At 62.4% G+C, this 54,791-nt stretch carries 61 protein-coding genes (1 of these 61 running past the window's edge); 44 read left to right on the top strand and 17 right to left on the bottom strand.

Annotation, left to right across the window (positions count from 1 at the left end; genetic code table 11):
• The 4 genes in view from BLP73_RS16555 to BLP73_RS16545 are tightly spaced (each overlapping or abutting the next) and all read left to right on the top strand, a layout consistent with a single transcriptional unit that may run on beyond the window.
• Positions 1–1,266 carry the 3' portion of a TraB/TrbI/VirB10 family type IV secretion system protein gene (locus BLP73_RS16555; RefSeq protein ID WP_090747325.1) on the top strand. It extends 93 nt beyond the left edge of the window, so 1,266 of the gene's 1,359 nt are visible here — the last part of the coding sequence; the start codon falls outside the window, past its left edge; its stop codon occupies positions 1,264–1,266.
• Complete coding sequence (locus BLP73_RS16550; RefSeq protein WP_090747323.1) at positions 1,266–2,240, top strand: ATPase, T2SS/T4P/T4SS family; 975 nt, start codon at positions 1,266–1,268, stop codon at positions 2,238–2,240. The genes BLP73_RS16555 and BLP73_RS16550 overlap by 1 nt, the downstream gene beginning before the upstream one ends.
• Positions 2,237–2,659, top strand: a complete 423-nt coding sequence (locus tag BLP73_RS19170; RefSeq protein ID WP_139166007.1) for a hypothetical protein — start codon at positions 2,237–2,239, stop codon at positions 2,657–2,659. Before BLP73_RS16550 ends, BLP73_RS19170 begins: the two co-directional genes overlap by 4 nt.
• On the top strand, positions 2,659–3,672 hold the full coding sequence (locus BLP73_RS16545; protein WP_090747319.1) for a TrbL/VirB6 family protein: 1,014 nt from the start codon (positions 2,659–2,661) through the stop codon (positions 3,670–3,672). Before BLP73_RS19170 ends, BLP73_RS16545 begins: the two co-directional genes overlap by 1 nt.
• Before the next feature lie 50 nt (positions 3,673–3,722).
• On the opposite strand, the gene BLP73_RS16540 is transcribed toward BLP73_RS16545, so the two are convergent.
• The 3 genes from BLP73_RS16540 to BLP73_RS19945 form a co-directional block, all read right to left on the bottom strand.
• A complete protein-coding gene (locus BLP73_RS16540) occupies positions 3,723–5,942 on the bottom strand; it encodes a type IV secretory system conjugative DNA transfer family protein (protein ID WP_175453403.1) in 2,220 nt (739 codons plus the stop codon).
• 10 nt (positions 5,943–5,952) lie between these two features.
• Positions 5,953–8,025: a relaxase/mobilization nuclease domain-containing protein gene (locus BLP73_RS16535; RefSeq protein ID WP_175453402.1), complete on the bottom strand. Its 2,073-nt coding sequence runs from the start codon at positions 8,023–8,025 to the stop codon at positions 5,953–5,955.
• Between the two features lie 134 nt (positions 8,026–8,159).
• Positions 8,160–8,879 carry a helix-turn-helix domain-containing protein gene (locus BLP73_RS19945; protein ID WP_090747310.1) on the bottom strand — a complete coding sequence of 240 codons (720 nt, stop codon included), beginning with the start codon at positions 8,877–8,879 and terminating at the stop codon, positions 8,160–8,162.
• 725 nt (positions 8,880–9,604) lie between these two features.
• Between BLP73_RS19945 and BLP73_RS16525 the strand changes: the two genes are divergently transcribed.
• The 4 genes from BLP73_RS16525 to BLP73_RS16520 all read left to right on the top strand — a co-directional run bounded on the left by BLP73_RS16525 (position 9,605) and on the right by BLP73_RS16520 (position 12,130).
• Positions 9,605–10,318, top strand: a complete 714-nt coding sequence (locus BLP73_RS16525; protein WP_090747307.1) for a ParA family protein — start codon at positions 9,605–9,607, stop codon at positions 10,316–10,318.
• Positions 10,318–11,091: a hypothetical protein gene (locus BLP73_RS19160; RefSeq protein WP_139166006.1), complete on the top strand. Its 774-nt coding sequence runs from the start codon at positions 10,318–10,320 to the stop codon at positions 11,089–11,091. The genes BLP73_RS16525 and BLP73_RS19160 overlap by 1 nt, the downstream gene beginning before the upstream one ends.
• A 59-nt stretch (positions 11,092–11,150) precedes the next feature.
• The gene (locus BLP73_RS19155; RefSeq protein WP_139166005.1) at positions 11,151–11,561 is read left to right on the top strand and encodes a hypothetical protein; all 411 of its coding nucleotides are present in this window, start codon (positions 11,151–11,153) and stop codon (positions 11,559–11,561) included.
• A gap of 71 nt (positions 11,562–11,632) precedes the next feature.
• A complete protein-coding gene (locus BLP73_RS16520) occupies positions 11,633–12,130 on the top strand; it encodes a thermonuclease family protein (protein WP_175453401.1) in 498 nt (165 codons plus the stop codon).
• Positions 12,131–12,244: 114 nt separating this feature from the next.
• On the opposite strand, the gene BLP73_RS16515 is transcribed toward BLP73_RS16520, so the two are convergent.
• Genes BLP73_RS16515 through BLP73_RS16505 form a run of 4 tightly spaced genes read right to left on the bottom strand, consistent with a single transcriptional unit; the run spans position 12,245 to position 14,508 of the window.
• A complete protein-coding gene (locus tag BLP73_RS16515) occupies positions 12,245–13,594 on the bottom strand; it encodes a class I SAM-dependent methyltransferase (protein ID WP_090747301.1) in 1,350 nt (449 codons plus the stop codon).
• 10 nt (positions 13,595–13,604) lie between these two features.
• Positions 13,605–13,769, bottom strand: a complete 165-nt coding sequence (locus BLP73_RS19480) for a hypothetical protein (protein ID WP_175453400.1) — start codon at positions 13,767–13,769, stop codon at positions 13,605–13,607.
• A complete protein-coding gene (locus tag BLP73_RS16510) occupies positions 13,766–14,239 on the bottom strand; it encodes a hypothetical protein (RefSeq protein ID WP_139166004.1) in 474 nt (157 codons plus the stop codon). The genes BLP73_RS19480 and BLP73_RS16510 overlap by 4 nt, the downstream gene beginning before the upstream one ends.
• Positions 14,240–14,250: 11 nt before the next feature.
• A complete protein-coding gene (locus BLP73_RS16505) occupies positions 14,251–14,508 on the bottom strand; it encodes a hypothetical protein (protein WP_046001981.1) in 258 nt (85 codons plus the stop codon).
• 953 nt (positions 14,509–15,461) lie between these two features.
• Between BLP73_RS16505 and BLP73_RS19150 the strand changes: the two genes are divergently transcribed.
• From BLP73_RS19150 to BLP73_RS16470, 8 genes are all read left to right on the top strand, one after another.
• Positions 15,462–15,851: a hypothetical protein gene (locus BLP73_RS19150; protein WP_139166003.1), complete on the top strand. Its 390-nt coding sequence runs from the start codon at positions 15,462–15,464 to the stop codon at positions 15,849–15,851.
• A gap of 63 nt (positions 15,852–15,914) precedes the next feature.
• Entirely contained in the window at positions 15,915–17,603 is a 1,689-nt protein-coding gene (locus BLP73_RS16500; protein WP_139166002.1) for an efflux RND transporter periplasmic adaptor subunit, read from the top strand.
• A 12-nt stretch (positions 17,604–17,615) separates the two neighbouring features.
• Complete coding sequence (locus tag BLP73_RS16495; protein WP_090747292.1) at positions 17,616–20,759, top strand: efflux RND transporter permease subunit; 3,144 nt, start codon at positions 17,616–17,618, stop codon at positions 20,757–20,759.
• A gap of 18 nt (positions 20,760–20,777) precedes the next feature.
• Complete coding sequence (locus BLP73_RS16490; RefSeq protein ID WP_090747289.1) at positions 20,778–21,134, top strand: hypothetical protein; 357 nt, start codon at positions 20,778–20,780, stop codon at positions 21,132–21,134.
• Between the two features lie 94 nt (positions 21,135–21,228).
• Positions 21,229–21,723, top strand: a complete 495-nt coding sequence (gene copM / locus BLP73_RS19940; protein ID WP_090747286.1) for a CopM family metallochaperone — start codon at positions 21,229–21,231, stop codon at positions 21,721–21,723.
• Positions 21,724–21,878: 155 nt separating this feature from the next.
• Complete coding sequence (gene cueR, locus BLP73_RS16480) at positions 21,879–22,340, top strand: Cu(I)-responsive transcriptional regulator (protein WP_090747283.1); 462 nt, start codon at positions 21,879–21,881, stop codon at positions 22,338–22,340.
• Positions 22,337–22,792 (top strand): DUF411 domain-containing protein, encoded by a 456-nt coding sequence (locus BLP73_RS16475; protein WP_090747280.1) that lies wholly within the window; start codon positions 22,337–22,339, stop codon positions 22,790–22,792. Before cueR ends, BLP73_RS16475 begins: the two co-directional genes overlap by 4 nt.
• A gap of 9 nt (positions 22,793–22,801) precedes the next feature.
• Entirely contained in the window at positions 22,802–23,563 is a 762-nt protein-coding gene (locus tag BLP73_RS16470) for a MauE/DoxX family redox-associated membrane protein (RefSeq protein WP_090747277.1), read from the top strand.
• 401 nt (positions 23,564–23,964) lie between these two features.
• Here BLP73_RS16470 and BLP73_RS16465 read toward each other — a convergent pair whose 3' ends face one another.
• Positions 23,965–24,909: a bile acid:sodium symporter family protein gene (locus BLP73_RS16465; RefSeq protein ID WP_090747274.1), complete on the bottom strand. Its 945-nt coding sequence runs from the start codon at positions 24,907–24,909 to the stop codon at positions 23,965–23,967.
• Between the two features lies 1 nt (position 24,910).
• Positions 24,911–25,366 (bottom strand): MerR family transcriptional regulator, encoded by a 456-nt coding sequence (locus BLP73_RS16460; protein ID WP_090747271.1) that lies wholly within the window; start codon positions 25,364–25,366, stop codon positions 24,911–24,913.
• A gap of 80 nt (positions 25,367–25,446) precedes the next feature.
• Here BLP73_RS16460 and BLP73_RS16455 point away from each other — a divergent pair, with 80 nt between their 5' ends.
• The 14 genes from BLP73_RS16455 to BLP73_RS16395 all read left to right on the top strand — a co-directional run bounded on the left by BLP73_RS16455 (position 25,447) and on the right by BLP73_RS16395 (position 35,846).
• Positions 25,447–27,678, top strand: coding sequence for a heavy metal translocating P-type ATPase (locus tag BLP73_RS16455; protein WP_090747269.1), 2,232 nt, complete (start codon positions 25,447–25,449; stop codon positions 27,676–27,678).
• A gap of 43 nt (positions 27,679–27,721) precedes the next feature.
• Positions 27,722–28,303, top strand: coding sequence for a methyltransferase family protein (locus BLP73_RS16450; protein ID WP_245686724.1), 582 nt, complete (start codon positions 27,722–27,724; stop codon positions 28,301–28,303).
• The gene (gene lspA / locus BLP73_RS16445; protein WP_090747263.1) at positions 28,300–28,782 is read left to right on the top strand and encodes a signal peptidase II; all 483 of its coding nucleotides are present in this window, start codon (positions 28,300–28,302) and stop codon (positions 28,780–28,782) included. The genes BLP73_RS16450 and lspA overlap by 4 nt, the downstream gene beginning before the upstream one ends.
• Positions 28,769–29,209, top strand: coding sequence for a disulfide bond formation protein B (locus BLP73_RS16440; RefSeq protein WP_090747259.1), 441 nt, complete (start codon positions 28,769–28,771; stop codon positions 29,207–29,209). The genes lspA and BLP73_RS16440 overlap by 14 nt, the downstream gene beginning before the upstream one ends.
• On the top strand, positions 29,206–29,856 hold the full coding sequence (locus tag BLP73_RS16435; RefSeq protein ID WP_090747256.1) for a DsbA family protein: 651 nt from the start codon (positions 29,206–29,208) through the stop codon (positions 29,854–29,856). The genes BLP73_RS16440 and BLP73_RS16435 overlap by 4 nt, the downstream gene beginning before the upstream one ends.
• An 86-nt stretch (positions 29,857–29,942) precedes the next feature.
• The gene (locus tag BLP73_RS16430; RefSeq protein ID WP_090747398.1) at positions 29,943–30,524 is read left to right on the top strand and encodes an SCO family protein; all 582 of its coding nucleotides are present in this window, start codon (positions 29,943–29,945) and stop codon (positions 30,522–30,524) included.
• A 1-nt stretch (position 30,525) separates the two neighbouring features.
• Complete coding sequence (locus tag BLP73_RS16425) at positions 30,526–31,005, top strand: copper chaperone PCu(A)C (RefSeq protein WP_090747253.1); 480 nt, start codon at positions 30,526–30,528, stop codon at positions 31,003–31,005.
• Between the two features lie 17 nt (positions 31,006–31,022).
• Positions 31,023–31,613 carry an SCO family protein gene (locus BLP73_RS16420; protein ID WP_245686718.1) on the top strand — a complete coding sequence of 197 codons (591 nt, stop codon included), beginning with the start codon at positions 31,023–31,025 and terminating at the stop codon, positions 31,611–31,613.
• A 57-nt stretch (positions 31,614–31,670) separates the two neighbouring features.
• Complete coding sequence (locus BLP73_RS19475; RefSeq protein WP_245686717.1) at positions 31,671–32,084, top strand: DUF411 domain-containing protein; 414 nt, start codon at positions 31,671–31,673, stop codon at positions 32,082–32,084.
• 36 nt (positions 32,085–32,120) lie between these two features.
• Positions 32,121–32,675, top strand: coding sequence for a L,D-transpeptidase family protein (locus BLP73_RS16410; protein WP_090747247.1), 555 nt, complete (start codon positions 32,121–32,123; stop codon positions 32,673–32,675).
• Between the two features lie 218 nt (positions 32,676–32,893).
• Positions 32,894–33,469: a L,D-transpeptidase gene (locus tag BLP73_RS16405; protein WP_090747244.1), complete on the top strand. Its 576-nt coding sequence runs from the start codon at positions 32,894–32,896 to the stop codon at positions 33,467–33,469.
• 191 nt (positions 33,470–33,660) lie between these two features.
• Positions 33,661–33,783 (top strand): hypothetical protein, encoded by a 123-nt coding sequence (locus BLP73_RS19935; RefSeq protein WP_281179939.1) that lies wholly within the window; start codon positions 33,661–33,663, stop codon positions 33,781–33,783.
• 602 nt (positions 33,784–34,385) lie between these two features.
• Complete coding sequence (locus BLP73_RS16400; protein ID WP_245686716.1) at positions 34,386–35,201, top strand: abortive infection family protein; 816 nt, start codon at positions 34,386–34,388, stop codon at positions 35,199–35,201.
• A 27-nt stretch (positions 35,202–35,228) separates the two neighbouring features.
• Entirely contained in the window at positions 35,229–35,846 is a 618-nt protein-coding gene (locus BLP73_RS16395) for an SOS response-associated peptidase (RefSeq protein WP_090747241.1), read from the top strand.
• A gap of 17 nt (positions 35,847–35,863) precedes the next feature.
• Here the strand turns inward: BLP73_RS16395 and BLP73_RS16390 are convergent, their stop codons facing one another.
• Positions 35,864–36,079 carry a hypothetical protein gene (locus BLP73_RS16390; protein WP_090747238.1) on the bottom strand — a complete coding sequence of 72 codons (216 nt, stop codon included), beginning with the start codon at positions 36,077–36,079 and terminating at the stop codon, positions 35,864–35,866.
• Positions 36,080–36,524: 445 nt separating this feature from the next.
• Here BLP73_RS16390 and BLP73_RS16385 point away from each other — a divergent pair, with 445 nt between their 5' ends.
• From BLP73_RS16385 to BLP73_RS16375, 4 genes are all read left to right on the top strand, one after another.
• Positions 36,525–36,767, top strand: coding sequence for a type II toxin-antitoxin system VapB family antitoxin (locus BLP73_RS16385; RefSeq protein WP_175453398.1), 243 nt, complete (start codon positions 36,525–36,527; stop codon positions 36,765–36,767).
• Positions 36,767–37,192 carry a type II toxin-antitoxin system VapC family toxin gene (locus BLP73_RS16380; RefSeq protein ID WP_090747231.1) on the top strand — a complete coding sequence of 142 codons (426 nt, stop codon included), beginning with the start codon at positions 36,767–36,769 and terminating at the stop codon, positions 37,190–37,192. The genes BLP73_RS16385 and BLP73_RS16380 overlap by 1 nt, the downstream gene beginning before the upstream one ends.
• A 29-nt stretch (positions 37,193–37,221) precedes the next feature.
• A complete protein-coding gene (locus tag BLP73_RS19145; RefSeq protein ID WP_139166001.1) occupies positions 37,222–37,524 on the top strand; it encodes a hypothetical protein in 303 nt (100 codons plus the stop codon).
• Positions 37,525–37,551: 27 nt separating this feature from the next.
• Positions 37,552–38,309, top strand: a protein-coding gene (locus tag BLP73_RS16375) for an IS5 family transposase (RefSeq protein ID WP_245686715.1) whose coding sequence is annotated in 2 segments (ribosomal slippage) — positions 37,552–37,888 and positions 37,888–38,309 — 759 coding nt in all. Because the reading frame shifts where the segments join, the coding sequence is not laid out codon by codon here.
• 692 nt (positions 38,310–39,001) lie between these two features.
• Here the strand turns inward: BLP73_RS16375 and BLP73_RS16370 are convergent.
• The 4 genes from BLP73_RS16370 to BLP73_RS16355 all read right to left on the bottom strand — a co-directional run bounded on the left by BLP73_RS16370 (position 39,002) and on the right by BLP73_RS16355 (position 43,406).
• A complete protein-coding gene (locus tag BLP73_RS16370) occupies positions 39,002–39,889 on the bottom strand; it encodes an ArdC family protein (protein ID WP_090747228.1) in 888 nt (295 codons plus the stop codon).
• Positions 39,890–40,685: 796 nt separating this feature from the next.
• Positions 40,686–41,306, bottom strand: a complete 621-nt coding sequence (locus BLP73_RS16365; protein ID WP_090747223.1) for a DsbA family protein — start codon at positions 41,304–41,306, stop codon at positions 40,686–40,688.
• A gap of 91 nt (positions 41,307–41,397) precedes the next feature.
• Positions 41,398–42,732, bottom strand: coding sequence for a sensor histidine kinase (locus tag BLP73_RS16360; protein ID WP_245686714.1), 1,335 nt, complete (start codon positions 42,730–42,732; stop codon positions 41,398–41,400).
• Positions 42,732–43,406: a winged helix-turn-helix domain-containing protein gene (locus BLP73_RS16355; protein ID WP_090747220.1), complete on the bottom strand. Its 675-nt coding sequence runs from the start codon at positions 43,404–43,406 to the stop codon at positions 42,732–42,734. The genes BLP73_RS16360 and BLP73_RS16355 overlap by 1 nt, the downstream gene beginning before the upstream one ends.
• 86 nt (positions 43,407–43,492) lie before the next feature.
• Here BLP73_RS16355 and dsbD point away from each other — a divergent pair, with 86 nt between their 5' ends.
• The 5 genes from dsbD to BLP73_RS16330 are packed head-to-tail and all read left to right on the top strand — an operon-like array spanning position 43,493 to position 48,057.
• The gene (dsbD, locus tag BLP73_RS16350) at positions 43,493–45,304 is read left to right on the top strand and encodes a protein-disulfide reductase DsbD (protein ID WP_245686713.1); all 1,812 of its coding nucleotides are present in this window, start codon (positions 43,493–43,495) and stop codon (positions 45,302–45,304) included.
• The gene (locus tag BLP73_RS16345; RefSeq protein ID WP_090747217.1) at positions 45,301–46,107 is read left to right on the top strand and encodes a TlpA disulfide reductase family protein; all 807 of its coding nucleotides are present in this window, start codon (positions 45,301–45,303) and stop codon (positions 46,105–46,107) included. The genes dsbD and BLP73_RS16345 overlap by 4 nt, the downstream gene beginning before the upstream one ends.
• A 1-nt stretch (position 46,108) precedes the next feature.
• Positions 46,109–46,843 (top strand): L,D-transpeptidase, encoded by a 735-nt coding sequence (locus BLP73_RS16340; RefSeq protein WP_090747214.1) that lies wholly within the window; start codon positions 46,109–46,111, stop codon positions 46,841–46,843.
• The gene (locus BLP73_RS16335; RefSeq protein WP_090747207.1) at positions 46,840–47,475 is read left to right on the top strand and encodes a thioredoxin domain-containing protein; all 636 of its coding nucleotides are present in this window, start codon (positions 46,840–46,842) and stop codon (positions 47,473–47,475) included. The genes BLP73_RS16340 and BLP73_RS16335 overlap by 4 nt, the downstream gene beginning before the upstream one ends.
• A 33-nt stretch (positions 47,476–47,508) precedes the next feature.
• A complete protein-coding gene (locus tag BLP73_RS16330; RefSeq protein ID WP_090747203.1) occupies positions 47,509–48,057 on the top strand; it encodes a L,D-transpeptidase in 549 nt (182 codons plus the stop codon).
• A gap of 34 nt (positions 48,058–48,091) precedes the next feature.
• Here the strand turns inward: BLP73_RS16330 and BLP73_RS16325 are convergent, their stop codons facing one another.
• Entirely contained in the window at positions 48,092–48,406 is a 315-nt protein-coding gene (locus BLP73_RS16325) for an ArsR/SmtB family transcription factor (protein ID WP_090747201.1), read from the bottom strand.
• An 89-nt stretch (positions 48,407–48,495) separates the two neighbouring features.
• Here BLP73_RS16325 and BLP73_RS16320 point away from each other — a divergent pair, with 89 nt between their 5' ends.
• Genes BLP73_RS16320 through BLP73_RS16300 form a run of 5 tightly spaced genes read left to right on the top strand, consistent with a single transcriptional unit; the run spans position 48,496 to position 52,509 of the window.
• Entirely contained in the window at positions 48,496–48,954 is a 459-nt protein-coding gene (locus tag BLP73_RS16320) for a YeeE/YedE family protein (RefSeq protein ID WP_090747198.1), read from the top strand.
• Positions 48,954–49,394 (top strand): DUF6691 family protein, encoded by a 441-nt coding sequence (locus BLP73_RS16315; RefSeq protein WP_090747195.1) that lies wholly within the window; start codon positions 48,954–48,956, stop codon positions 49,392–49,394. Before BLP73_RS16320 ends, BLP73_RS16315 begins: the two co-directional genes overlap by 1 nt.
• The gene (locus BLP73_RS16310; RefSeq protein WP_090747192.1) at positions 49,391–50,308 is read left to right on the top strand and encodes an MBL fold metallo-hydrolase; all 918 of its coding nucleotides are present in this window, start codon (positions 49,391–49,393) and stop codon (positions 50,306–50,308) included. Before BLP73_RS16315 ends, BLP73_RS16310 begins: the two co-directional genes overlap by 4 nt.
• A gap of 11 nt (positions 50,309–50,319) precedes the next feature.
• Positions 50,320–50,703, top strand: a complete 384-nt coding sequence (locus BLP73_RS16305; protein WP_217630709.1) for a rhodanese-like domain-containing protein — start codon at positions 50,320–50,322, stop codon at positions 50,701–50,703.
• A 3-nt stretch (positions 50,704–50,706) separates the two neighbouring features.
• Complete coding sequence (locus tag BLP73_RS16300; RefSeq protein WP_090747186.1) at positions 50,707–52,509, top strand: SulP family inorganic anion transporter; 1,803 nt, start codon at positions 50,707–50,709, stop codon at positions 52,507–52,509.
• Between the two features lie 323 nt (positions 52,510–52,832).
• Here BLP73_RS16300 and BLP73_RS16295 read toward each other — a convergent pair whose 3' ends face one another.
• Both BLP73_RS16295 and BLP73_RS16290 read right to left on the bottom strand, forming a co-directional pair.
• A complete protein-coding gene (locus BLP73_RS16295) occupies positions 52,833–53,882 on the bottom strand; it encodes an IS110 family RNA-guided transposase (protein WP_175453397.1) in 1,050 nt (349 codons plus the stop codon).
• A gap of 277 nt (positions 53,883–54,159) precedes the next feature.
• Positions 54,160–54,791, bottom strand: a 632-nt coding sequence (locus BLP73_RS16290; RefSeq protein ID WP_139166000.1) for an integrase core domain-containing protein, incomplete at its 5' end; no start/stop codon positions are given.

Raw genomic sequence — 54,791 nt, 5'->3', positions numbered from 1 at the left:
GGTCAGAACAACATGCTCGTCGGCACCGCTCTTGCGGCTGTCTGCGGCGGCATAATCGCTTTCATGTTCTGGCCGGAGACCAACACAGCGGCGCAGCTGTCCTTGCCGACTGGTCAGCCCGAACAGTTCCAGACCTCTAGCGAAGCTCCCTTCCCTCGTATGCCTCTGCCGATGCGGCGTGAACCGGAGCAGCCCCAACCTGACCCCGCTCTGCTAGAGCAGATTGCAGCACTGCAAGCGGAAATCGAGCGGCTGCGCGAGCAGCCGCAGACTGAGATTTTCGTGGAGGAAGATGCGCCGATCACAGCGAATGACCCTCAGATCGACGCATTGCTTGACCAGGTTGCGGAACTGCAAGCCACGATGAACCGAATGCAGAGCGAGAGCGCGCGTGATCTTGCCGAACGTGAACGGCAGCTTGCGCAGCTTCAAGCACAACTTGATGCAGCTCGCATTACTGGCGGAAACTACGATCTAGGCTCCAACAGTGGCGAACTGAACCGAGACCTTGAAGCAGAAGAATTCTACCGCGCACGGGTGTCATCACCCTTGATCGCCTTTGGCGGCGGCGGTCCCGGTGGCGGCGCAGCCGGCGCAGGCGCCTATCCGGAAACGGCGGGAATAGACCCTAACCTACGGCGGCAAAGCCAGAACGAGCGGTTCGCTCGCCAGCAGGCATCTCGTGCATCAATGGAACAGGCCAAGATCATCGCCAATCCGGCTAACACCGTCATGCAAGGGACGATGATTCAAGCAGTGCTGGAGACTGCTATCAACACGGACCTTCCCGGCGCGATCCGTGCGCTGGTATCTGAGGATGTGCATTCCTTCGACGGTTCGCGCATCCTCATCCCCAGAGGATCGCGTGTCATCGGGGCCTATAACGACAACACGGACCTCGGCCAGCGCCGGGCGATGATCGTCTGGAACAGGATCATCATGCCTGACAATCAGGCTGTGGACATTGGTGCTTATGGAGGTGACTTCATCGGCCGTTCGGGCATGGAAGGCGTAGTAAGAACGCATTTCGGGGCACGCTTCGGCTCTGCCGCTCTTATCAGTCTGGTTGGCATAGGGCCTGCCCTTGCTCTGACAAATGAGGACAACGACAGCAACGCCTCGGACATTGCCAATGCTTTGTCGCAGAACATGACGGGGGCCTTGCAAGGCACCTTGAGCGACTACCTGAACCGCAAGCCGACAATTGCAGTCAAGCAGGGCTCGTTGGTCACGATCATGGTTGACCGAGACCTGGAGATCTTCTGATGGGTTGGCTGTCTCACAAGCTCGACCGCTTCAAGCCGTGGCTGGATGATCCAGCCACGGTGGAAATCTCAGTCAATCCGGACCGCAGCATCTGGGTCTTGAAGCGCGGCGACGTGCATATGAGAGATACAGGCGAGAAAGTGGACGCTGGCTTTGGTCACTCGCTCTCAAACCAAATTGCCGGGGAGAACCAGGCGCAAACCGGCCGCGACAAGCTGCTAGTCTCAGCGACCGTTTCCCATGCTGACCGGCCGATCCGGGCGCAGGGGGTCTTGGCTCCGGCCACACCGCAGGAGGCGGCATTGTCGTTCCGACTGTTCGCCGCCTTGCCTATTGATGAAATCGAGCTGAAGTTTCTGCACGACAAGCCCGTAGATTTGAATGCGGAACGCAAGAAGCGCAACGCTCGTCTTGCCGAACTAGTAGCTGGTGGAGACCTGAAGGCGGCGTTGCAATTCTGCGTGGAGAACAAGCTGAACATTCTGATCTCAGGCGGAACCGATACTGGGAAATCCGTGGTGCTTCGGAAGATCATTTCCATGATCCAGCGCAACGAACGGATCATCACTATTGAGGATGCCCGCGAACTGTTCCCGTCGCAGCCCAACACAGTATCCTTGATCGCCGAACGGGGCGGGACCACCCGAACCACGGATATGCTTCTTGAAGCCACCCTTCGGTTGCGGCCGGATCGCCTTATTGTTGGCGAGGTGCGGGGCCGCGAAGCGATGACGTTCCTAGAAGCCGTCAACACCGGCCACGGCGGCTCAATGACAACTATCCATGCGGAAACCCCAGAATTGGCGCTCGATCGACTGGCGATTGCAGCAGGCCGCTCAGACGTTCGGATGAGCTACGCAGATCTTCGCAACTACATCTTGCGCACCATTGACGTGATTATCCAGACAGGCCGCATTGGAGAAGATCGCGGCATCGCGCAGATTTACATTCCATCGTTAGGAGAAGCGGCATGAAGTGGATGATTGCTGGCATTTTTGGGTTTTCGGCCCTAGCAGCCTCGGCCGGTAGCTTCATGACGTTCTCGAATGAGGACGATGTGTCCCAAGTGGAAACCTACAAGACACCAGGAGGATGCACAGCTCCGCGCCCTCCCGAGGTCGAAGATCGCCGGGTGCAGGGCGTAGGTGCTTTGCGCTTTATGGAAAGCTCCTACATCCATCAAGTCGCAGCTAGCATTGAAGCCGCCAACGGCGAATGCACCTGCGAACTCCGCTTTCCATCTTGGGATGCAGCTCTGGAAGATGTGGAAGAGCGCTTCATCACCCTACCGGATAATGCAAGCAGCGAGTGGGTAAGAGACTATTCGCGATCCGCGCGAAGCCGCCTTACCCGAGAAGTCAATCAGCTCTGCAAAGCGCAGGGGATATACTGATGGGCGTGATTGAAGACTTCGTTGGTCGGGCCCAGGGGCAGCTTGATGATGTGGCGCAGTCGAGCTTTGGGGCCGTTCTGGATGGTATGGGCAACCTTACTGCCGTGATGGCGACCCTTGCTGTGGTCATGCTCGGCGTGAACATGGTCTTACAATACCGGCCCATGACGGCAAGCGCGATCATCGTCACCTTCATAAAGCTGATTGCCATAGGCAGCATTGGCTTGGTGTGGGGCCAGTTCAACATGATCTCAAGTGCCGTCGAAAGCGGCATCAACAGCATTTCAGCCAATCTACTGGGCCAGTTCGGAGGCTCAGAGGTTCCCTCTAACAACTTGGCGGCTGCGATGGACACCTTCATTGCCGACTTTGCTGACAAGGCAAATCAAGTCATGGAGCCTATGGGCTGGATGGCCGGGGCGATCATGAGCGTGGTCGTGTTCATCAGCATGGGAAGTCTCGCTGCCCTAGCCGCTCTCCTGCTGATCTTCGGTAAGGTGATGGTCACGATCTATCTTGGGATCGCACCCATTTTTATTGCCTTGAGCATGTTCGAGGTCACGAAAGACTATTTCAACAGGTGGCTGCAAGGCGCTGTCAGCTACATGCTGTATCCGCTTGTCACTGCCGTCATGCTTGGGGGGCTGATCCGCATTGTTATGGGTTACATGGACACGCTGAACACCACGATGACCGAAAGCATTTCAGACTTTATCCCGTTCATTGCCTGCATGGTTATCATGACCGTTTGCACCCTCTGCATCCCCATGATCGTCAGCTCTTTGAGCGGCATGATTATGGCCGTGACGCCGACACAAGCGGCCTTGGCGACGGCAGGCGTAGGTGGCGCCGCAGCACTTGCAGGACGAAAACTTGCCACAAGCGCCGCAGCACGCGCTGCCACAGCCGGGGCCAAGAAGGTAGCAAGCGGAGCGCAAAACTACGGGGATCTTGCGGCGGCTGGCTCCCGAGATTTAGCTACACGAATAGCCGCGCGAAGCGCGAAATACTAAAGAGAAAGGCCGGCGCTAGCGCCGGCCTTTTTGGTGGTAGTCGAGGCAACTTAGACAGCGCGAGCCTTGGCCTCTGCAATTTTCAAAGCCATGCCGTCTATCGACAAGCGTGCCGCTGCCGCGTCCTCGACGGAGACCTGCACTGGTGATCCGCTGACCTCGGGCAACGGCAAGGCGCCTTGACGCTCCTTGCCCCGGCGGCGCAAGCGTGCCGCTTTCTTCTGAAGATCGGAAGGCGGAGCCAGGGGCGCAGGCGGATTGCCCTTGATAGCGCCAGTGTTTGGCAGGTCGAAAGTCTGTTGTCCGTTCGCATCCTCAATCGCGCTGGCAGCCTTCTTCTGAAGATCAGACGCAGCAGCCAACGGTGCGGCTGGCTCAGCCTCGGCAGATGGTGGGTCTTGCGGGGCAGAAGCCTCTTCATGGTCCGCATGCTCGGCCGCAGGCGCGTCCTTCTCAGAAAGAGCCCCCTGCCCTCCCTCGCCGTCTGCCACGTCCCGCTTCTCGGCCGCGCGAGCCTGAGCATCAGCCTTTGCCTTTTCCGCTTCGTCCCGTTGTGCAGCCAGATCTTCGGCTGTCTCTATATACTTGTAGTCGGCTTCCGTGATCGCGTGCGGCGGGATTGGTAGCGGTGCATCGAAATTCTGGCTCTCGTAGAGTTCCTGATAAGCTGTGTCGTCGTAATACATTAGCCGCTTCGCACGGATGGGCATATCGGCGTCCACTACGATGATAACGTCATCATCGGGAAGGCGGCGTGCCTGGTCGCGTGTCAGCAGCGGGTGTTCTTCGGTCCGTTCGGAAATGTTATTTGAGAAGAGACCATCCTTGATGTTCTTCGATTTGCTCACGACGCGCTTAGTCGTCATCCCTACGGCTTCGGATAGCTCGGCAATGGTGTCCGGCTCACTCGGGGTCAGGTAGAGCTTGATCCCTGCCCCGCCCTGCAAGGTTTTTCGCACTTGCTCTCCATAGACCACATCGAGGTCGGGGATGGTCTGCGTGATCAAAGCAAGGTTGCCACCATAGCTGCGCAGAAGCGAAATGCTCTCGGCTACGATGGGCATTCGCCCAATGCGCTGAAACTCGTCCATCAGGATCAGAACTGGAAAGGGCTCGTCCTTGCGTGGCTCGTGATCCTGCAAGGCTGCAATGAGGTCCGCGAAGAACAGCCGGATCAGCGGTGCGATAGTCGGAATGTCATTGAACGGGGTGGTGAGATAGACGGTCTGCGGCTTCTTGCGGAACGTAGAGAAATCAAAGTCGCTGGCATCCGTGACCGCGCAGGTATGAGGGTTTGCCCAAGCTGACATGCCCGCCGATGACAACACTGAGATATAAGCTGAAAGCGTCTTTTCGGTCGTTCCCGCAAGCTGCTCAAAGATGATCTTGGCGCTTCGATCTTTGACGGTCTGCGCATAGGCTTTGAACTTGGCGTTGTAGTCTCCACCACCGAAAGCCAGCTTGTGAATCCGGCCCAAGGTCAAGTCGCCCTGTTCATAGGCAAGGATACCGCAGGCCACGAAGATTGATCGGCTGTTGGGCAGGAAGCTTGCGGCGGAACTGTCGTCGGCCTGCAGGAACAGGGTCGCGACCTTTTCCAGCTCGGCCATGCGCTTCGCAGGATTAGAGTAGGTCGTGATCCGCGCCAATGGGTTGTAGCGGAAAGACGGCTCATCGAAATCACGCGGGCTGAACCGATAGACGGTCTGCCCCATTTTCTCACGGAAGCGCGCCGTGGCCTCGTAGTTTTCTCCTTTGACATCGAGGACCACGGCGCTCCCCTTGTAGGAAAGCAGGTTTGGGATGACGAAGCCGACGCCCTTGCCTCGTCCTGTTGGCGCCACCAGAAGGCAATGCGGAAACTTGCCCGACACGATGTATTTGCCCTTCTTCTTCGGCCCTGTCGTCTTGGCGAGGACAAATCCTGTCCGGGCGTCGCCGAAGAAGTTTTTCCGCTTCATCTCGCGAGCCGTCATCCAGTGGGTCGTGCCGAAGCGCGTCAACTGCTCCTGGACAATACGGCTAGAGGCAAGCAATCCCGCACAGAAGAACCCGGCGATGATGGTGTTGACGATAACCCACCGCTGCGGCTGCTGCTCCTGAAGCGCAGCATAGTTGCGAACCAGCCAAAGGAAGTCGGGCTCTGCGTGGCCGAACCAGAATTGAACCACACCTGTTGCCACGACATATCCAATAGCGGCGGCGGTGGCAGAAATCAGCGAAACGCCGCCAGCCAACCGCATCCGTATTGTCAGTTTCTCGGTTGCCATCCCCTGCCCCTTAAAGTTCGTGTCCGTCATCGCGGCCACGCTCGCGCCGCACTTCCGCTTCGCGTGCGGTCTCCCGCTCGATGGTTTCTTGATGCTCGGCCTTACGGTTGATCTCCATGAGATCGCGATCCGCCCTGACGGCAGTGATAGCATCCGAACGGTCCACGCCTCTGCTCTGCTCGGCCTCAAGATACTTCTCGGCCATGACCAGACGTTCGGCCTTGTCCGGCACGATCTCTGACAAAGTGTCGCTGTTGCCCGCGCGAAGCTCATGCACGGCATCCTTGCCCGCAACTTGCTCCACAATCTCAGTCAGACGCTCTTGCTGCTCGGGAGACAAATGATCCCGACCCGCAAGTTCGCGCGCTTCCGCAATCAACGCTTGGCGATCCTCGACGCTCGAAACCAAATCGCGGTCGTCAGGTAGATCGGGCACGGCGCGCTCGGTCAAAACGCTGCGCTCCGAAATGGCCCGGTAGGTTGCAGCAAGATCCTCGTAAGCCTGCCGCGAGCCCTCTTCCGTTGCCATGTCATATCCGCGTGCTGCAGCTAGGTTCTGCGCGTCGACGGCAACCCAATGCGCCTCAAGGGCGGCAGAGCGTGCCTCGATGTTGGCGCGGGCCGCGACCTCAGCCGCATCGATGCCCGTTCCTTCAAGCACCTCGGAAAGCTGGCTACGATCCATCGCGGCAATCGCTTCGCGGTGGCCGTCCGCGTAAATCGTCCCCTGCGCCGGATCGGAATATTCGGCACGGTCAAGGCCAGTCGAAAGACGCTCCACATCGCGAACGGCTGCGAAATACTGCGCCTCGACCTCTGGCCGGTCGGCCGGGGCAAGCTGTGGGATGGTGTCACGCACCTCAGCCAGCTTGTCGCGAGCTTCTTCGATAACCGTAAGGGCTTTGGCTGTGTCTGCCGTCAGTTCGTCCTGATGCGGCATTCCGAAGTTGGTCCTGGCGCCATCCTCAATCGTCATGTTGCGCTCTGAAATGTCACCCTCATTCAAATGGCGTGCTTCCGGCATGGTATTCCTCCTTGCTCTCTCAATAATTTCCGGGGTCAATGACAGCCCGCGTTCCAGCAGATCGGCGGCGGCGGCAAAACCGCGCGACAGTGCCGTAAAGCCGTCCGCAAAGGTGGCGGAAAGCGAGCGATACTCGGCTGCATGGGCCAAGACTTGTTCGCGCTTCCACTCCATGCTGCGCTGCTCGTGGAGGTTGGGCGCGGGTTCTTCGTGGCTGCCAGTTGCAATGCCGCGTTCGGGCAGTTCGACAGCCCATTTATTTCGGTGTGTCTCGATGGTGCGCCCGTCGCGCGTTTTGACCTGGACGGGATGCTTGCCTTCGTGGGTGATGCGGATGGCATCACCCTTTTCGGCTTCGCTTGCAGCCACGACCGAACCAAGTTCCTTGCCCCAAAGCGTTTTGACGCCTTGGGGAGAATCCACAGTCACGAAGTAGCTGGGCCGCTCTTTGGGATCGTTCTGATAAGGGGCCTCTCCGTGGTCCAGAAGAGTTCCGGCTAGGCCGCGGACGGCAGGCGCGCGGTTCTTGCCCTGCTCATTCTCGCCGGTGAGGCCCCGCGACAGCTTGCTGCTGTTGACCATTTCGATACCGTGAGCGGCAGCGTGGGCAACAATGGTGTCCTTCACCCGGTCATAGGTAAATTCCCCGTCCCGCGCGAAATAGAACCATTCACCTTCAGCGTTTTTGCGGTCCACGACGATATGGACGTGCGGGAGGCCGTTGTCTGTGTGAAGCGCGGCGATGTAGTTGAACCGACTGCGGCCCTGATCGAATGTGTCGTAGCAGGTGGCGCGCATGATCTCGGCCACCTTCTCGGGATCGGTGCCGCGCGGGAAGCTTGCGACCATGTGCATCGAATGGCCGGCTTTAACTCTTCGATCCCACCCTTCGGCCCACTCGTCGGCAATCGCATCAGTGAAATGCTCCGGCAGGTGATCCAGCCGGTCATATTCCTTATTGGGGTCGATGATGTGCTCGGCCTTACCAAGCACATAGTTAAGCTGCGCGGACAGGCCCATTGCCCCCTTGCACCCGCCATTCGGGACCACTTTGAACATGACTTGGGGAAGCCCACGGACATTCCCCATTGCCCGGCCCGCGCGACTTGACCGGACGCTAAATGTGTCGCGCCCTCCCCCGCCTCCCCGGTTCTTGGCCCAGTCAAAGCGACCAATGACGAACGCAGCCTGGCTCATGCGTCACCACCACGGCGCAAAATCGTCTCAACGCGCGCCTTACGGCGCTTCGCGGCATGAACAAAGAGCCGGTCAACTTCCTTTGCCAAGGCTTTCAAAGCGCGCTCCGATGCTTCGATTTGCGCTTGCTGATCCCTGTTAGGAGAGGCGCGACCTTGCAGCCGGGCCTCGCGATTTAGGTGTGCTGCGATCTGGTTGAGGTTCCCGCCCACGGCTTTGATCTGCCGCGAAAGGTCCGTCATGGCCTCGACCAGCTCCGGGTCAGGCTCCAAAAATCCTGCAGCAAGGCGCAGGACGCGGCGACCAAGAGCCGCGCGCGACAGGCCCATCCGCCCGGACAGCACGTCCAAAGCGGTCCGCTCTTCTGGCGTGAGACGGATCGTGACGCGGGCCGAGTCCTCTGAAGGTTGGCCCGGCCGGCCATTCTTCTCGAGGGCTCGATACACGGTCGGCCGCGAAACCCCGTATCGCTTGGCAAGCGATGTAACGCTCTCGCCACGCTGGTAGGCGGCGAAAATCGCGCTGCTTTCACTTGTCGAAAGCCGCCGCCCAGTAGGCTTTCGGGAGTGTAACGCTGCCAAATTACATTTCCTGCTACAGTCCACCCAAGGTAGAGTTTTTGAGCGCCGCTGACAAGCAAGCTGGCGTGCGAAAAAGCTCTTACTTGGGAGTCCGCTGCGGTGAGCATAGCGAAGGCTGAGGGTGCGAAGCTCCATCAGCCCCGAACGCCCGTGGGCGTGAGCCGCTGGTCGATTTGGCCCCTCTAATCGATCCTACCGACGGCAACCCCAGAGCGCAGCCAGTGAAAGTCATAGCGCACACGACGCCAGGGCCCCGCAGAGCGCCGTATGGGTGGGTTTGGGGGGAGCGGCGCTACTCCCCCACCCGGCCAAGGGCTAAAGCCACGCTACGGGCCCCTGGGCGGCTCCCTGCGGATTTGAGCCTCGGGCAGCTTTAGCCCCCCATCCGTCGCGGCAGCAGGACCATATGTCCATAAGGAAATGCGTCCACATGGCTAAATGTCAACTCGCCCACAGGCCCCGAGGGCACAGCGTCCGCAAGCTATCACGTCAAAAGGGCATCAAGGCGAAAGGTCACTACGTCACTATGTCAATATGGAGTGACGGCTTACTGTAAGTAGGTCATTGCGTCCCAAAGGCTACAGGTCATTAGGTCAGCACGTCCGAAAGGCTAAAAGTCAGCCCGGCAAGGTGGCAATACGTCCATTAGTCTTGATGGCAAAACGTAAACGGGGCATTATGTCCAGAGGGCAAAGCGGGGCATAAGCATAGCGTCACAAGGTCATCATGGCAAAGCGTCATCGCGCCTTTACGGCAACGCGTCACTAGGGCAAGAGGGGCATATGTCATCATGTCCTTGACTGACGGATCCACAGCAACGCACATGCGAGGCAGACACATATGCACATACAGGCGAAACCATGCTGACGATTTCTCTGGTGGGTCAAAAAGGCGGCGGCGGGAAAAGCACGATCTGCTGGATTCTTGCACAAGCGATCTTGGCTCGCGCGGATGAACCAAAGGTTCTGCTTGTCGAGACGGACAAGCAAGGATCGACCGAAGGCTTCGTCACAGCGGCACTAGAGGCCTATCCGGCACTATCGGAACGTCTGTTCAGCGCCAAGGCATCGAATGGCGAAGAGCTTTATGATCTTCTTGTTCAGGCAGAGGAAACCAACGTAGCCTTTGTTCTTGTTGATACGGAAGGACGGCACAGCGATTTTCCTCGCGACGTAATGTCTATGTCTGACCGGATCATCATTCCTGTTAAGCCCGTCATCCACGAATATCGCAGCCAGCTTGCGACAGTTGCGACTTATGAAGCACTGCGGGACACGTTCGAAGCTGACGGGGAAGAAGTCGCCCCCTGCGGCCTTCTGCTCAACAACTACAAGCCGTCTCAGCGCCTCACGGTCGAACAAGCAGAAGCATTGGAGGAGATTACCAACCATCCGATGATCCTGCCTTTCTTCATGCCGCACAGAAGCAACTTTGAAACACTCGGCCGTGGTCGCATTTTAGCTATGGAGAAGCAGGAATTGACCGGGGCAGGGCAGGGGCTGGCGCGCAAACATCTGGACACAGACATAAACGAGGCGAACACCATCCTCGCCGCTATCGAAGGGATGAAGTGATGGCTGAACTTGGCAACTTCAAAGACAGGAACGCCGAGCGGCTCAAGAAGGCCGAACGCTTAAAACGCGCGCAGACGGTCAAATTGCCCGACCCGATGGTGGGCTATGGGAAGTCAGACAAGGCACCGGCGGCGTCGCCCAAAGCTGAAGAAGGACCCGCACAGCCCGTCACTGAGCAAGTGGATGCCGGGACGGCAAACCCGTCCGGACCCTCCAAACATGATGCCACGGGTGTGACCTTACCTGCTCAGGCGACGGTGCCAGTGCAGGAGTTGGTGACAGAGCCTGACCAAAAGCCGGAGCCAGTGCAGGAGCCAGAACCGGAACCAGAGGACACGCCAGCGCCGGTCGAGGAACCGGAGCCGGCCGAGAAGCCCGCAAAGAAAAGCAAGGCAGCCGCAGAAGAAGCTGCATCAGAGGCTCAGACCGTGGTGACGAAGCTGACATTTCAGTTCTCAGAAGCAATGCTTCCGCGTGCTGAAGCAGCGGCAAAGACGCTTGGGGTGAAGCCGCAGGCCATACTTATGAAGGTAGCAAAGGGGCTGAAGCTAACTCCCGAGGATTTCACGGTTGCGGAGGATAGGCGGCGTGCCGGACCTGTGTTCCGTCATGCAATCGGCATCCCAGAGGACAGGGCAAAGGCGTGGATCAAGGCACAAGATCCGCTCAACCTAGCCGCTCGACCTGGCTCAGTGCTGCGCAAGGTAGCACTCAATGCCTTTGATCGTGCGGCCGATGATCTGCTGAAGCAGCTCGAAGGCGAAAAAGCGTAACGCTATTCAGTGCAGCGCGCTCGCGCGCCTCGACTCTTTTGCCGGTGAAGGAGATTAGGATGAAGGATTTTGCAACTTCTATACTCGCGCTAGCCGCGTCGGCGCTGCCAATAAGTGCGGCGCAATGGCAGTCTGAGGAAGTTAAAGGGATATTTTCACATACCGTCCAAGACGGCACCGCACGTCTTGAGGTGGTGTGCGATCCCGAAGGGCTTTGGACGCCACCAGAGTTTCATGTTGTTGCCACCGACAGCGGGGAATTCATGGAAGGCGATACCGTAGAAGTTCGAACGGAAACCGAAACGCTAACCTATCCTCTATCCGGAGGCTCGATCCTGGGCGAGGCGGCTGAAGAATGGAATGAGCTTATTGCCGCTATTGAAACCCCTGGAACGATCACGTTCACCGCAAGCGGCAAGGAAGTCATCCTTACCATAGAGGGTTCACTGCCTGCGAATTGTGTCAGGTAGCAGTGCCAGGACGAACAGGGACGGTGCGCAAAGCCTGTTTCGGACCGGGCATGGCTGTGGGCGCTGTGCTAATGGTGGCGATCCTCGGCGGGCTGGCAGACGAATGGGACGATGAAGCACAGGAAGTTTTCACGCCGCTTTCTAAAGGCGATCACCAGATCATTTCCGGGCAGGCGCGTGTCATCGACGGTGATACGCTCGATATAGAAGGGGCGCGCGTTCGCCTTTTCGGCATCGACGCAGTGGAAAAGGACCAGTTATGCCAGGACGCGGCGGGCTATGACTGGAACTGTGGCCACCGTGCGGCTGATGAGCTGGCACGAAGGCTAGAAGGGCGAAACGTCCAATGCGTCGTGAAAGATACCGATGCTTACGGCCGGGCTGTGGCCGACTGTGAAGCAGGGGGCCTGAGCCTGAATTACTGGCTCGTAAGAGCGGGTTGGGCCGTCGCCTACACTCGCTACAGTCGGGCTTACGAAGCGGCCGAAGCCGCAGCTCGGGCAGATGCAAGCGGGATTTTCGCAGGGGCCTTCATGGAACCGCAGGAATGGCGAGCGAAGCATAGATAAGCAGAAGGCCCCGTGCAGCCTGGGGCCTTCTGCTTAACTGTCGCTCTTGTCAGGAAGGGTGCCTTTTCTTCAAGCTAGAGGGGGAAAAGGCGGGCCGGAAGGCCCGCCCGGCGCTCAGGGGCGCGGCTTGTGATAGACACAATATCCGGTCGGGACGTTCGTGCCGGAACTGGCGAAGCTGCCTACAGGAAGATCATTCCACCGGCCAAGGATGGAGCCGTGGTCATAGTAGGCGGTCGCGGGCAGGATGCAGACCAGGACGCCGCCCGGCTTCAAGAACTTCTCCGCGTGATCGAGGTGGAGCTTGTAGTGTTTGCCGTAGAAGGGGGGGTTCATCACGACACGATCAAAGCGCGCGTAAGGTGCGACCTGTAGGAAATTCGCGGTCATGACGTGATGCCCCTTTGCGCGGGCCCGCTCGGCGCGACCAGCGTCATACTCGATGCCGGTCACGGTCACAGGATCTCGGCCGCGACGATCTTCGCGGCTGTCATTCCATGCCGCCAGCTCGTCCATGATCCGGCCATCGCCGCATGACGGCTCAAGAACGTGTTCGCCGCCCGACAGGTGCAGCGCGCCGATGATCTCTTGCGCGACGTGCCGGGGCGTCGGGTAGAATTGCAGGTCACGGGCAACCTCGATGCTTGGCCGCTTGGCCTCGGCCTCGGTGGGCGCGTCGGGAAGAACCTCGCCGTAGAACTCGGCCAGCGCCCGGTTAATGTCGCGCCGCCCTTGCTCGTTGAAAATCAGGTGGGCGTTGCCGTTCTTGAAGGCGCGAACGGAGCCAGCGCAGCAATCGGCCTCGCCGTGCCGCTCGGCTTCCTTCATCATGTCGGCAAACTCGCGATAGTCATAGCGCGGCTGGCCGCGATAGACGCGCAGGGCGTTCAGCGTGTCTTTCAGCCGCTCTTGGCCCCAACTGTTCCATCCGGTCGCGCTGCCGATGATGATGCGCTTGGGCAGACCCTCGACACCGATCTTGACTTTGGAATGGCTCTTATAGGCCGGGTCCAGGTCGCAGAAGCACTCGGCCAGCCCTTTCAGGACGTGAAAGCGGGGGTCCAACAGGTAATCGCCAAAGACTTCTCTGAGGTTCGCCATTGTAAAGGGCAGGGGGTTCGTCAGCTTCAAGTCGAGCTGCTTGCGGTCCTTGGCGCTGGCGATCCGCTCGATGTTCAAGCCCTCATAGACGTGCTTCCAAGCTGAGCGCAGAAGGGCAAGCCTCACGTCGCGTTCATAGAGGCTCGGGCTACGCGAAAAGACTTGGCCTCCATAGGCTCCGCCGATGCAGGCCGCGACACTGATTGCCGTCTCGGCTTGGCTAAACGCGGCCATCGCTTCGGGGATGGCGGCTTCCTTCTCATCATACTCGGCCACGATCTCGGCCAGGCTGCGGCGCAAGACGGGCGCGGCGTGTTCCTGCGTCTCTCCGATCTTCGGAAACTCTGCGTTGTGAAATGTCATGTTGTCACCGTCAGCCTTGGCCCAGAAACCGCTCGCGGGCGGTCCGGCCGTTGTCCACAATTTCCCAAACCTCGTGCCCGTGGCGGCGCGCGTAGCGCCACGCCAGGTCCTCGGACTCATGGGGAAGGGGAAGGGCGCACGGATGCGCCCTTGTCTCGAAGTTGTGCCAGCTCATGCCGCAGTCTCGCGGCTGGCGGTTAAGGCATCGAGCATCAGATAGAGCGTTTCCATCGTCGGCCCGTCGCCATAGACGACGCCCCGCCCGATCAACTCCGGGTCGGCTTCGCACTTGGCCCGGACGCGCAAGTCGTGGTCGAGATAGGCGTTTACCTTGAAGCGATAGTCTCCGGCGCCGCTGTCGTAGAAATAGACGTGCCACTTGGTTAGCTGGTCGGGGTTGTCGTCAGCCTCGGCCATCAGCTCGTCGGCCGCGATCTTCTGAACCTCGAAGGACCGGGCGCAATCTCGGATGAAGCCGTTGCTCTTGGGTCCGAAAAACTCCGCTTTGTCGCGGATGCCGAACACGTTGCCGGGGCAACGCTCGCCCACAAGGCGGGCGAGGATTTGGGCGCTGCGGGCGCTGCCGGTCGCGGCAACGTAGGGGGCCGGGTGCATGTCGATCTGCACAACGGAAAAGTGAGTCATTTCCGCCCCCCTCACTGGCTGAGCGCGGCATAGGTGCCGCTATCTTCATAGCGAATGATGGGTTCGCCCGCGTCAGAGCGGCCGCCCCAGCAAGGGCCGACAAAGCCGGAAAGGATGGGCTGGCCCTGCAACTCCGGGCGAAGGCGGGTGCGGGTTTCCGTCCCGGTAATCTCGGTGCCCATATCCTCGGCCCACGCCGTCAAATCATCAGTATGAACGCGGCTCATGCCGTGGTCGTCGGTCATCGTGACAATCTCGAAAATAGCCATGTTCGGCCTTCCTTGTGGTGATGCCCGTTCCGGTCTTGGTGCCGATAATCGGTGGCAGTGGTCAGATAGTCCTGCCTCCAATGGGCAGAAAAATTCAGTGAAAGCAGTGGGTCCTATCCCCAATGACAGGGCGGGCTTGCCTTTCCTGTCACAAAGGTCTGCCTCTGATGGGCCGCAGCCCAATCTCCAGCGCGTATGCTGATTAAGCCTGACATGTCGTGGCGCTCCTTCCTGCTTCCGCCAGTGGCGAAGCCATCGCTGCTTTTCACTTTGGATGACTTCATGTCATCCGAAGGGCAAAGCAGGGTGGGCGCAGCCCGACCTGCGGCCGGACGGCGATCAGACACACGGGGCCGGAGCAGTGAAATTGGGAGGGACCCGCGCCTTGGCGTGGGAGGAACCGGATTTCTCTGTGGAGGCTGACGCGCAGCGGCACCAGAGCCCGTGTTCGGATCGCCGGCCGGATGGCAGGCGGAAAAAGAAATGAAAGATCGTCAGCTGTGCCAGAGCGAAGCGGAGGCGCGGCTGTCCGTTGGATCAGCGATCGCGGTGCCCGCGATCACCATATCTCTGAAGAGCAGCCTCTCGACGGCTTGGTCGCATCAACGCGAAGAGCCCACAGCCGCCATTCGCGCCCGCGGCAGCGAGTGCAGCTGCAGAAACCCCCTTTCGCCTGAAAGTCGTTGGCCAGGCCTGTGTCCTTGCTGCGGTGCAGCTTTTCCATAGCCGACAATCGTGAAATCCCGCAGAGCTACAGGTGTAGGTGATGGGCTGCTCAAAAACGCTTGGTCACGTTCGACCACTTGCTGAGGCGCAGCTGCACCAAGCAGATGCCCGCAATGAGGAAAGGAATGATCTGTTCTGATCGATAACGTTCTTTGCATTTGCCAGCACGTGATCCGGGTGCTAGCGATTGCGGCAACGACAGGCTCTTTCGAGAAACGCACGCTCAGATGCTGGATCATCCTTCCACCATCCTGCCCGGCAGCCACCTGCCAACCTGGATTGTGCGTATCGCTGTGGTCTTCCTGCTGGTCCTGCTTGGGTCTGCCGCCTTTCCCTCGACGTCCCACGCCCATGGTTTGCACGCACTGCAACCGGACCTGGCACAACAGCTGACGGGCGAGCCGCAGAAGGACGTTTTCGACCAAGCCGCAGCGGCTGAGGAAGAAGCAGACTGCACCTTAGGGTGCTGCCTCGTCGGGTCCTGCCTGACCGTCGTCAGCACCGCTGCCAGTCGTGACGTTTCACGGCGACTCTATGCTGCAGCTCATCGCCCCGGCCTAGAGTGGTGGGAGATCTTCGATACCGGAGCCGGCACAAGGCGCCCTCCGAAGGCTTGACCCGAAACGTTGTAGCCAGCCGCATCCTGCGGTTTTTCCGGCACTGCCACTTTCGGGCTTCCCATGACGTTGATCCGTCCTGTCGTTCCGGCCGCACTGTGCGGCTTGCTGCTCATCACCCCGGCTCGCGGCCACGAAGGCCATGACCATGGCGATGCACTTCCCGTCCTGACTGTGCAGACGGCGCCGCGTGCGTCGGCCAGTGCGCCGCCATTTGAACTCGTCGCGGTTGCAAACGGGAACATGCTGACGATTTACCTCGACCAGTTCGAGACAAATACGCCGATCATCGGCGCGACCATCGACGTGGAGACGCCGGCGGGGTCCATGCAGGCGCAGCCCTCGGGCGAGATCTATCGGCTGGAGGCTGACTGGATCGCCGCACCGGGCACCCATGAGCTGCTCTTTACCGTTGCCGATGACAGCAGCATCGATTTTCTCACGACAAGCCTGACGATCCCGGCGCCCGCCGCTCCGGCCGCAGCCCTTGCGGCGAGCGGAGCATTCGCCAGTCTGCCAGGAATGGTCGCTGCCGCGCAGCAGGGTCTGCGCGATCTTGCCCGGCGCGCTGAAACGGCTCCAGCCGCTCCTGCTGCGGTCGCGGCGCTTCTGGCTGCCTTTCTGGCTGGCGCGCTGCTGATGGCGCTGCTTCGGCGACGGATTGCGGTCATCACAATCGGGGGCGCGGTTCTGATCCTCGGGCTCAGTGCCTCCTTGGCCGTGGCCGAAGCCGCCCCGCCGGACACAGTGATCCGCGATGTTGCACAGCGACTGCCTGACGGATCGGTCTTCGCGCCCAAGCCCGCACAGCGCATCCTTGCCATTCGCACGATCCAGGCTGCGCAGGGGCAGCACCGCAGTGCAATCTCGATGCCGGGCCGCATCATCCCCGACCCCAGTGCCTCGGGTCTTGTGCAGTCGGCGACAGGCGGGCGTCTTTCGGCCCCCGAAGGCGGCTTCCTCTCCATCGGGTCCGAAGTGGAGGCCGGGCAGGTGCTGGGATATGTGCTGCCCGTCGTCGGCGCTGCTGATCAGACGTCGCAGCGCCAGTCCCGCTTGGAACTTGAGCGTCAGCTGGCCCTGCAGCAGCGCCAGACCGAACGTCTGCGCACCCTCGCCCTGAATGGCACGGTTTCGCGCACGCAGCTGGAAGAAGCCGAGCTGACGCTGACGGGCCTGCGGGACCAGCTCGCGGGCCTCGAAGACCCCAACCAGAACGCGGAAGAACTGCGGGCGCCAATCGCCGGGATCATCTCGAAGGCGAATGCCCTGCCGGGGCTAATCGTCGACTCGAGCAGCGAGATCTTTCACATCATCGACCCGACCCGTCTTCGGGTGGAGGCGATGCATTTCGGCGATCAGCCGATCGCAGAGTCAGCATCGATCCTCGGGCGAGACGGCAGCAAAGTTAGCCTGACACTGCTGGGTGCGGGCCTGCCCGAGAATGGCCGCGCGCAGCCGATCCATTTCACCGTTGAGCGTGCCGAAGACGTGCCCGGTCCCGGAAGCGTCGTCACGGTTTTCGCGGAAACCTCCAGCGAGGCCGAGGGCGTCGCGGTGCCGCGAGAGGCGGTGGTGCGGGGCACCAACGGCCAGGACATGGTCTACGTGCATGTGGCGCCCGAGGTCTTCGAGCCGCGGCTGGTCCGGGTCGCCCCGCTCGATGCGGCGTCGGTGCTGATTGCCGCCGGGGTCGAGAGCGGGGAGCGCCTCGTGACGCAGGGGGCAGAGCTCCTCAACCAGTTCCGCTGAGGGGCCGCCATCATGTTCACCTTTCTCGTCACGCAGTCGCTGCGTAACCGCCTGCTGGTGCTGGCCATCGCGGCTTTGCTGATGGTGTGGGGCGCCTTCACCGCCCTGCGCCTGCCCGTCGATGTCTTCCCGGACCTCAACCGGCCGACCGTCACCATCATGACCGAGGCCGATGGCCTGGCACCGCCCGAGGTCGAGCAACTGGTCAGCTATCCGATCGAGACGCAGATGAACGGCCTGCCGGGGGTCGAGCGTGTCCGCTCCGTCTCCGGGATCGGGTTGTCGATCGTCTATGTCGAGTTCGGCTGGAACACCGACATCTACCGCAACCGCCAGCAGATCGCCGAGCGTCTGGCTCTGGTCGCACCGCAACTGCCCGAAGGGGTTGCGCCGCAGATGGGCCCGGTCAGCTCGATCATGGGTCAGATCATGCTGGTTGCCGTCACCGCGCCGGACGGGGTCACGCCAATGCAGCTCCGCGACGCCGCTGACTTCGTGGTCCGTCCGCGCCTTCTGGCGATACCGGGCATCGCCCAGGTCATCCCGATCGGCGGGGAAGTGCGCCAGATCCACATCGCGCCGAACATGGCGGCAATGCAGGCACTCGGCGTAAGCCTGGAGCAGGTGGAAGGCGCGCTGGCGGACTTCGGCGGCAACACCGGAGGCGGCTATACCGACCAATACGCCCGCGAATACTTAGTCCGCAACATCGGCAGCACGCTGAGCATTGACGACCTGAAGAGGGTCGTGGTCACCAGCGACGGGGGTCAACCCGTCCTGCTGCAGCACGTGGCGGACGTGACCTATGGCGCGCGCACCAAGCGCGGCGATGCGGGCTACATGGGCGCACCTTCGGTGGTGATCTCCGTCGAGAAGCAGCCGGACATCGACACGGTTCAGCTGACGCGTGAGGTCGAGGCCGCGCTGGCACAACTGTCTGGAGCACTGCCGGACGGCATTCAGGCCGACAACATCCTCTTCCGTCAGGCCGACTTCATCGAGACTTCGGTCAAGAACGTCCAGACCGTCCTAATAGAAGCCATTATCGTCGTTGCGATCGTGCTGTTCGCCTTTCTTCTCAACACGCGGACGACCTTCATCTCGCTGACCGCGATTCCCGTCTCGATCCTGGTGACTGCCATCGTCTTCGACGTCCTGGGCCTGTCGATCAACACCATGACCCTGGGGGGACTGGCCATCGCAATCGGCGAGCTGGTCGATGATGCCGTCGTCGATGTCGAGAACATCTTCCGCCGCTTGCGCGAGAACCGCGAAGCAGGCAACCCGCGCCCGGTTTTCGAGGTGGTGGTTTCGGCCTCGCAGGAGGTGCGCTCGGGCATCGTCTATGCCACCATGATCATTGTGCTGGTTTTCGTGCCGCTCTTCGCCTTGACCGGCATCGAGGGGCGCCTCTTCGCGCCGCTTGGTCAAGCCTACATCATCTCGATCCTTGTCAGCCTGATCGTCTCGATCACCCTGACGCCGGTTATGGCCTACTACCTGCTGCCTGGCCTGAAGACGCTGAACGAGCACGAGGGCTGGCTTGTCAGGACGCTGAAGCGCGGCAATAGGGCCGCCCTGAAGGTGGCGTTCCGCCGGCAGAAGACGATCATGACAGCTGCGGCCATAGGTGTGACCGTTGCGGCGCTCTCGGCCAGCACCTTGCCCCGCGCCTTCCTGCCGCCTTTCAACGAGGGCACCTTCACCATCTCGATGCTGTTCAACCCCGGCATCTCGCTCGCGGAGTCGCAACGGGTGGGGCTAATTGCCGAAAACCTTATCCTTGACGTGCCGGAGGTCCGCGCGGTCGGACGCCGAACGGGTCGGGCAGAGCTGGATGAACATGCCGAGGGGGTTCATTCCTCCGAGATCGAGGTCGATCTCGACGGGTCGGGGCGGTCCAAGAACGAGATCCTCGCGGATATTCGCGGGCGTCTGTCGATCCTGCCGGTCGTCGTCAACATCGGCCAGCCGATCTCGCACCGGCTGGACCACATGCTGTCGGGGGTGCGGGCGCAGCTGGCGCTCAAGGTGTTCGGACCTGATCTGGACACGATGCGGCGACTTGCCGAGGACATGCGGAGCCGCATGGAGACGATCCCGGGCCTTGTCGATCTTCAGGTCGAGAAACAGGTCCGCATCCCGCAGCTAGAGATCCAGCTGGATTATGACCGGGCTGCGCTGCACGGTGTGCCGCCAGCAAAAGTGACCGAGGCGTTGGAGCGGCTGTCCAACGGTCAGCTGGTCTCGCGCCTGGTGGACGGCAACCGGAGCATCGACGTGATGCTGCGCCTGCCCGACGAAGGCCGGACGACCCAGGCTCTGGGAGATCTGCTGATCGAGACGCCTGCAGGATGGGTGCCGGTGCGTGAGCTTGCAGACGTTCGTGAGGCCGACGGTCCGAACCAGATCCTGCGCGAGAACGGGGCACGGCGCGTGGTCGTGCTGGGCAATACCGATGGCCGCACCGACATGGCGGCGGTCGTGGCGCAAATCGAACAGGTGATGGCGGAGACGGTCATGCCCCCGGGCTACTCGCTGGCTCTGGAGGGGACATTCCGTGCCCAGGAAGAGGCCAGCCGCACGCTCGCCCTTCTGTCGCTCGTGTCGCTGACCTTGGTCTTCGCGATCCTCTACAGCCGCTATCGTTCGGTGGCTTGCGCGCTGATCGTCATGGGCTCAGTGCCGCTGGCGCTGATCGGATCGGTCGCGGCGCTGTGGATCGCGGGACAGCCCCTCTCCGTGGCGTCTATGATCGGCTTCATCACCTTGACCGGGATCGCAGCTCGGAACGGCATCCTGAAGATCAGCCACTACATCAACCTCGCAATCCATGAGGGGCTGCCCTTCGGGCCCGACTTGATCATCCGTGGTTCACTCGAGCGTCTGACCCCCGTGCTCATGACCGCCCTGTCTGCCGGGGTGGCGCTGGTGCCGCTGATGATCGACGCGGAAGCGCCGGGAAAGGAGATCCTGCATCCTGTGGCGGTGACCATCTTCGGCGGGCTCGTCTCCTCCACGCTGCTGGACACGTTCCTGACGCCGATCCTCTTTCTGCGATACGGCCGAAAGCCGCTGGAAAGGCTCGTTGATGCCGCCCGTCACGCTCAGGGCGATGCCAAGCAAACCACAGCCCCTGTTGCCACCACATTCTGAACCGAAAGGATAACAAACATGATGAAGATCACCGCTCTTGCTCTGCTATTGGCAACGCCGCTCGCGGCACACGAACCCGGGATCGGGCCCAATGGCGGCATGCAGGTCGACGCCGGCCCCTACCGCGTCGAGGTCACGACCGCAGGCACCCTCGTCAACGTCTTCGTCACGATGGATGACGAGAGCGAGCTGGACACGTCGACCCTGTCCGGAACAGCCATGCTGCTGGTTGACGGGAAGCCGCTGCGCGCCACGTTGGCACCTTCGGAGCCCGGCGTCCTCTCCGCCGATACCGACACGGAACTGCCGCAGGAAGTTTCGGGCGCCGTCCAGATCACCGGTGCCGATGGAGTTTCGGCGCAGGCCAAGTTCTGAGCGCGCCGTATGACGACCGTATCCGCGATACGGAACGCCGGCAGAGACCATGGGTTGGTCTGGCCACTGATCTCAACAGCAAGGAGAACCTGAAATGAACTTCGCAAAGACGAGCTTCGCAGCAGCCATTGCGGCAACCACCTTCGCCGGACCTGCGCTCGCCCAGGACGCCGAGTTCCGCCTGCCGGAGCAATGCACGGCGGCCGCTGCCTCGGGAGCGATGGACCACGCCAGCATGGGTCATGGCGGCGCGCATGCCGATCATGGCGGCGCGATGGACTCCGGCATGATGGAGATGATGGGCATGGGCGGCATGAACCTCGACACCATGCCGGAACATGTCCAGGAGAACATGCGCCGAATGATGACCACGATGCCGGCGATGCACGAGGGCATGATGAACGAGGACCCCGACGTCGCCTTTGCCTGCGGCATGATCGCCCACCACCAGGGCGCCATCGACATGGCCGAGGTGCTGTTGGCCCATGGCGAGGACGAAGAGATGCGCGCCCTGGCGCAGGAGATCATCGACGCGCAGGAGGCCGAGATCGAGCAGATGACGACCTGGCTGGCCGAGAACGCCAACTGATCCATCCTCGAGCCGCGCGGCATCGGCCCGCGCGGCTTCGGCCGCATCAGCCGGAGGGACGTTCGTCCGGCATCAACGAAAATCCTGACGCCGCCCTTGACCTTCCCATGGTGGGAAGCCCCATATCGGCTCCACAAGCGTGATGGAGCTGGTCCATGAATATCGGAGACGCCTCGGCCCGCTCGGGCGTGTCGGCCAAGATGATCCGCTATTACGAGCAGATCGGCCTGATCCCGCAGGCCAGGCGCACCGCCTCCGGGTATCGCGACTATGCCGAGGCCGACATTCACATGCTCCGGTTCATCGCCCGGGCGCGGGACCTGGGCTTTCCGGTCGCGGAGATCACGGATCTTCTGGATCTGTGGCGCGACACCGGCCGGCGCAGCGCGGATGTGAAGGCGCTGGCGCAGGCGCGGGTGCGCGAGCTTCGCCAGAAGATCGCGCACCTCCAGGAGATGGCGACGACGCTGGAGGATCTGGCCCGGTCCTGCGCCGGAAACGACCGACCCGACTGCCCCATCCTGCGCAGCTTGGAGGCGCCGCCACGCGGGGGCCTGAGCAAAACCGAGGATCAGGCGCAAAGCCCCACCCAGTTCAACGGAAGGATCGCATCATGATCGACAGGCGCATGTTCATGACCGCGCTGGCAGCGGCTCTGGCCCCGGCACCGGCCGCCCTGGGCGCCACCTCCGCCGCGGACAGTCCTCTCGTGAAGGTCGTGCGCTCGCCCGACTGCGGCTGCTGCGGCGCCTGGATTGACCATCTGCGTGAGGCGGGCTTCGTTGTGGACGTCACCATGTCCGACGACGTCGCGGCCTTCAAGGAGCAGCACGGCGTTCCTCAGGCCCTGTGGTCCTGCCACACCGCCCTCGTCGAGGGCTACCTGATCGAGGGCCATGTTCCCGCCGAAGCCATCCGCGCCCTGCTGGACCAGCGGCCCGAGGCGGCGGGTTTGGCCGTTCCCGGCATGCCCATCGGCTCGCCAGGGATGGAGATGGGCGATCAAACCGAACCCTACGACGTCATTGCCTGGAGCGCGTCCGGCACCAGCGTCTTCGCACAATATTAAGGCTTTCCCATGACAACCCTCGCACCCAAGACCGCAAGCCTGCACCGGATGGTGATGACCAAGCACATGTGCCCCTACGGGCTCAAGTCGCTCGATCTCCTGAGGCGCCAGGGCTACAGCGTCGAGGATCATCACCTGACGACCCGCGCCGAGGTCGATGCGTTCAAGCAGCAGCACGGCGTCCAGACCACGCCGCAGACCTTCATCGACGGCCAGCGCATCGGCGGCTATGATGATCTGAGGCGGCACTTTGGCAAGACCGTCCCTGACAAGAGCGTGCCCACCTACCGGCCGGTAATCGCGCTTTTCGGAATGGCTGCCGCCATGGCGCTGGCGACCAGCTGGGCGGCCCTCGGGCAGCTCTTCACGGTCGCTGCGGCAGAATGGTTCGTGGCCTTCGCGATGTGTCTTCTGGCCCTCCAGAAGATGAAGGACGTGGAGAGCTTCGCGACCATGTTCCTGAACTACGACCTTCTGGCGCAGCGATGGGTGCGCTACGGCTATGTCTATCCCTTCGCCGAAGGGCTCGCGGGCGTCCTGATGGTTGCGGGCGCGCTCATGTGGCTGTCGATCCCTGTCGCCCTATTCATCGGCACGATCGGCGCGGTGTCGGTCTACAAGGCCGTCTACATCGACAAGCGCGAGTTGAAATGCGCCTGCGTCGGCGGCGACAGCAACGTGCCCCTGGGCTTCGTATCCCTGACCGAAAACCTGATGATGATCGCCATGGCCCTCTGGATGCTGACGAAGGTCACGCTGCTGGGGCACTGACCGAATGACGCGGGCTTTGTCTAGTTGAGCGCACCTGATGCGAAGTCGGGAAGACCTGTCGAGCAATGTCCGCTTTTCACGATACAGGGTGAATTCACGCTGCATCGCCATCTGGCGGCTTTGTCCGTGCTACGAGCGATCCTGACTCAAGCCAGGACGAAAAGGCTGCGAGTGCAGCGAATGGTAGCTACGTCCCGCAAAGCAGACGGAGCAGGGCGGCGGCCGAGGGGCCGCTATGCGGGACCTTCCGGTCGTTCGCTGCAAGTGCATCATTGAGGATGCCGGAGGACCTACGGGATGCAGAAACCTTCTTAAGATTGCTGCTTCGCTATTGCAGCATGAATTAGGAAAGCGGCCGTTCGGTCTTTCAGCAGTATCCTGAAATCAGCGATGTTTCTTGCTCACGCCGACGCCGCCAGCACTTGCTCTTTCGCGGCGAGGATCTTCGCTGCAATCGGTGACGTGATCATCTGGATCACGGCGAAAAAGGCGGCCGGCACGGCGATCTCGGAGGGCAGGCCGGAGGCGGCAACGAATGCGGCAGCGATGCTGAACTCCTTCTTGCTGCAGGTGAACAGGTAGGCGATCAGCTCTCCTCGGTCCTGCGTGAAGATCCTGGCCGTCATGCTGACGCCGTAGCCGATCAGGTTCAGGGCAAGGGCCGCCAGCGCGATCACGAGCGCATACCAGCCGTAGCCCAGGATGGTTTCGGCGTTCGGACCGACGACCGCCAGCAGAAGCACCAGGTAAAGCACCGAGCCGAGCGCAGGCCATGCAAAGTCAAACTGGGATACCGATGACAAGAAGCGTGTCCGCAACCAGACACCGATCACGGTCGGCACCACCACGATCAGAACCAGCTCCGTCACCACAGTCAGAACCGGCACGTTCAACTCGATCCCGGTCATCCACAGGAATAGAAACGGGATGATGAAGGGCGAAAGCGCGGTGTTCACCGCGTTCAGCACTGCCGCGAGAGCCACATTGCCACGGGCAAGCAGAACCAGTAGCGGCGCGGACACATCGGTCGGCAGCATCCCAACCAGCGTCTGGCCCGCTGCCAGAGGACCGCTGCCGAAGAAGGCGCGGCCGGTCAGCCAGCCTGCCAGCGACATCGGGCCGTAGACGAGGCCGATCGCCCAGAGCTGCCGGCCGGGTTTGCGGAACACGATCTGCACGGCCTTGGCATCGAAGATCAGGCTGATGACCAGCATCAGAAGGGCGAGAAGCGGGCTGATGCCGGTCTCCAGCGCGATGCCGACGGACGGCACCAGCAAGCCGAGAGCGGCCGCGAGAACTGCCAGAAGCAGTAGGTTGTTTTCGATGAAGCCAAGGATCTTCCGCATGTCAGCCGTCGTGCCCCGGATTCGCGGAGTGACAGCCTTCGCCATGGTGCGCATGGAGGCAGTTCTCGTGGTTGCTCAGGACCTCGATGACCTTGCAGCTTGAGATCGTGCCTTGGGCGCATTGTGCCAGCATGCGCTCCAGTTCCTGCTGCAAGGCCTGGAGCCGCGCGATGCGGTCCTTGACGGCTGCGAGCTGACGGCTGGCGATGACATCGGCTGCCGCGCAGGACATGTCGGGTCGGTCCGACAGGCTGAGCAGCTCCCTGATGTCATCGAGCGGAAAGCCCAGCTCGCGGCTATGGCGGACGAAGGCGAGCCTTTCCTGGTGTTCCTTCCTGTAAAGCCGCTGGTTGCCCGCACTGCGCTCCGCCTCCGGCAGCAGGCCGATCTCTTCGTAGTAGCGGATGGTCGGCACCTTCACGCCGGTGGCCGCGCTCAGTTTTCCGATGCTCAGCATGAGAAACCTCTTGAACCTCTAGTTGCTAGAGATCCTATCTTCCGGGCTCGATGAAGGAAAGAGCTTGGGCGGGATGCAAAATGGCAGCGGAAACAGCAGAGCGGCGAGAGTGGACGGTGACCGGCATGGACTGCGCGGCCTGCACGACGAAGGTGGTGCGGGCCGTCGAGCGGCTTCCGGGTGTCAGCAACGTCAAGGTGGCGCTGATGACGGAACGGCTGTCGCTGAATTTGGTGCCGGGCAGCACTGAACCCGAGGCCATTGAAGGCACTGTCCGCAAGCTGGGCTTCGGGATCGCTCCGAAAGGGCAGCAGGCTCCGCGTAAGAAGGCCTTCGTGCTGCCGGATGCCGGCCCGGCCCCTCGGGCAGAGGATGGCGCGGCCGATGATCCTGACTTGGTTGCCCCCGTCCACGATGCGGCACCGGCTCTGCAGGACAAGGTCTGGCATCAGACAGCGAAGGGGCGGCTTGTCATCCTAACGGGCGCGTTGCTCGCGATCGCATGGCTGATCGAACTGATGACCTCTGCCGAGGCCGGATATTGGGCCTTTGTCGCAGCGTGCCTGATCGGCGTCGCGCCGGTGGCGAGGCGCGCCTTCGAAGCATTGCGTATGGGCCAGCCCTTCACCATCGAGGGTCTGATGACCATCGCTGCCGGAGGCGCGCTGCTGATCGGTGCGGCCGAGGAAGCGGCGCTGGTCGTCTTTCTGTTCGCTGTGGGCGAGGTGCTTGAGGGTGTAGCGGCCGGAAAGGCCCGGCAGGGCATCCGGGCACTGGCAGATATCGTGCCGAAGACTGCGCTGCTGGAAGTGGCTGGTCAGACACGGGCCATTCCCGCAGATAGCCTGCAGATTGGGCAGAACGTGCTTGTCCGCCCCGGCGACCGTATTCCTGCGGATGGCGAGATCATCGACGGCACCAGCGGGGTCGATGAAAGCCCGGTGACCGGCGAAAGCATGCCGGCGACCCGGACCGTAGGCGATCCGGTCTTCGCCGGCTCGATCAACACCGAGGCCGTCTTGCGCGTCCGCGTCACCCGCGAGCCGAGCGACAACACCATCGCCCGCATCATCCGCCTGGTCGAGGAGGCCGAGGAGGCCCGCGCGCCCACGGAACGGTTCATCGACCGCTTCTCGCGCATTTACATGCCGGCCATCGTCGCGCTGTCGGCTTTGGTGATCGTGGTGCCGCCGCTCGCCCTCGGGCATGACTGGACCACCTGGATCTATCGCGGCCTGGCGCTGCTGCTGATCGGTTGCCCCTGCGCGCTGGTGATCTCGGTTCCGGCCTCCATCGCCTCGGCACTGTCGGCGGGCTCGAAGCGCGGGCTCTTGATGAAGGGTGGTGCCGTCATCGAGGCGGCTGCGAAGGTCAGGCATGTCGCCTTTGACAAGACCGGCACCCTGACGCGCGGCGCACCGGTGGTCACCGACCTGCTTCCTGCTCCGGGCGTGAACGAGGCTGAGCTGCTGGCCGTCGCCGCCGGCGTGGAAGCTGGCTCAAGCCACCCGCTGGCGCTGGCGATCCTTCGGCGCGCGGAGGCCGCAGCCGTGCAGGTGCCGGCGGCGCGCGATGCCCGTGCGCTGGCAGGGCGCGGTGTCGAAGCTGTCGTGGACGGGGCACTAGCCTGGGTTGCCTCCCCCTTACATGCCGCAGAGGACGGCGGGATCATTGAGGCGGCCCTGCCTCGGGCAGCGGCGCTGGAGAACGAGGGCAAGACGGTCGTCGCCGTTTATCGCAAGCGCCGGCCCCTGGGGCTGATCGCCTTGCGGGACGAGCCGCGGGGCGATGCGGCCGAGGCCATCCGGCAACTGGACGCCTTGGGCATCAGTGCGACCATGCTGACCGGCGACAACGCCCGCACCGCGGCCGCCATCGCCGGAGGTCTCGGACTTGGCTTCCGGGCGGGGATGATGCCCGAGGACAAGCTGGTGGCGATCCGCGAGTTGAACGGCAAGGGCAGCGTGATGATGATCGGCGACGGCATCAACGACGCCCCTGCGCTGAAAGAGGCGCATATCGGCATCGCCATGGGATCGGGCACGGACGTGGCACTCGAGACTGCCGACGGGGCGATCCTGCGTGACCGGGTGAGCGATGTTCCGGCTCTGATCCGGCTGGCACGGGCGACGATGCGCAACATCACGCAGAACGTGGCGCTGGCGCTCGGACTGAAGGCGGTGTTCCTCGTGACGACGATCCTTGGCATCACCGGCCTCTGGATCGCCATTCTGGCCGATACCGGCGCGACCGTCCTGGTCACGCTGAACGCCCTGCGGCTGCTGGCCTTCAACCCTGCCCGGGAGGCTTGAGATGCTCGGACAGGGTGGATGGATAGGCCTTGGTGTCGTGGCGATGTATCTGACGGCCTTTGCCTGGGGAACGGCCGAGGCCGCACGTGCCGCCGGGCGGCCAGTCTGGCTGTTTGGACGAGCGCGGGGGCTCGAGCGCCTTGCCGCATTCGGTTTTCGCCTTGCGTTTGCGCTGGCGCTTCTTGGGCCGCTGCTATGGCTGGCCTTTCCGGCGCTGCACAAGCTGGACCCGCTTTGGACTGAAGGCCGGTATCAGCTGGTGGGGGCCGCAGGTGCTGTTCTTGCAGCAGCCGGCGCAATGCTTGCTTTTGCCGCACAGATGTCCATGGGCTCATCGTGGCGTGTCGGTGTGGCCGAGGGTGCAACAGGGGCTCTGGTTTCGGGCGGGCTTTACCGCTTCAGCCGCAATCCGACCTTTCTGGGACAGTTCATTCTGTTGACGGGAGTTACTCTTGCGATCCCGGCTGTTCCGACACTTCTTGCGCCGCTGCTTTTCCTCTGGTCTGCGGCCACGCAGATCCGCTCAGAGGAACGTGAGTTGAAGCAGGCGCTTGGCGCAGACTACAGCCGTTATCTGGCGACCGTGCCGCGCTGGATCGGCTTTCACAGGAGAACCTCAAGTTGAAGGCTGCTCTGACCATTTTCGGAATCGCAGCCACGGCGCTGGTAGATCAGGCCACGAAGGCCGTGGTGCTGTCACTAATCTCTCCAGGTCAGGTCCTGCCGGTTCTACCGGGCCTCGATCTTGCGCTCAGCTTTAACGAAGGCGCCAGCTTCGGCATGATGTCGAACCTCATGGAGGGCAGGCCCTTGCTCATGGCGGCGCTGACGAGCGCACTTGCCCTGATCTTTGCCGTTATGGCGTTTCGCAGCGACAATCGCTTTGAGCGCACCGGCCTTGCCCTGATCGTGGGCGGCGCCCTTGGCAACATCATCGACCGGTTGCGGCAGGGTGCCGTGACTGACTTCCTGAGCCTCTACTGGCGTGACTGGCATTGGCCCACCTTCAATGGGGCCGATATCGCGATCACGCTCGGCGCGCTGATCATTCTCATCGCCATGTTTACCACAGGCCGCAAGGAGCCGCTTCTTGACCGCAACTAAGACAAGCCGTGTGACCCGGGACGAGCTTACCCTGCTGGCGGCTTTCCTGATCGCCCTGACCGCGACCCTTGGCGCCTTGTTTATCGGCGAAGTCCTAGGCCAGATGCCCTGCGTCCTGTGCTGGTATCAGCGCATCGCCATGTTCCCGCTGACAGTCATTTTGGCTGTGGCCCTGTGGCGGAGCGATGTCGCGGCGCGTGCCTACGCCCTGCCGCTTGTCATTGTCGGGCTTGCTCTCGCGGTCTGGCACTCCGGCCTCTACATGGGCCTGATCCCCGAGACTATTACCCCCTGCACTCAGACTGGCCCGTCCTGTTCCGACAAGGCGCAGATGACGATCCTCGGTCTGCCAATCCCCTACCTCTCGGTTGCGGCTTTTTCTCTGATCGGCCTCTGCCTTCTGAACGTGAAAGGATCTCGCCCATGAACCGCCGTGCTGTGTTGCTGGGAACGTCTGCCGCCGCTCTTGCCGTGTTTGGTGGTGGTGCTTGGTATCTGCGTCAGCAGGAAGAAGCAGCCGCCGCGGCTGCCGTGACGCAGAACCCGGAGGCGCTGGTCCGCCCAAATTCGCCCATTCTGGGGCCTGCGGAGGCGCCGGTGACGCTGGTGGAGTTCTTCGACCCTTCCTGCGAGGCCTGCCGTGCTTTCCACCCGGTGATCGAGGATCTGCGCCAGCAGTATCCGACGCAGTTGCGGATCGTGCTGCGCTACACGCCCTTCCACGAAGGCTCGGACGAGGCAGTGCGTATTCTTGAGGCCGCTCGTCGGCAGGACAAGTTCGAGCCGGTCCTGGATGCCTTGTTCGAGAAGCAGCCGGAGTGGGCCATCCATGGGGCGCCCGACCTCGACCGCGCCTGGCGCATCGCCGGCGCGGTGGGCCTGGATCTGGAGAGGGCACAGTCGGACCGACTTCATCCCGATACGACCGCCATCCTGAACCAGGATGTGGCTGATCTCCAGGAACTTGGCGTGCGCGCCACCCCGACATTCTTTCTGAATGGCCGCCCGCTCACCAACCTCAACTTTGATGCCTTACGGGCTGCGGTCGGACACGCCGTAGCCGAGACCAGCTGAACTGACAAAGCCGTGAGGTCGCCTGAAGCTGCTTGAACCTCATGTTGCTAGAGGTGCTAGGGCGCCCGCAAAGGTGGGTGATCGATATGCTGAAGAACATCAGGATTGCGTTGTGGGTCGCCGTTGCAGTGGCACTCGTTGGTGTGGGCGCGCTGCTTTGGCATGCGGATCGGCAGGAGCAAGCCGCCGCGTTCAAGCCGGAGTTTTCCTTGCCGGATGAGGCGGGGACGATCTATACAGCCGCGGACTTCCGGGGCAAGCATGTTCTGGTCTTCTTCGGCTTCACCAACTGCCCGGACATCTGTCCGACCACGATGGCCGAAGTCGCCCAGGTCATGGATGACCTTGGGCCGGAGGCGGCGGAGGTGCAGCCGGTCTTCATCTCGGTCGATCCGGTACGAGACCGGGAAAGCGGCCTTGGCGAATACTTGGAAGCATTTCATCCCAGTATTCTGGGGCTGGCCGGAGACGAGGCAGCCACGCAGGCTGCCGTCGGCAGCTTCAAGGTTTTTGGCGAAAGACATGAGGATGCCTCGGCGCCGGGGGGCTACACCATGTCGCACAGCTCCAGCCTTTACCTGCTTGGTCCGCGCGGGGATTGGTTGCGCCAGTTCGAGTATGGCACGCCGGCCGACGACATCACCGCTGATCTGAAGGAACGCCTCTGACATGCTGAAATCCACTGCCGCAGCACTGGTGCTTGCCACCATCCTGCCTGCTAGCGCCTTCGCCGAATGTGTCGAAGTTACTCAAGGCAACATTACGGTCAGCGCCGCCTGGTCGCGCGCCACGATCGGGACGGAACGGCCCGCCGTGTTCTACGTCACCATCCGGAACGACGGCGGCTCTGATGAGCGTCTCGTGGGCATCGAAACGCCTGTTGCGGACATGCCCATGCTCCATGAATCAGTGATGGAGAACGGGGCGGCCCGCATGTCGCATGTCGATCAGATCGTGATTGCCCCTATCGACGCGGTAAGCCTTGAGCCCGGCGGCTATCACGGGATGCTCATGGATCTGCAAACCGAGCTCGTGGAGGGAACTACCTTTCCTGTCACGCTACTTTTCGAGAAGTCTGGTCCGGTCACGATCGACACTGCGGTTCTGCCTCTGCGCGCGCGGGAGGCTGCATGCGAAGAGGCGCTCTGATCCGCGGCGGCGCCGGAATGGTCGCGGCGGTCGGCTTCATGCTGGCTGTCGGCGCTTGGCGCAGTGGGGATCTGCCTTGGCAACAGCAGGTTACCGAGACCGTTGGCACCCGCGGGGCCGATCTAGAGTCCATGTCCTGGCAGCTCACCAGCCACGAAGGTGAGCGGGTCAGCCCGCAAAGCTGGATCGGGCAGACCAGCCTTGTCTTCTTTGGCTTCACCTGGTGTCCCGATGTCTGCCCGATGACCTTGCTGAACATCAGCGATTGGCTGGAGGAACTTGGCCCAGATGCGGACGGGCTGGCCGTTCACCTTGTCTCCGTCGATCCCGAACGCGACACGCCCGAGGTGCTGGCCGACTACCTGTCGAACTTCGATCCTCGCATTAGCGGCTTGACCGGATCTCCTGACGAAGTTGCCCGGGCGGCCGATGATTTCAACGCCACCTATCGCCGCGTTCCTCGGGACGATGGCGATTACACGGTGGATCACACCGCTGGCGTCATGGTGTTTGACCCGGACGGGCGCTTGTCGAGTATCATAGACCTGCACGACGACCCGAAATTCGCGGTGCCGAAAATCCGGCGCGCGATGGAACGAGAGGTATAGGCCGTAGCCTTGTTGTCCCGACGGACCCTTCTATGTGCTGCCGCCGCGGCCAGTGCTTTGCCGCATCTGGCCATCTCGGGCAGCCCCGCCCTGATCCACGTGGTCGAGGGCACCGGCTGCGAGTGCTGCAAGCAATGGACTCGCTACCTGCAAGAGAACGGTTTCGAGGTCACGCATGAAGAACGTTTTGGCGTCCTTCTCATGCAACATAAGCTGGACCTTGGGGTGCCCGTCGAGGTCTCCTCCTGTCATACCGGCTCCATCGACGGCTATTTCCTTGAGGGCCATGTTCCTGCTGCCGATATCCGCAAGCTGCTGCGTGAGCGGCCTGATGCACGAGGCCTTGCCGTGCCGGGCATGCCCTATGGCAGCCCAGGCATGGGGCCGGAAAGCAACCGTGAGGCCTATGACGTCCTGCTGATCCGCAGGGACGGCAGTGGCGAAGTCTTCACCCATTATCCTGCAGCATAGTTTTCCTTCACCGTCTCCTTGCTGGACCTTCCCCTGATGCCTAGTCTGAACCGCCGCCACGTCTCGTTAGGTTTGCTCGCTGCTCTTGCCGCTTGTGGGAGGTCAGGGCCGTCCAGCTCACCACTGCCGTCGCGGGCAGGGGACGTCCCACAGTTCAAGCGCTATTTCGGCCCTCCCGTGACGCAGGTGGTGGTCCAGAAGCGGCAGCGCCGAATGCACCTCCTGAACGGGCAGATGGTGCTGAAGTCGTATGACTTCGGGTTGGGAAACCAGCCAATAGGTCATAAGCAGTTCGAAGGCGACGGAAAGACACCAGAGGGCCTCTATTTCGTGGACCGCTTCAACCCGCGCAGCCGCTACCACCTGTCGGTCGGCATTTCCTACCCCAACGAGCGGGACAAGGCTTATGCCGCGCAGTTTGGCCGCGATGCCGGCGGCGACATCATGTTTCATGGCCGAGGCCCTGAAGGGCGTGTCCTGGCTCCCAGAAACAGGGACTGGACGGCTGGCTGCATCGCGATCACCGACAATGAGATCGAAGACGTCTACGCCATGCTGCAACCTCGCACGCCGGTGATGATCTACGCCTAGTATCCGGCGTCAGACACTGCCGCGTCATTGGGGTAATCACCCTGAGGCTGTCTGGATGCCGATGGTGGCGGCAGGCCTTACAGCTTCAGCGCGCTGATTGGCCGCACCAGCTGTTGCAGATTATCCCAAGCTAGCCAGCATGGTCTTGCACTGCTTGGACACGATCTGCAGCGCCGGTTATTCTCTGCTCAACTATAAGACGAGCACGAGGCAGCAGTATGTCCACCCATCGTTTCGATGACCGGAGAAGTTTTTTGCGCGGCCTTGCCGCAACAGGAGCGCTGCTGCCGGCAGTAGCCTATGGTCAGGCGGCCACTGACATGGGGCCCGAGCGCAACCAGTCCTCGTTCCGGACCCGGCACTGGCGCGACTTCTACCCGACGCTTGGCAAGGGCGTCCTGCTGGCAGACGTCACCTCGCGCGCGGTCCATTACTGGTCGGGCGATGAGAGCGTCCACTTCGTCTTCCCCTGCGCCATCCCAATGACCGAGGACCTGACCCGCCGCGGGCAAACCGAGATCGTGCGCAAAATGCCGAATCCGCCCTGGACTCCCACGCCCAGCATGCGCGAAAAAGATCCCACTCTCCCTCAGAGGGTCGAAGGCGGGGCGCCCGAGAACCCACTCGGCAAGTTCGGCCTCTATCTCGCCTGGCCTGCTTATTTGGTCCATGGCACCCACGACACTCGCAAGATCGGACGGCGCTCCTCATCGGGGTGCTATGGGCTTTATAACGAGCATGTCGAACAGCTTTATGCGGTCGCCGAGATCGGTACACAGGTGACTGTTTTCTGATCGCCTTATTCAGGCACTGGTTCGGCCAGCCGCTCTGCGGCAGGACCGTGCCAGCCAGACAAAAGTAGTTTGGCCGAAGGCGAAAAGCTCGAGCTTCACATACATGCTGCACACAGCCTGAGCGGCCGCTTTCGGGCATACGTATCTTGCAAGAGACCGCAGATTGAACGGCAGAGGCAGGTCGGCTAGCCATGCTGCGCCTGCATCGCTGCGGCATCGCGACCGACGGCTATGGGCTCTTCGCGTCGATGCTGCGCGGACTGCTGACCGCCCGCTTTCATCAAGCTGGCAAGCCAGAGAGGCAGACTGCCTGACAAAAAAGGCAGAACTATGTGCCGCACAACAATCGGGCGGGGTTTCTGGCGAGGACCGCGAAGCGGCCCTCTCCTGAAACCCTGCCTTCGCGGCGAGCGACGGGGGGAACCGCCGCAATGGGAAAATCAAACGGACAAGGGGGTGGTGCGGCCCGCAGCGCGAAGCGCGAGGACACGGCCCCGCAGGACGTGCAGTATTTTCCTGTTGCGGTGGGGGTGCCGGGCACCCCTGACGGACAGGCGCGCAGCGCCTGGCCCACCAAGGGCAGGGGGCGTTTGGCTTGCCCAAATCCCCCCTGCGTCTCGATCACCGCGCCCGCGCGGGGATCTCGCTATTCTCTTCCGGCCAGAGCTATCCAGCCTGCCGCCCTGGCGGCTGGCCCTGCATGGCGGCGAGCTGAACGCGCCCCCAAAGAGCGAAGGAAGGCGAGCCGCCTTGTGGAAAGGTCTGGCCGGAACGGATCACGCAATCCCCGCCAATGTCGATTGCGTCTGCGCTGGCATCATCGACGTCGCTGGTGAGGGCTCGACCGCTTCATAACTCTCGTGCTGTGACAACCGGCGCGGGATGCCTTAAAACCGCGCAGTGTGTGCAATCGAGGATGCAGATTTTCGTGTTGAAAACTCCCTACGAACAACTCATTCCGCGCCTCGAACGTGAGGTTTTTGAGAAGGCGCTCGACATGGAGAGCGGCTATGTCCTCGATTTTAGCGACCGGACGTTTAACGACTTCTTCTTTGAGACCGTCCAGATCGACCCTTCCACCAACGTCGGGCTGTTTATCGGGCGCGGCACGTCGAAGGCGAAGAGGTTGAGATGCTTCATCGAGAAGGCGCAGCCGCATCTCGTAGCGAAGGTCTTGCGTGAACTTTGGGAGTATCGGGACGCGCGCACATATGTCTCGGACGCCGCTGCGGAAGAGAAGATCCGCAAGACGTATTTCAACGTAATCGCGCGGTTTGAGGGGCGTGCCGATGAGATCGACACTACCGGCATCGAGGCTTTTGAGCCGTCGGTGACGCTGGAAGAGCTTGTCGCCGCGATCCGGCGGGACCTGGACGCGAAGAAGCCCCAAGCCGCACTGGACCGGCTGCACACCTACTGCATGAAAAGGTTCGCGTCCCTCGTCCGCAAGCACGGCGGCGGGGAGTGCGGGAGAAATGACCCGCTTCACTCGCGCGTAGCGAAATACGTGAATCTAATGAAGAGGCAGCACTCGCTTACGCCGATGTCGGAGCAGATCCTGAACGGCGCAATCGAGAACTTCAAAAAGATGAACCCGATCAGAAATGACCAGTCACTCGCGCACGATAATGAGACGCTCGTGAGCATGGAAGAGGCCAGATTTATCTTCGATAGCGTTACGGCGTTCTTGCGTTTTTCTAAAGCAATCGACGGTCGCCTCTTTAAAGACTGACGCCACCGTTCCAGAGGGAAAGCCGCCGTGTGCAACCTATACAACGTGACGACCACCCAAGAGGCAATGATCCGTCTGGTCGCTGGCCTGACCGACAGGGCAGTCAACCTTCAATCCGGACGCATCTACCCGGACCAGTTGGCGCCGATCATCCGCAATGGCGAAAGCGGCCCGGAGCTGGTGAAGGCGAGATGGGGGATGCCGTCGCCGCGCAGCGTCCTCAAGACCGAGCGCGATCCCGGCGTGACCAACATCAGAAACCTGTCGTCTCCACATTGGCGGCGATGGCTTGGGCGCGAGCATCGCTGCCTGGTGCCGCTGACCAGTTTCTCCGAGCCGCGCGGAAAGGGGCAGGGTTTCCAGTGGTTCGCGCCTGCGGATGGCGGCCCGATTTTCTTCGCCGGGATTGAGACGCGGGGCTGGACGTCGGTTCGCAAGGTCAAGGACGGAGAGACGACGGACGACCTGTTTGGCTTTCTCACCAGCGCACCCAATGCCGAGGTCGGCACGATCCACCCCAAGGCCATGCCGGTCATCCTGACAACCGCAGACGAATGGAACGCCTGGTTGGGCGGTATTGCCGCCGCCGAGCTGCAGCGGCCTCTACCCGATGGCACACTGCGACTGATCGAAGATCCAATCTAAAGCGGCCGCATCTTGGCCTAGGGCGCGGGTTCGATCTCGGTCCTCACACCCAACTCGTGCGCCAGGGCCTCAAGGGCATTGATGCTTGCATCATAGGCTGTGCCGGACTTCGGAAAATCGGCCCGCATCTTCCTGTAGAAAGCGAGCTGGCGCGGCAGCGCCTCGAGTGGATAGGTGCCCGTCCAGTGGAGGCCGGTCATAGTGAAGCTGGTGTCTGTGTGCGTGATCTTCATGCGCAAATCCTGCCTGACGGCGGGGGCAGGGATCAAGGTAGCCACCGCCGCACCAAGCCCCCGCCCGGTTGCCCACAGGCTGACGCTCGATCCCTGTGGTCTCGCTTACAGCCTGCTTCGGCCGCGGGCCTTGACTCCCAAGGTCGTTCCGTCCCCCGGCTGGACAACCGGGCTCCCGCGCAAGCGATCGTCACCCGCAGGGCCGAGACTGGACCCCTGAACCGACTATTGCGGCCCTGCGCGGGCAGGCTCGGAACGAGACAAGCGAGCAGGATCAGGCGCAAAGGAGGGGCAGGGGGGCAGGCTGGGGGCGTAGGCCGGCGCCAGACGGCCTGAGCCTAGAGCGTGGCCCCGGCCAAAAGACGGGATGCGGCCAAGCAATACCTGTTCTTGAAGTGGTATATAAATTGCTGTATATACGATGCATACGCTTGGAGGAATACCGATGGCGATGCTTATCAAGGGTAATGAGATCGACGCGCTTGTGTCCCGATACTGCGCGATGACCGGCCAGACGAACAAAAGCGAGGCGGTGAGACAGGCGCTTGCAGCGCAGATCGCAGCTCTCTCCGCAAAGGAAAGTCTGGCTGATCGAGTAGCCAAAGTCCAGGATCGGGCTGCCGCCGAGGGCTTTGTCTCCGCAGGCGATGATAAGGCATTCATGGATGAAATGTGGGGTGAGGACTGATGTTCCTCGACGCGAGCGCCATCGCCGCCGTCCTTCTGCGAGAAGAAGATGCGGGCTCGATGCTTAAAGCGATGGAGGCCGCACGGGGCAAGCTGCGGTTCTCGCCTGTGGTTCGGATTGAGGCGGTGCTGGCCCTCGTCCGTGGCCGCGTGCAGGCCCGCGGGAAAGGGCCAGCAACGGCCAAGGACTTTGACACGGCAACTTCGCTGGTCGATGAACTACTGACAGAACTTGAAGCACATGAGGTCCACATCACTACCGGCATGGGCCGCGAAGCGATCAAAGCACTTTCGATCTACGGCAAGGTTGTCGGGCATCCGGCGCAGCTCAATATGGGCGACGCCTTGGCCTACGCCTGTGCCAAAGCATATGGCGTGCCGTTGCTATACAAGGGCGATGACTTCAAGAATACTGACTTAAAATAATTTCAACCAATAGATTGTGAGGATTAAGCATGACGGATGAACAGGTGATCTTAACCGCCCGGCTAAACGAAATCCTAGCTGATACTCCAGAACTCGCGGATGTTGAAAGGCGAGATAGAATAGTCTCTGATTTGGTTATCGGGGATGATGACGCCAAAGCCTCTGCGACTGATGAGGTCTATGAGCTTTGGCTGGAAGTTATGTATGTTATGGCAGAAAAGTCGCTGCGTTTATCGGACGAACATTCAGAGGACAGTATGCTCTCGCTTATCGCAGAACGCCTGCTAGAGTCAGGACCCATAAATCTGCTTGAGCGTGGGCTAGCGGCGTGATTCAAACTCCCAACTGTGGGAGGGATCATGAGCGATCTTTACTGGCTTACGGATGGACAGATGGATCGGCTTCGGCCTTTTTTTCCGAAGTCTCGCGGCAAGCCGAGGGTTGATGACCGGCGGGTGCTGAGTGGAATAATCTTCATTCAGCGCAATGGGTTGATGTGGAAGCACGCGCCCTGCGCGTATGGCCCGCCGAAGACGCTATATAACCGCTGGAAGCGGTGGAGCCGAATGGGCGTATTCGCCACGATCATGACCGAGCTGGCGGCACAGGCTCAGAGCACTGAGATCGTGATGATCGATGCGACCCACGCGAAGGCCCACCGGACCGCATCGAGCCTCGCGGTTCAAAAAGGGGGCGCGGGCGCCTGATCGGGCGGACCAAGGGTGGGCTCAACTCCAAACTGCACGTCTTGGCCGACGCGAAGGGCCGCCCGATCGGCATGTTCCTCTCGGCGGGCCAGACCTCGGACTACATCGGAGCACGGGCGCTCCTGTCGTCCATCCCGCAGGCCGGGGCGCTGCTCGGCGACCGGGGCTACGATGCGGACTGGTTTCGCAACGCCCTGATCGGGATGGGGATTTCGCCGTGCATCCCCTCGCGCCGTGGCCGGAAGGTCCAGATCGCGCACGACGCCAACCTCTACCGCCTGCGCCACAGGATCGAGAACATGTTCGCACGCCTGAAGGACTGGCGCCGCATCGCAACCCGCTACGACCGCTGCCCGATCCTGTTCCTGTCCGCCTGCGCCCTCGCAGCAACCGTCATCTATTGGTTGTGAGTCCTGACCCTAAACGCCTTGCGCCTTTTGAACTTTACTTATCAAAACCTAGACTTGGATATACCTAGTTTCCGAGGACTCCTGTTCACTGGCGACCCTAAGTCAGCACGCAAAGCCATTCGTCATATAATGACTATTATTAAAATAGCCGTTGAAAGATTGCGGCGGATAAGAATGGAACGCTATGCGTCTCCGGAGCCATAATAGATGTAGGTTGAAATTAGGCTGCGCCGCGAAGCGGCTCCCGCGCGGATAGCGCACGGCCAGGCGAGGCGGGGGCCGGCTTGCCGGTTCCCGCCTCGCCTGGTCAACTAGAGTGTTAAAAGCGCCCCCGCCAGTGCGAGGGCAGGGGCTAGAACGCGCAGATACATCGTTCTCCGCGCGTCGGGTGGATCTCATAGACAAGAACCTCGATCCCAAGGCGGGCGGCGCGGCGTCTGGCCCGTCGCTCGGCCTCTGCCAAGCTGGCGCAAAGAATGGGCAGATCGTCCGGGTCATCTCGGATTTCGTAGGTGGTCACAGCTCGATCCCCGGCTTTAGGTTTCCGGCCATGTCCAGCCAGCCACGCGCGGTCGCGCAGTCCATGCAGATGCAGGTTCCGACTCTATCCATCACGACAGGGGCAAGATAGACCCAAGGGTTAGTCCTGCCGCATTTGCGGCAGGACAGGTTTGGCAAGGGGTGGGGGCCGCTCATGCTGCCGCCCTTTCGTCCTCGACCTGCTGGCCCTTCATCAGCCATTCAGCCGCCTTCTGCGCCTCGCTGGCGGCCTTGAAAATCAGGCGCCGGTCGTCCTGCAGGGCGCGCAGCCAGCTTTGAACATAAGCGCCGGATTGGCTGAAATCCGGGGTCAGGCCGAGGCGGGCGCAGGTCATGCAGTTGCCAATCTCTGCAATCAGTTCCTCGAACGCATAAGCCTTGCGGTCGGTGAAGCGGGAAAAGCGGTCGAGGCGGCTCTTGTGGCCGGTCCAGTGGCAAGCCTCATGCGCAAGCGTCCCATAGTAGCCTGCGGCGTCGTGGAACGTGGCAATCGGCGGCATGTGGATATGATCTGCGGCCGGGTCGTAGTAGGCGCGCGGGTCGTCGCTGGTGCGAATGTCTGCGCCCGTTGCCGCAAAGAAAGCGTCAAGGGTGGGGTCGGCCTCGGTGCCGAGGTCGCGCGCAGGTTCGGCCGGGGCGCCGTAGTATTCGGCGGGGAGGCCGTCGATCTGCTCCGCGTTGAAAACCCGATAGGCTTTCAGGTAGGGCAGGCGGCGTTCTTCGCCGGTGTCCTTGTCCTCGCGGTCAAAGGTGCCGTATTTCACGACAGTTGCGGATTTCTCGCCCTTGCGGACCTGCCCGCCTGCGTCCTGCGCTTGGCGATAGGTGAACCAGCGCGGCGCGCGATAGCCTTTGGCGTCTGCGGCAAGCCACAGCATCAGAACATTGATGCCGGAATAGGGTTCGCCGTTGCTCCGCAGCGGGAAAGGTGCGCCGCCCTTGTCGCCGGTCCACGGCTTGCGCCATGCCGGGGTGCCCGCCTCGATGCTGGCAATAATGCTGTCAGTGACGTGGGCATAGAGGTCAAACTTCTCAGCCATGTTCGGCCTTCCTTGTGGTGATGCCCGTTCCGGTTTTGGTGCCGATAATCGGGCGGGGTTTCTGGCGAGGACCGCGAAGCGGCCCTCTCCTGAAACCCTGCCTTCGCGGCGAGCGACGGGGGGAACCGCCGCAATGGGAAAATCAAACGGACAAGGGGGTGGTGCGGCCCGCAGCGCGAAGCGCGAGGACACGGCCCCGCAGGACGTGCAGTATATTCCTGTTGCGGTGGGGGTGCCGGGCACCCCTGACGGACAGGCGCGCAGCGCCTGGCCCACCAAGGGCAGGGGGCGTTTGGCTTGCCCAAATCCCCCCTGCGTCTCGATCACCGCGCCCCGCGCGGGGATCTCGCTATTCTCTTCCGGCCAGAGCTATCCAGCCTGCCGCCCTGGCGGCTGGCCCTGCATGGCGGCGAGCTGAACGCGCCCCCAAAGAGCGAAGGAAGGCGAGCCGCCTTGTGGAAAGGTCTGGCCGGAACCTGATCGCGCAATCCCCGCCCGGTTGCCCACAGGCTGACGCTCGATCCCTGTGGTCTCGCTTACAGCCTGCTTCGGCCCCACGCCTGCGGCGCGCGGCTGGACAACCAGGCTCCCGCGCAAGCGATCGTTCCTTGACAACGGTTCGCCCTGTCAACCTTAAACGGCAGGTATTGCGAACTTCCGATTAGGTCGAGGAGCGGGACGAAGCTGCCGTTCGCGATCGCAGCAAGCCCCTCTCAATCGTGATGTGCGTTGATGCGGGATCAAAACAAAGCAGACGGAACTTCCGCGTCGCCATGAGCCAACTCGGCATCCTGAATCATGGTCGTGCCAAGGTCTCCCGGGCCCGACCGATCAAGGCCCGCATGTCGTCCAAGCTGTACTCGCCGAAAGCTCCCTCGTCGCCGGCGATGAAGCTGGGCGTGCCCATCAGCCCCATGTGATCCCCCAAAAGAAAGCTGTTCGTGATGTGTCGCTCCACCTGTTCGGCCTGCATGTCCTGCTGGAGACGTGCCAGATCAAGGCCTGCCTCTTTGGCGGCCTGCATTGCGGTATCGGCACCAGCCCGGCCGCGGATGCCGAACATGGCACGGTGCATCTGCCAATACCGTCCCTGCTGCAGCGAGGCGAGCGACACACGCGCCGCCGCCTCGGAGTCCGCTCCGAACACCGGCCATTCGTGGAACACGACACGCAGGTTTGGATCAGACAGGATCAGGCGATGGATCGGATCGACCATCTTGCGGCAGAAGGGGCAGTTGTAGTCGAAGAACTCGGTCAGCGTCACATCGCCATTGGGGTTTCCGAGAACCGGGGCGGTCGGGTCGTGCTCCAGAACCTGTCTCAGTTCCTCAGGCATGGGATTGTCCCGTGCCGCGAGGGCGACGGTGGGCAGGACCAGCAAGCCGGTGCTGGCGATCAGGAAGTTTCGACGGTGCATTCTTCATCCTCAGACAGTTCGACGCGCTCTCGCGCAGGGTCGTCGGAGGCTGGCCGCCCAAGCTTAAGGGCGGCTTAAGGGATGTGGGGGGTCAAATGGATGACAGTGGCAGAGCGATTGTCACCTCCTGACCGCCACTACCGCTGCCCAGTTCCATCCGTCCGTCCATGCGCTGGACGGCTGCCGCAACGATCGCTAGGCCCAACCCGCTGCCATGGACTTCCCGGCCGGGACCACGCCAGAAGCGGTCCGTGACCCGGTCGCGGTCCTGAGGCCGGATGCCTGGACCTTCGTCGCGGACGCTCAACACCACGAATGCTCCATCACAGGATGCAATCAGCCTGACCGTCCCGCCCGGAGGGGAATGTTGGATCGCGTTCTCGACGAGGTTGCGCAGAGCGCTGTGGACCAGGATGCGCGGCGCAACGAGTGGCGGGATGCCCTTGGCCTGCACGTCCAGGCGCACCTCTCGGAGACGTGCCTGATCCTCGGCTTGCTGGGCAATTTTGGAAAGCAGGGCAGCCACGTCCAGTCGTTCGACCGAAGCCGCGTCCTGATCAATGGCTGTCAGGTTCAGGAGCTGGCGCACCATCCGGTCGGTGCGGTCAACGGAGGTCGTGATGGTGGCCAGGGCCCGCTCGCGCACTGCTGGATCGGAGGTCATCCGGGCGATCTGCGCGTGGGTCCGCAGCCCGGCCAGGGGCGTCTTCAACTCGTGGGCCGCAAAAGCCGTGAAGTCCCTCTCGGTCCTGCGAACATCGTCAAGACGCTGGAACAGGCTGTTGAGCGCCCGGCGCACCGGCCGGATCTCACGTGGGTCGCCAACTCCCACCAGCGGGCTCAGGTCGTCCGGCTTGCGGTTGCGCAGAGTGCTTTCCAGATGCGCCAGTGGCGCAAGTCCGCGGCCGACGCTGACCCAGATCAGCAGCGCGAGCGCAGGGAAGACCACCACCAGCGGCCAGAGAAGCCCCTGCACCACATCCCCCACCAAGCGGTCGCGCACCTGGATCCGGTCGCCGACCATGACCCGCACTCCCATGTTGGAATTAACCACGGTGAAGACCCGCCAAGGCTCGCCATCGATCAGGGTCGTGGCAAAGCCTTCATCCTCGGACAGCTTTTCCGCAGGTGCTCCGGAAGAGGCCCCGAGCAGATTTCCTCGGAGCGACCAGATCTGGCAGGACAACTGGCGCGAATACTCTCCCGCCCCCGGCAGCGCGATGGTGGCCTGCGCCGCGGTCTCATCCAGTGCGATGCGCCGGTCTGCCATGAGAGAGCTGACCATGTTCGCAGCCTCCGCGAGCCGGGCATCGAGCACCTGCTCGACCTGCGCACGTGTGGAGACGTTGATCCACAATGCCGCCGACAGCCATATCGCGCTGGTGGCAAGTGTCAGAATGAGAATGAGGCGCAGGCGGATCGACATCAGTCGGCCCCTCCTTTGCTGGCCGGAACGCAATAGCCGAGGCCGCGCACGGTCTGGATCAGGTCGCGACCCAGTTTGGAGCGCAGGTGATGGACATGCACCTCGACCGTGTTGCTCTCAACATCCTCCTGCCATCCGTAGAGACGCTCTTCCAGCTGCGCCCGCGACAGGATGCGGCCGGGATGTTCGACCAGCGCGTGCAGGATGGCGAACTCGCGCCGCGACAGGTGTAGGCGGCAGCCGTCCCGGCTGGCGGTCATCGCGGCCGGGTCCAGTTCCAACCCGCTCCAGCGCAGGACAGGGGTTGCCCGGCCACCCTGCCGGCGCAGCATGGCCCGAATCCGGGCTGCCAACTCGTCAAGATCGAAGGGCTTGCCAACATAGTCGTCTGCACCGCCGTCGAGGCCAGCAACCCGGTCCCGCACCTGGTCTCGCGCCGTCAGCAGCAGCACTGGCAGCGTGTTACCCTTCGCCCGCATCTCCGCCAGGAGATCGGTGCCCATTCCATCCGGCAGCATGATGTCCAGGACGATGCCGGCGAACTCGCTGTGCTCGAGTGCGGCGCGCGCATCTGCCAGGGAACCCACTATATCGGCTGTAAATCCTGACAAGCCCAGCCCGACGGACAGCCCTTCCGAAAGTACCGGATCATCTTCAACGATCAGCAACCGCATCACGGGGCCCTTCCTGCGTTCTTGTCTGGCGGTGTGACGCGCCAAGCTTAAGCCTCGCTTAAGCTGGCCTCCTTAGCCGCAGCACCATGATGATGCGAATCCTATGGGCGGCGCTGGCCGCGTTGACATTCTGGAGCGGTATGGCGCTTGCGCAGCCTGCTCCGCCACTCGATCCCTCTGACGCGTTCGTGCTGAGCGTGACGCCCGACCCGGCGGGTGGCCTGCAGATCGTGTGGGACGTGCAGCCGGGGTATTACCTCTATCGCAGCAAGATCGAAGCCTTCGATGCTGACGGAACAGCCATTCCCCTCATCTTGCCCGAGGGTGAGGTCTATGACGACCCCTGGATGGGGCGCGACGAGATCTACCGCACGCCGATTGCGACGACGATCCCCGATCCTCGGGAAGCTGTCACCCTGCACTGGCAAGGCTGCCAGCAGGACGGCATCTGTTATGCGCCCCAACAGGTGGTGCTGGAGACGGACGGGACGGTCCGTGCCGAACAGGTTGCTGAAGCCGAAGCTTTCGGATCCTGGCGCGCGGACAGCAACGCCCCGCAACCCGGCGCGCCTGACAGCGCGACCTCCGAGGGGCAGGACGGGCTGAAGCTCGCCCAAGAGGAGGGCCTCGTGGCCGACTTGGCTGGCCGGGGCGGCGTTGCGCTCGTTCTGCTGGGCTTTCTCGGCTTCGGGCTGCTGTTGTCTCTGACGCCATGTGTGTTGCCAATGGTCCCCATCGTCGCCGGAATGCTGACCCGCCAGGGCAGCGGGATGACGGCGGGGCGAGGGCTGGCACTCACCGGTGCCTATGTCGTCGCGATGGCTTCAGCCTTCGGGCTGCTTGGGGTCGGGGCGGCCTGGTCTGGAGCCAACCTGCAAGCCACGCTGCAATCGCCATGGGCCATCGGCGTCATAGCGGCGATTTTCGTGATGCTGGCGCTCTCGATGTTCGGCCTGTTCGAGCTGCAGATGCCAGCAAGCTGGCAGGCCCGTCTGACACGGCGTCCGAGCTCTGCCGGATCGTTGGGCGCCGCGGCGGTTCTTGGGTTCGGCTCGGCGCTCATTGTCGGCCCTTGCGTGACGGCACCGCTGGCGGGGGCACTGATTTACATCGCGCAGACTGGTGACGTGGCCTTGGGTGCCGCGGCCCTCTTCGCCCTCGGGCTTGGACAGGGGGTGCCTCTGCTGGCGGTGGGGGCTTTCGGCCCGCATATCCTGCCCCGCCGGGGGGCCTGGATGGAGCGAGTTAAGCTGGCCTTTGGCGCGGTTTTCCTGGGAATGGCGATCTGGCTGGCCGGGCGCATCCTGCCGGGACCTGCTGTTCTGGCGCTATGGGCTGCACTGCTGACAAGCTGCGGGGTCGCGCTCGGCGCTTTGGACCGCCTGGCACCGGGTACCACGCGCGGCCCGCGCATGGTATCGGCCGCAGGCCTGCTGCTGATCTTTGCAGGTCTGGTGCAGGGCCTTGGGGCGGCCCTTGGTGCCGATGATCCAATGCGGCCCCTGGCACCGTTGGCTAAGCGAGCGGCGCAGGTATCGCCGGATCAGCCGTCGTTCCAGACCGTGACCACGCAAACCGGACTCGATGCCGCACTGCAGGGATCACAGCCCGCCCTGATCTATGTCACCGCCGACTGGTGCGTGACCTGCCGCGCCATTGAGCGGGGACCGATGTCCGATCCGCAGGTCAAGGACGCCCTGAACGACCTGGTGCGCATCAAGGTGGACGTGACTGATTTCACAATCGAAGCGCAGGCCCTGATGGCAAGTCTTGCCGCCGCAGGTCCGCCGACGATGATCTTCGTGGATGCGGCACGGTCCGAGCCACAGAGCAGCCGTCTTGTCGGCGGCGTGGAGACACCGGATCTTCTCGCCTCTATCGCCAAGGTCGTCGAATGAACGCGATCTCCATCGGTCCCTTCGCCTTTGACGCATCCCGTCTGGCAGCAGTCGCCTCGATCCTGCTGTTCCTCGTGATAACGGAGTTGGGAGCCCGGTACGGCCGCCAGCAACAGCGGATCCTTGGGGCTTGGGCCGGTTGGCTCGTTCTGGCCTGGATCCTGGGAGCACGAGCCGGCTTTGTGATATCCCACTGGGGCGACTTCGCTGCATCATCGCTGGACGCGTTCAAGCTCTGGCAGGGTGGTTTTTCTGCATGGGCGGGGTGGCTGGCAGCAGGCGCCGTCCTGTTTTGGGCCCTTCTGCGAGGGCACAGCGCAGTCCTGCGTCCGGTCCTGATCGCTGTCGCAGGGACGGTCGTCGCGCATCAGGCGATCACGGCGGCGCTGCCCCGTCCGCAGATGCGCCTGCCGCCGATGGAGCTTCTTGCTCTGGACGGCACGCCCGCCCAGCTGGCCGGAGGGGGCCAGGTGACGGTGTTGAACCTCTGGGCCACGTGGTGTCCACCATGTCGCCGAGAGATGCCAATGATGACCGAACTGGCGGCCGAGTTGCCGGAGGTCAGGTTCATCTTCGCCAATCAGGGCGAAGGCCCGGATCAGATCTTTGCTTTTCTTGCGGCCGAGAGCCTGCCGCTGAGCGGGATGCTGCGCGATCCGCAAGGGCACCTGATGAGCCGGCTGCGCGCCGTGGGGCTTCCCAGCACCTTGGTCTTCGACGAGCAGGACATGCTGGTCGCAGCCCATACCGGCGAGATCTCCCGCCCCGCACTCCGCTCCCTGATCAAGACTGCAAAGGAATGACATGACACAGCTTCTGAGGGTATTTCTGGCCGGAACAGCTTTGCTGGCGGTGGCTGCCTGCGAGACTGCCTCGCATGTAACTGAGCCACCGCCCGCCGCCCCTGCGCCCCCTCCGGTCCGGCCCGAAACCGCGGCCATGTATGACGCACAGAACGATGGCGACCTGACCGTTCCCGCCATTCCCAAGAGCCTGCTGACCGAGGACAAGGCCCGGCAGGTGGTGGACTATTGGACTGAAGAACCTGTCGGCACCATCATTGTCGATCCTCATGCCAGGCGGCTTTATCATGTGCAGCCGGATAACAAGGCCATGCGCTACACGGTGGGTGTCGGAGCCGCAGGATACGGCTTCACCGGCGAGGCGCATACTCCCTATCAGCGGGATTGGCCCCGCTGGACCCCCACCGACAGTATGCTGGCCGAGAACCCCGAGCAGTACGGACCCTCGGCGGCCGGCGTCGAGGGTGGGCTCTCGAACCCCATGGGCGCGCGAGCGCTCTATATCCACAACAGCGGCGGCGACACCTTCTACCGCATCCACGGCACACCAGACCCGCAGTCGATCGGCACCGCCAGTTCGGCCGGATGCATCCGCCTGTTCAACCAGGACATCATCCACCTGGCCGAGAATACCCGCAGCATGAGCAAGGTCGTGGTTCTGACGCAAGCGCAGTCGGGACGGGGAACAACGCCGCCCGCCGCCGAGATGCCGACCGCCACCGGAGGACCGACATGACCCTTGACCGCAGAACGTTTCTCGCCGCCGGTGCTGGCGCCGGTGTCGTGGCGCTTGGTGGCGGAGCATGGACACTGCTGCGTCAGTCCGGCCGTGCAGGCGAGCCGAGCGTCGACGACGTGCTTCATGATCCCGATCAGCCTGTCCTGGGCAACCCGGAGGGCGATCTCACCATTGCCGAGTTCTTCGATTACCAGTGCCCGTTCTGCAAGCGCGGCCACCCGGATCTCATGGACGAGGTCGAAGCCGATGGAAACATCCGCCTGCTGATGAAGGACTGGCCGATCTTCGGAAGCGCTTCGGTTCTTGCTGCGCAAATGGTGCTGGGGGCAGCAGATCCGGCACGCTATGCGGCGGCGCAAGCCGCGCTGATGGCAACGCCTGCACGCCTGACTGAGGAAGACGTGCGGACGATCTTGGCCGCAGCCGGCCATGATCCTGACAGGATGCTGGAAAGCTATCAACAGGATCGGCAACGGTGGGACGGGCTGATGGGCCGCAATGCCCGGCAGGCGGCCGCCCTTGGTCTGCAGGGTACCCCGGCCTTCATTATCGGCCGCACAATTCACGCTGGTGCGCTGGACCGGGGCCGCCTGCGAGCGGCCATCGCCGCAGCGCGCACCGGCGCCTGAACCCGATTTCTCACAACTAAGAAGGAGCAGAAGATGAGTAAGGTTTCACGCCGTCGACTGATGGGACTGATCGCAGTTGGCGGCCTGGCCGCACCGGTCGTGGCGCGGGCGCAATCCGGGCCGGATAGAAACATCAGCAGTTTCACCATGCAGCGTTGGCAGGATCATTTCGACGAACTGGGGCTCGGTGCCATTGTCGCCGATACCGGTTCACGGGCATTGCATTTCTGGTCGGGGGATGGAGAGATCTACCGGACCTATCCCACCTCAGTGCCCATTTCGGATGAACTGACAAAGCGCGGCTATACCGAAATCGTGCGCAAGAAAAAGGGTCCCAGCTGGACGCCCACCGCCTCGATGATGGAGCGCTTCCCGCATTACCGCCCGATGGGCCCCGGGCCGGACAATCCCCTGGGCACCCATGCGATGTATCTGTCCTGGCCAGCCTACTTGATCCACGGCACCCATGACACGCGGAAGATCGGGCGGCTGTCGTCCGATGGCTGCATCGGACTATACAACGAGAAGATCGAGGAGCTGTTCGGGATGTGTCCCGTCGGCACACAGGTCCGGATCATCTGAATGGCGGACAGGCAAAACGGGACACGCCGCCGCGTCAGATGTCCTTGCAGAAGGCCTCGTAAAGGGCTGCCATCAGCACCTCGAGATCCGGATCGCTGATCCGATAGTGGATCGTCTGGCTTTCGCGGCGCGTGTCCACCATGCCCGCCTCGCGCAGCTTGGCCAGATGTTGGCTCAGGGCCGACTGGCTCAAGCCCACCGCCTGCTGGAGCGCGCCGACCGAGCGCTCACCCTTGGCCAGTTCACACAGGATCAAGAGGCGCTTGGCATTGGCGACCAGTGCCAGCCGTCCGGCAACGTAGTCCGCCCGCTCTTGCAGAACCTGCGAAGCCTGATCGTCCAGTTCCATTATATTAGCCTTGACTGATTTAGTATCAGTTAATATATAGCGCTGCAAGGGCGGCGAGGCAAGTGTCGCCAACAGGATGGAGAGCCGCAATGGAGATGGAAATCGAGACCACATTCACGCCATTGGCTTCCCTTGGCGGCGGCGTGTTGATCGGGTTGAGCGCCGTGATGGTCATGGGGCTCTTCGGCCGCATCGCCGGGATCGCGGGCATCACGCAGGGCGCTGTGGGCGGGGTCGTGCCGATCAGTGCCGCTCCCCGGGATAGGGACTGGCGGTGGGCGTTCCTGCTGGGACTGCTGGCGGCACCATTGGTCATCATGGCGGTGGGCGGAGCCGTCACGCAGACGGTCCCGCAGAACCTGTTCGCTATGGCCATTGCCGGGCTTCTGGTCGGCACGGGCACTGCTCTCGGCTCTGGCTGCACCTCGGGCCACGGTGTCTGCGGCCTGGCGCGCCTGTCAGGGCGCTCACTGGTCGCCGTCGCGACCTTCATGACGGCGGGCTTTGTTACCGTCTTCCTTATTCGCCACGTCCTGGGAGGATTGTGATGCGCATTCTGTGGGGTTTTCTCAGCGGGCTCGTCTTTGGGCTGGGGCTGGTGATCTCGGGCATGGCCAACCCGGCCAAGGTGCTGAACTTCCTCGATCTGGCAGGCAGCTGGGACCCGAGCCTGGCCTTCGTGATGGGCGGGGCCACCGTCACGGCGTTCATCGGCTATAGCCTCGTCTGGCGGCGTCAGGCGCCGGTCCTTGACCAGACCTTCGACATTCCCAAGAGCCGCAGCATTGACAGGCCGCTGGTCACCGGGGCTGCGCTTTTCGGGATTGGCTGGGGGATCGGCGGCTTCTGCCCCGGCCCGGCTTGGACCGCACTTCCCCTGATGGCGCCCGGGACGTTGATCTTTCTGCCGGCCATGCTGGTTGGCCTGTGGGCCGGCGCCAGGATCAAGGGCTTGGGACTTCTTCAAGCAAAAGGAGCAGCAACATGAGCAACTCAAAACTCCAGCAGCCGGTCGTGCGCCACTCGCCGTCGCGGGGGCCAAGCAGCCCCGATGTCTGGGGCATCTACGAGCCAGATACCGGATCGATCCAGTATATCTGCGCGGACCCGGCCACGAAGAAGGCGGCGCTGATCGATGTTGTCTGGAACCTGGACCCGAAGAACTATCGTTTCTCGACGGGCAGCATGGAGCAGGTCCTGAACCTGGTGCAGCAGAACGGCTTGAGCGTCGAATGGATTCTGGACACGCATCCCCACGCCGATCACGTCATGGCTTCTGCGCTTCTGAAGGAGCGCATCGGCGCGCCCACCGCCATTGGTGAGAAGGCCCCGGATATCGCAAGCATTTGGGCGGGTCTTTACAACCTTCCTGATGCCTTCGATCCGGCTCGCGACTTCGATCGGCTCTTTGCCGACGGCGAGACCTTCCGGATCGGCGATCTGGACGTCCGGGTGATGCTATCGCCGGGGCACACGCTCGGCTCGATCACCTATGTCTGCGGTGACGCCGCCTTCACCCACGACACGCTGATGCAGCCCGATGTCGGCACCTCGCGCGCCGATTTCCCCGGCGGCACCACCGAGGAGCTGTGGGACTCGATCCAGGAGATCCTGACTCTGCCAGGCGAGACACGCCTCTTTGTGGGCCACGACTACGGCACCGACGAGCGTGACGAGCCGGAATGGGAAGCCACTGTGGCCGAGCATCGTGCCGAAAACCGTCACGTCAAGGACGGCACCCGGCGCGAAGACTGGATTAAGCTGCGCAACGAGCGGGACGCGACCTTGGCGCTGCCCGACCGGATCCTGGCCGCGTTGCAGATCAATCTGCGCGGCGGGCACCTGCCTGCGGCCGAAGAAGATGGCAACAACTACCTGAAGATCCCAGTCAACCGCTTCTGAGGAGACTGAGCATGACCATGACCATGAAACAGCTTGTCGAGGACGCCCGCAGCCGCGTGACGGCGGTCTCGCCCGCTGATGCCGCACGGGCAGCCGAAGAGGGCGATCTTGTTCTCGACGTGCGCGAATCGGCGGAACTGGAAACGGACGGGCACGTGCCGGGCGCGCTGCATGTGCCGCGCGGCATTCTGGAAACACGCGCCGATGCTACTGCCGCGACCGCAGTGGCGCAATTGATCGGTATGCGCGGCACGGGACGGGTGCATGTCCTTTGCGCCTCTGGCGGCCGTGCGGCGCTGGCCGCAGATACGCTGCGCGTCATGGGGTATGAGGCCGACCTCATCGAAGGTGGGTTGTCCGCCTGGAAGGCAAACGGCCTTCCCGTCGAGGGCTGAGGCATGGCAAGGCTGAGGCGTTACCTGCCCATCCTGGACTGGGGGCGTGCCTATGATCGGCACGCCTTCCTCAGCGACGGGATGGCAGCGGTGATTGTCACGATCATGCTGATCCCTCAGTCCTTGGCCTATGCCATGATCGCCGGGCTACCGCCGGTCATCGGGCTTTATGCCTCGATCCTGCCGCTCGTCGTTTACGCCCTTTTCGGCAGCAGCCGCACCCTGTCGGTGGGTCCTGTGGCGGTCGTCTCGCTTCTGACCGCCGCGGCCGCCAGCAGCGTCGCTTCACCCGGCAGCCCGGAATATATCGCGGCCGCGCTGGCGCTGGCGCTTCTGTCGGGACTGATCCTGCTGGCGATGGGGATCTTCCGCCTCGGCTTTGTCGCGAACCTGCTGTCTCACCCCGTCATCTCCGGTTTCATCACCGCATCCAGCCTGCTGATCGCGACTGGTCAGCTGAAGCACATTCTTGGCACGCAGGCCCACGGGCATACCATGTTCGAGATGATACCCTCCCTGATCGAGAACCTGGCTGACATGCATCTGCCGACGCTGGCGATCGGGACAACAGCGACCGCGTTCCTCTTCTGGTCGCGCAAGTCTCTCAAGCCAACGCTCTTGGCCCTGAATGTCCCGGACGGGATCGCGGTCCTTCTGTCCCGAACAGGTCCGGTGATGGTCGTCATCGCCTCGATCCTGGTCGTCGTGGGGCTGGGTCTCGACGCAAAGGGCGTGGCCGTGGTTGGGGACGTACCCCGGGGCTTGCCCCCCCTGTCACTGCCGGCTCTAGACCTGTCGCTCTGGACCACCCTTTTACCGGCCGCCATGCTGATCGCCCTGATCGGCTTTGTGGAGTCGGTGTCGGTGGCGCAGACCCTGGCCGCGAAGCGACGCCAGTCCATCAGCCCGGATCAGGAACTGATCGGTCTCGGCATGGCCAGCCTCGCCGCGGCCTTCTCTTCCGGCTATCCGGTCACGGGCGGCTTTGCGCGATCAGTCGTCAATTTCGACGCCGGTGCCCAGACCCCGGCGGCGGGCGCCTTCACGGCCATCGGCATTGCCTTGGCCTCGCTGTTCCTGACGCCGCTGCTGTTTCACCTGCCGATCGCGGTTCTGGCGGCCACCATAATCGTAGCGGTCCTGAGCCTGGCGGACTTCGGTGCCTTGTCCCGGACCTGGAGATATTCGCGTGCAGATTTTGCAGCCCTGGCCACCACGCTGCTGGTGACTCTGGGCGGCGGCGTCGAGACGGGGATCGTTGCCGGGGTCGCCGTCTCAGTCCTGCTGCACCTCTGGGCGACGTCGAGCCCGCATGTCGCGGTGATCGGACAGGTGCCCGGTACGCAGCATTTCCGCAATGTCCTGCGACACGATGTGGTCTGCACGCCGGAGATCCTCGGGCTGCGCATCGACGAAAGCCTGTTTTTCGCCAATGCCCGCGCCACCGAGAATGTCATCCAGCAGGAGGTCGCAGCCCGTCCTGCACTGCACCACGTCGTGCTGAACTGCGCGGCCGTCAACAGCATCGACGCGAGTGCGCTCGAAAGTCTGGAACTGGTCATGCATCGTCTGGAGGACGCGGGTATTCGCCTGCACCTGTCCGAGGTCAAGGGTCCCGTCATGGACCGCTTGAAGCGCAGCGACTTCCTGCATCACCTTACGGGTGAGGTGTTCTTGTCACACTATCAAGCTCTGGAGACGCTTGCTCCTGCGGTGGCGCATACATCATATGCTACCAGTCTGGCAGCCCCGGCTGAACCATCACTCCAGTCTCGAAGCGGCAGATCATCTAGTCTTTCCGAATGACCGCTATAGGCGCCGGTGCATGATGCTGCATAAGCACTGCGGCGTGTAGTTGGAAGGCGGCTATGGGCTCAAATTACCCAAATGCGCGTATCTGACCGGCCCACGCATCGCTGCGTAAGATGCTGCAGAATGATCACCGCCGGACACATGGTTCCTTACGAGGTCGGCAACTGCCGCCGCAGAATGGGCTTCGGTAGGGAGCCGCCTCATTGTCACTCCGCGTGATCGGGTCACAACGATCGCTACGAGGTTGGCGTCCCAACGTCCCGGCAGGGACTATCCGCCGAGGCGGATGATGCGGGGCCAGAAGGGAAGGGGCTAGGTCATGCCGCCTTTCCCTGCTGGCCGTATTCGAATTCCGTGCCGCCAACCCAGATGGCGTGCATGATGATCGCGAGCTTCCTTGCGACCGCGACCGCCGCGCGCTTGAACCCGCTGCGCTTGTAGAGGCGCATGCCCCACGCCTTCAGCGCCGACCAGCTGGCGGTCTTGGTCAGAACCACGGTCGCCGCCTGATACAAATAGGATCGCATCATCCGGTCCGGGGCATGTCCTATGCCTGCCGACCAGCTGGCCTCCCCGGATTGCCGCACCCTTGGGGACAGTCCGAGATAGGGCCCAAGCTTGTTGGATGAGGAAAACCGCGTCGGATCATCCACGGCCGTCATGAAGGTCAGGGCGACGAGATAGCCGATGCCTGGAACGGTCATAATGCGTTTGGCATCCGGATCGCAGGCGGCGATATTCTTCAGCTCGTCCTCATATGCCTCAATCTGGGCGGCCAGAGCGTCATGCACCGCCAGAAGGGGCGTCAGCAGGGGACCGAACTGCGGGTTGTCTTGTATGATCTCGCGCACGATGGCTGGAAACCTGCGGGTCGCAGTGCTGCCCGTGAAGAGGCCGAAGGACTTCACGACACCCCGCATCTGGTTGAGCATGTCCTTGCGGGACAGGCGCAGCTGATAACGGGCGGACAATAGTGACCGGACATATTGCGTCTGCGGGCTACGGACATTGGCTTCCTTGAACCAGCCGATCCGCATGAGCTCGGCTAGACCCTGCGCGTCATTCTTGTCGGTCTTGTTCTTGCGCATAGACAGCGCGCGCTTTGCGTGCCGCGCGTCCATGCAGATCACCGGCAATCCACGTGCGCGGAGCGCGCGCCACAGCCATGGGGTCGTCGCACCGGTTTCCATACCGATCCGCGCGCAGTCCGGGGCTTTCTCATGGATGATGCTGGTTAACGCATCGGGATCAGATGGAACAGCACCTTGGAAAAGGCGCTTTCCATCCTGATCCACGATGCAGACATGCGTCTCCGCCAGTGAGATATCGAGGCCGACATAGGTTGTAACAGGCGTCTGCTGGTCCATTCTGCCCTCCATTGCGACAGGTCCATATGCACCGTCCTATGAAGGCTGGGCGAAGAACCGTTGTCACCCCATGTCACCCGCAGGGCCGAGACTGGCCCCCTGAACCGACTATTGCGGCCCTGCGCGGGCAGGCTCGGAACGAGACAAGCGGGCAGGATCAGGCGCAAAGGAGGGGCAGGGGGACAGGCTCGGGGCGTAGGTCGGCGCCAGCCGGCCGGAGCCTAGAGCGCGGTCCCGGCCAAAGGACGGGATGCCGCAGAGTCAGTTCTGAAACGGCCTAGGTGTTCAGTCCCGGCATCTGGTGGATCGGGTTTAGGATGAATCTGTCTGGCTCGGATGTCCAGATTTTGCAGATGTATTCGTAGGGCGTGAGGCCCCCGAGGGTCTTGAGCCTGCGTGCGAAGTTGTAGGCCGCCATGAAGTCCGCCAGGTGGGTGCGGAGCTGGTTGTGGTCATCGTAATGGAAGCGCTTGACCGTCGCGTCCTTGATCGTGCGGTTCATTCGCTCGACTTGGCCATTCGTCCAAGGGTGGTTGGGTTTCGTAAGGCGATGTTCAATGCCGTTGGCCTCGCAGATCATGTCGAAACGCATGGGCCGGGAATAGGCGGTGTTCCGGTTCCGTGGCTGCTCGGCGAACTGAATGCCGTTGTCTGTGAGAATGGTGTGAACCTGATACGGCACGACCTCGAGCATGTGCTGCAGGAACTCCCAAGCTGTCTTCCTGTCCGCCTTGTCGACGAGTTGGGTCACGGCAAACTTGCTCGTGCGGTCGATGCCGACGAACAGGTAAAGCTTGCCTTCAGCAGTCTGCACCTCGGCGATGTCGATGTGGAAGAAGCCGATGGGGTAGCGCTTGAACTTCGACCGCTTCGGCTTGTCGCCTTCCACGTCAGGTAGTCGGGAGATGC

This window comes from Paracoccus tibetensis, from assembly GCF_900102505.1.
Classification (GTDB): domain Bacteria; phylum Pseudomonadota; class Alphaproteobacteria; order Rhodobacterales; family Rhodobacteraceae; genus Paracoccus; species Paracoccus tibetensis.
Note: the sequence above shows the minus strand (reverse complement) of the source record. Positions and strands in the feature narration are given on the sequence as shown.

Coding starts and splice junctions, on each gene's coding strand:
- BLP73_RS16550 (WP_090747323.1), top strand. CDS start 1,266: ATGGGTTGGCTGTCTCACAAGCTCGACCGCTTCAAGCCGTGGCTGGAT.
- BLP73_RS19170 (WP_139166007.1), top strand. CDS start 2,237: ATGAAGTGGATGATTGCTGGCATTTTTGGGTTTTCGGCCCTAGCAGCC.
- BLP73_RS16545 (WP_090747319.1), top strand. CDS start 2,659: ATGGGCGTGATTGAAGACTTCGTTGGTCGGGCCCAGGGGCAGCTTGAT.
- BLP73_RS16540 (WP_175453403.1), bottom strand. CDS start 5,942: ATGGCAACCGAGAAACTGACAATACGGATGCGGTTGGCTGGCGGCGTT.
- BLP73_RS16535 (WP_175453402.1), bottom strand. CDS start 8,025: ATGTTCAAAGTGGTCCCGAATGGCGGGTGCAAGGGGGCAATGGGCCTG.
- BLP73_RS19945 (WP_090747310.1), bottom strand. CDS start 8,879: ATGGAGCTTCGCACCCTCAGCCTTCGCTATGCTCACCGCAGCGGACTC.
- BLP73_RS16525 (WP_090747307.1), top strand. CDS start 9,605: ATGCTGACGATTTCTCTGGTGGGTCAAAAAGGCGGCGGCGGGAAAAGC.
- BLP73_RS19160 (WP_139166006.1), top strand. CDS start 10,318: ATGGCTGAACTTGGCAACTTCAAAGACAGGAACGCCGAGCGGCTCAAG.
- BLP73_RS19155 (WP_139166005.1), top strand. CDS start 11,151: ATGAAGGATTTTGCAACTTCTATACTCGCGCTAGCCGCGTCGGCGCTG.
- BLP73_RS16520 (WP_175453401.1), top strand. CDS start 11,633: ATGGTGGCGATCCTCGGCGGGCTGGCAGACGAATGGGACGATGAAGCA.
- BLP73_RS16515 (WP_090747301.1), bottom strand. CDS start 13,594: ATGACATTTCACAACGCAGAGTTTCCGAAGATCGGAGAGACGCAGGAA.
- BLP73_RS19480 (WP_175453400.1), bottom strand. CDS start 13,769: ATGAGCTGGCACAACTTCGAGACAAGGGCGCATCCGTGCGCCCTTCCC.
- BLP73_RS16510 (WP_139166004.1), bottom strand. CDS start 14,239: ATGACTCACTTTTCCGTTGTGCAGATCGACATGCACCCGGCCCCCTAC.
- BLP73_RS16505 (WP_046001981.1), bottom strand. CDS start 14,508: ATGGCTATTTTCGAGATTGTCACGATGACCGACGACCACGGCATGAGC.
- BLP73_RS19150 (WP_139166003.1), top strand. CDS start 15,462: ATGCTGGATCATCCTTCCACCATCCTGCCCGGCAGCCACCTGCCAACC.
- BLP73_RS16500 (WP_139166002.1), top strand. CDS start 15,915: ATGACGTTGATCCGTCCTGTCGTTCCGGCCGCACTGTGCGGCTTGCTG.
- BLP73_RS16495 (WP_090747292.1), top strand. CDS start 17,616: ATGTTCACCTTTCTCGTCACGCAGTCGCTGCGTAACCGCCTGCTGGTG.
- BLP73_RS16490 (WP_090747289.1), top strand. CDS start 20,778: ATGATGAAGATCACCGCTCTTGCTCTGCTATTGGCAACGCCGCTCGCG.
- copM (WP_090747286.1), top strand. CDS start 21,229: ATGAACTTCGCAAAGACGAGCTTCGCAGCAGCCATTGCGGCAACCACC.
- cueR (WP_090747283.1), top strand. CDS start 21,879: ATGAATATCGGAGACGCCTCGGCCCGCTCGGGCGTGTCGGCCAAGATG.
- BLP73_RS16475 (WP_090747280.1), top strand. CDS start 22,337: ATGATCGACAGGCGCATGTTCATGACCGCGCTGGCAGCGGCTCTGGCC.
- BLP73_RS16470 (WP_090747277.1), top strand. CDS start 22,802: ATGACAACCCTCGCACCCAAGACCGCAAGCCTGCACCGGATGGTGATG.
- BLP73_RS16465 (WP_090747274.1), bottom strand. CDS start 24,909: ATGCGGAAGATCCTTGGCTTCATCGAAAACAACCTACTGCTTCTGGCA.
- BLP73_RS16460 (WP_090747271.1), bottom strand. CDS start 25,366: ATGCTGAGCATCGGAAAACTGAGCGCGGCCACCGGCGTGAAGGTGCCG.
- BLP73_RS16455 (WP_090747269.1), top strand. CDS start 25,447: ATGGCAGCGGAAACAGCAGAGCGGCGAGAGTGGACGGTGACCGGCATG.
- BLP73_RS16450 (WP_245686724.1), top strand. CDS start 27,722: ATGTATCTGACGGCCTTTGCCTGGGGAACGGCCGAGGCCGCACGTGCC.
- BLP73_RS16435 (WP_090747256.1), top strand. CDS start 29,206: ATGAACCGCCGTGCTGTGTTGCTGGGAACGTCTGCCGCCGCTCTTGCC.
- BLP73_RS16430 (WP_090747398.1), top strand. CDS start 29,943: ATGCTGAAGAACATCAGGATTGCGTTGTGGGTCGCCGTTGCAGTGGCA.
- BLP73_RS16425 (WP_090747253.1), top strand. CDS start 30,526: ATGCTGAAATCCACTGCCGCAGCACTGGTGCTTGCCACCATCCTGCCT.
- BLP73_RS16420 (WP_245686718.1), top strand. CDS start 31,023: ATGGTCGCGGCGGTCGGCTTCATGCTGGCTGTCGGCGCTTGGCGCAGT.
- BLP73_RS16410 (WP_090747247.1), top strand. CDS start 32,121: ATGCCTAGTCTGAACCGCCGCCACGTCTCGTTAGGTTTGCTCGCTGCT.
- BLP73_RS16405 (WP_090747244.1), top strand. CDS start 32,894: ATGTCCACCCATCGTTTCGATGACCGGAGAAGTTTTTTGCGCGGCCTT.
- BLP73_RS19935 (WP_281179939.1), top strand. CDS start 33,661: ATGCTGCGCCTGCATCGCTGCGGCATCGCGACCGACGGCTATGGGCTC.
- BLP73_RS16400 (WP_245686716.1), top strand. CDS start 34,386: ATGCAGATTTTCGTGTTGAAAACTCCCTACGAACAACTCATTCCGCGC.
- BLP73_RS16390 (WP_090747238.1), bottom strand. CDS start 36,079: ATGAAGATCACGCACACAGACACCAGCTTCACTATGACCGGCCTCCAC.
- BLP73_RS16385 (WP_175453398.1), top strand. CDS start 36,525: ATGGCGATGCTTATCAAGGGTAATGAGATCGACGCGCTTGTGTCCCGA.
- BLP73_RS16380 (WP_090747231.1), top strand. CDS start 36,767: ATGTTCCTCGACGCGAGCGCCATCGCCGCCGTCCTTCTGCGAGAAGAA.
- BLP73_RS19145 (WP_139166001.1), top strand. CDS start 37,222: ATGACGGATGAACAGGTGATCTTAACCGCCCGGCTAAACGAAATCCTA.
- BLP73_RS16370 (WP_090747228.1), bottom strand. CDS start 39,889: ATGGCTGAGAAGTTTGACCTCTATGCCCACGTCACTGACAGCATTATT.
- BLP73_RS16365 (WP_090747223.1), bottom strand. CDS start 41,306: ATGCACCGTCGAAACTTCCTGATCGCCAGCACCGGCTTGCTGGTCCTG.
- BLP73_RS16360 (WP_245686714.1), bottom strand. CDS start 42,732: ATGTCGATCCGCCTGCGCCTCATTCTCATTCTGACACTTGCCACCAGC.
- BLP73_RS16355 (WP_090747220.1), bottom strand. CDS start 43,406: ATGCGGTTGCTGATCGTTGAAGATGATCCGGTACTTTCGGAAGGGCTG.
- dsbD (WP_245686713.1), top strand. CDS start 43,493: ATGATGATGCGAATCCTATGGGCGGCGCTGGCCGCGTTGACATTCTGG.
- BLP73_RS16345 (WP_090747217.1), top strand. CDS start 45,301: ATGAACGCGATCTCCATCGGTCCCTTCGCCTTTGACGCATCCCGTCTG.
- BLP73_RS16340 (WP_090747214.1), top strand. CDS start 46,109: ATGACACAGCTTCTGAGGGTATTTCTGGCCGGAACAGCTTTGCTGGCG.
- BLP73_RS16335 (WP_090747207.1), top strand. CDS start 46,840: ATGACCCTTGACCGCAGAACGTTTCTCGCCGCCGGTGCTGGCGCCGGT.
- BLP73_RS16330 (WP_090747203.1), top strand. CDS start 47,509: ATGAGTAAGGTTTCACGCCGTCGACTGATGGGACTGATCGCAGTTGGC.
- BLP73_RS16325 (WP_090747201.1), bottom strand. CDS start 48,406: ATGGAACTGGACGATCAGGCTTCGCAGGTTCTGCAAGAGCGGGCGGAC.
- BLP73_RS16320 (WP_090747198.1), top strand. CDS start 48,496: ATGGAGATGGAAATCGAGACCACATTCACGCCATTGGCTTCCCTTGGC.
- BLP73_RS16315 (WP_090747195.1), top strand. CDS start 48,954: ATGCGCATTCTGTGGGGTTTTCTCAGCGGGCTCGTCTTTGGGCTGGGG.
- BLP73_RS16310 (WP_090747192.1), top strand. CDS start 49,391: ATGAGCAACTCAAAACTCCAGCAGCCGGTCGTGCGCCACTCGCCGTCG.
- BLP73_RS16305 (WP_217630709.1), top strand. CDS start 50,320: ATGACCATGACCATGAAACAGCTTGTCGAGGACGCCCGCAGCCGCGTG.
- BLP73_RS16300 (WP_090747186.1), top strand. CDS start 50,707: ATGGCAAGGCTGAGGCGTTACCTGCCCATCCTGGACTGGGGGCGTGCC.
- BLP73_RS16295 (WP_175453397.1), bottom strand. CDS start 53,882: ATGGACCAGCAGACGCCTGTTACAACCTATGTCGGCCTCGATATCTCA.